The organism is Leeuwenhoekiella nanhaiensis (genome assembly GCF_002744755.1).
Lineage (GTDB): Bacteria > Bacteroidota > Bacteroidia > Flavobacteriales > Flavobacteriaceae > Leeuwenhoekiella > Leeuwenhoekiella nanhaiensis.
Window position 1 is genome coordinate 634,194 of record NZ_KZ319287.1, and the last position, 57,671, is coordinate 691,864.

54 protein-coding genes (2 of these 54 cut by a window edge) are annotated in these 57,671 nt (G+C 42.9%); 29 read left to right on the forward strand and 25 right to left on the reverse strand.

The genetic code is table 11. The annotated features are described in order from the left end of the window. The 9 genes from CJ305_RS02770 to tsaB all read left to right on the forward strand — a co-directional run. On the forward strand, window positions 1–424 hold the 3' portion of the coding sequence (locus tag CJ305_RS02770) for a DUF420 domain-containing protein (protein ID WP_099644693.1). The gene continues 152 nt to the left of window position 1, outside the view; the window shows 424 of its 576 coding nt (coding positions 153–576); its start codon lies beyond the left edge, outside the window; it ends in the stop codon at window positions 422–424. A 6-nt stretch (window positions 425–430) separates the two neighbouring features. Next, window positions 431–646, forward strand: coding sequence for a hypothetical protein (locus CJ305_RS02775; protein ID WP_099644694.1), 216 nt, complete (start codon window positions 431–433; stop codon window positions 644–646). A gap of 137 nt (window positions 647–783) precedes the next feature. Further along, complete coding sequence (locus CJ305_RS02780; protein ID WP_099644695.1) at window positions 784–1,485, forward strand: ABC transporter ATP-binding protein; 702 nt, start codon at window positions 784–786, stop codon at window positions 1,483–1,485. Further along, window positions 1,478–2,722 (forward strand): ABC transporter permease, encoded by a 1,245-nt coding sequence (locus tag CJ305_RS02785; protein ID WP_099644696.1) that lies wholly within the window; start codon window positions 1,478–1,480, stop codon window positions 2,720–2,722. The genes CJ305_RS02780 and CJ305_RS02785 overlap by 8 nt, the downstream gene beginning before the upstream one ends. 26 nt (window positions 2,723–2,748) lie before the next feature. Continuing rightward, window positions 2,749–4,008, forward strand: coding sequence for an ABC transporter permease (locus CJ305_RS02790; RefSeq protein ID WP_099644697.1), 1,260 nt, complete (start codon window positions 2,749–2,751; stop codon window positions 4,006–4,008). A gap of 27 nt (window positions 4,009–4,035) precedes the next feature. Further along, window positions 4,036–5,187 (forward strand): efflux RND transporter periplasmic adaptor subunit, encoded by a 1,152-nt coding sequence (locus CJ305_RS02795; protein WP_099644698.1) that lies wholly within the window; start codon window positions 4,036–4,038, stop codon window positions 5,185–5,187. A 64-nt stretch (window positions 5,188–5,251) separates the two neighbouring features. Continuing rightward, on the forward strand, window positions 5,252–6,694 hold the full coding sequence (locus CJ305_RS02800; protein ID WP_099644699.1) for a TolC family protein: 1,443 nt from the start codon (window positions 5,252–5,254) through the stop codon (window positions 6,692–6,694). A gap of 31 nt (window positions 6,695–6,725) precedes the next feature. Further along, on the forward strand, window positions 6,726–7,991 hold the full coding sequence (locus tag CJ305_RS02805; RefSeq protein ID WP_099644700.1) for an efflux RND transporter periplasmic adaptor subunit: 1,266 nt from the start codon (window positions 6,726–6,728) through the stop codon (window positions 7,989–7,991). A 3-nt stretch (window positions 7,992–7,994) separates the two neighbouring features. Continuing rightward, complete coding sequence (gene tsaB / locus CJ305_RS02810; RefSeq protein WP_099644701.1) at window positions 7,995–8,666, forward strand: tRNA (adenosine(37)-N6)-threonylcarbamoyltransferase complex dimerization subunit type 1 TsaB; 672 nt, start codon at window positions 7,995–7,997, stop codon at window positions 8,664–8,666. Window positions 8,667–8,669: 3 nt separating this feature from the next. Here tsaB and CJ305_RS02815 read toward each other — a convergent pair whose 3' ends face one another. From CJ305_RS02815 to CJ305_RS02825, 3 genes are all read right to left on the reverse strand, one after another. Next, entirely contained in the window at window positions 8,670–9,527 is an 858-nt protein-coding gene (locus tag CJ305_RS02815) for a mechanosensitive ion channel family protein (RefSeq protein WP_099644702.1), read from the reverse strand. 285 nt (window positions 9,528–9,812) lie between these two features. Further along, complete coding sequence (locus CJ305_RS02820; RefSeq protein WP_099644703.1) at window positions 9,813–10,013, reverse strand: dodecin family protein; 201 nt, start codon at window positions 10,011–10,013, stop codon at window positions 9,813–9,815. A gap of 86 nt (window positions 10,014–10,099) precedes the next feature. Then, the gene (locus CJ305_RS02825) at window positions 10,100–11,002 is read right to left on the reverse strand and encodes a NifU family protein (protein WP_099644704.1); all 903 of its coding nucleotides are present in this window, start codon (window positions 11,000–11,002) and stop codon (window positions 10,100–10,102) included. A gap of 140 nt (window positions 11,003–11,142) precedes the next feature. Between CJ305_RS02825 and CJ305_RS02830 the strand changes: the two genes are divergently transcribed. Further along, entirely contained in the window at window positions 11,143–12,141 is a 999-nt protein-coding gene (locus tag CJ305_RS02830) for a PorP/SprF family type IX secretion system membrane protein (protein ID WP_099644705.1), read from the forward strand. Here CJ305_RS02830 and murI read toward each other — a convergent pair. The 8 genes from murI to CJ305_RS02870 form a co-directional block, all read right to left on the reverse strand. After that, window positions 12,138–12,926, reverse strand: coding sequence for a glutamate racemase (gene murI / locus CJ305_RS02835; protein WP_099644706.1), 789 nt, complete (start codon window positions 12,924–12,926; stop codon window positions 12,138–12,140). The genes CJ305_RS02830 and murI overlap by 4 nt on opposite strands. A 70-nt stretch (window positions 12,927–12,996) precedes the next feature. Continuing rightward, window positions 12,997–13,509 (reverse strand): OmpH/Skp family outer membrane protein, encoded by a 513-nt coding sequence (locus tag CJ305_RS02840; RefSeq protein ID WP_099644707.1) that lies wholly within the window; start codon window positions 13,507–13,509, stop codon window positions 12,997–12,999. Window positions 13,510–13,580: 71 nt separating this feature from the next. Then, window positions 13,581–14,525: an OmpH/Skp family outer membrane protein gene (locus CJ305_RS02845; protein WP_099644708.1), complete on the reverse strand. Its 945-nt coding sequence runs from the start codon at window positions 14,523–14,525 to the stop codon at window positions 13,581–13,583. A 34-nt stretch (window positions 14,526–14,559) separates the two neighbouring features. Next, window positions 14,560–17,121: an outer membrane protein assembly factor BamA gene (bamA, locus tag CJ305_RS02850; protein ID WP_223248785.1), complete on the reverse strand. Its 2,562-nt coding sequence runs from the start codon at window positions 17,119–17,121 to the stop codon at window positions 14,560–14,562. 28 nt (window positions 17,122–17,149) lie between these two features. Next, window positions 17,150–17,890, reverse strand: coding sequence for an isoprenyl transferase (locus tag CJ305_RS02855; protein WP_099644710.1), 741 nt, complete (start codon window positions 17,888–17,890; stop codon window positions 17,150–17,152). A 10-nt stretch (window positions 17,891–17,900) separates the two neighbouring features. Further along, entirely contained in the window at window positions 17,901–18,593 is a 693-nt protein-coding gene (gene porG / locus CJ305_RS02860; protein ID WP_099644711.1) for a type IX secretion system protein PorG, read from the reverse strand. Between the two features lie 96 nt (window positions 18,594–18,689). Further along, window positions 18,690–19,574: an NAD kinase gene (locus CJ305_RS02865; RefSeq protein ID WP_099644712.1), complete on the reverse strand. Its 885-nt coding sequence runs from the start codon at window positions 19,572–19,574 to the stop codon at window positions 18,690–18,692. A gap of 12 nt (window positions 19,575–19,586) precedes the next feature. Then, complete coding sequence (locus CJ305_RS02870; protein ID WP_099644713.1) at window positions 19,587–20,249, reverse strand: CBS domain-containing protein; 663 nt, start codon at window positions 20,247–20,249, stop codon at window positions 19,587–19,589. 87 nt (window positions 20,250–20,336) lie between these two features. On the opposite strand from CJ305_RS02870, the gene CJ305_RS02875 reads away from it, so the two are divergent. The 8 genes from CJ305_RS02875 (at window position 20,337) to clpX (ending at window position 28,880) form a co-directional block, all read left to right on the forward strand. Then, window positions 20,337–21,050, forward strand: a complete 714-nt coding sequence (locus CJ305_RS02875; protein WP_099644714.1) for a pyridoxine 5'-phosphate synthase — start codon at window positions 20,337–20,339, stop codon at window positions 21,048–21,050. Then, a complete protein-coding gene (locus CJ305_RS02880) occupies window positions 21,050–21,826 on the forward strand; it encodes an alpha/beta fold hydrolase (RefSeq protein WP_099644715.1) in 777 nt (258 codons plus the stop codon). The genes CJ305_RS02875 and CJ305_RS02880 overlap by 1 nt, the downstream gene beginning before the upstream one ends. A gap of 249 nt (window positions 21,827–22,075) precedes the next feature. Next, entirely contained in the window at window positions 22,076–23,311 is a 1,236-nt protein-coding gene (locus tag CJ305_RS02885) for an OmpP1/FadL family transporter (RefSeq protein WP_099644716.1), read from the forward strand. 18 nt (window positions 23,312–23,329) lie between these two features. Beyond that, complete coding sequence (locus CJ305_RS02890; protein WP_099644717.1) at window positions 23,330–24,889, forward strand: SGNH/GDSL hydrolase family protein; 1,560 nt, start codon at window positions 23,330–23,332, stop codon at window positions 24,887–24,889. A 109-nt stretch (window positions 24,890–24,998) separates the two neighbouring features. Beyond that, window positions 24,999–25,340 (forward strand): phage holin family protein, encoded by a 342-nt coding sequence (locus tag CJ305_RS02895; protein ID WP_099644718.1) that lies wholly within the window; start codon window positions 24,999–25,001, stop codon window positions 25,338–25,340. Between the two features lie 95 nt (window positions 25,341–25,435). Then, complete coding sequence (gene tig, locus CJ305_RS02900) at window positions 25,436–26,758, forward strand: trigger factor (RefSeq protein WP_099644719.1); 1,323 nt, start codon at window positions 25,436–25,438, stop codon at window positions 26,756–26,758. A 147-nt stretch (window positions 26,759–26,905) separates the two neighbouring features. After that, window positions 26,906–27,580: an ATP-dependent Clp endopeptidase proteolytic subunit ClpP gene (clpP, locus tag CJ305_RS02905; protein WP_099644720.1), complete on the forward strand. Its 675-nt coding sequence runs from the start codon at window positions 26,906–26,908 to the stop codon at window positions 27,578–27,580. Window positions 27,581–27,647: 67 nt separating this feature from the next. Further along, window positions 27,648–28,880 carry an ATP-dependent Clp protease ATP-binding subunit ClpX gene (clpX, locus tag CJ305_RS02910; protein WP_099644721.1) on the forward strand — a complete coding sequence of 411 codons (1,233 nt, stop codon included), beginning with the start codon at window positions 27,648–27,650 and terminating at the stop codon, window positions 28,878–28,880. 65 nt (window positions 28,881–28,945) lie between these two features. Here clpX and CJ305_RS02915 read toward each other — a convergent pair whose 3' ends face one another. Together CJ305_RS02915 and CJ305_RS02920 are read right to left on the reverse strand one after the other, a co-directional pair. Then, on the reverse strand, window positions 28,946–29,875 hold the full coding sequence (locus CJ305_RS02915; RefSeq protein ID WP_189319367.1) for a TolB-like translocation protein: 930 nt from the start codon (window positions 29,873–29,875) through the stop codon (window positions 28,946–28,948). 117 nt (window positions 29,876–29,992) lie between these two features. Further along, window positions 29,993–31,534, reverse strand: a complete 1,542-nt coding sequence (locus CJ305_RS02920) for a GH3 auxin-responsive promoter family protein (RefSeq protein ID WP_099644723.1) — start codon at window positions 31,532–31,534, stop codon at window positions 29,993–29,995. A gap of 98 nt (window positions 31,535–31,632) precedes the next feature. Here CJ305_RS02920 and CJ305_RS02925 point away from each other — a divergent pair, with 98 nt between their 5' ends. The 8 genes from CJ305_RS02925 (at window position 31,633) to CJ305_RS02960 (ending at window position 39,248) form a co-directional block, all read left to right on the forward strand. Beyond that, window positions 31,633–32,430, forward strand: a complete 798-nt coding sequence (locus CJ305_RS02925; protein ID WP_099644724.1) for a DUF2797 domain-containing protein — start codon at window positions 31,633–31,635, stop codon at window positions 32,428–32,430. A 163-nt stretch (window positions 32,431–32,593) separates the two neighbouring features. Further along, entirely contained in the window at window positions 32,594–32,956 is a 363-nt protein-coding gene (locus tag CJ305_RS02930) for a BlaI/MecI/CopY family transcriptional regulator (protein WP_099644725.1), read from the forward strand. A 2-nt stretch (window positions 32,957–32,958) separates the two neighbouring features. Continuing rightward, on the forward strand, window positions 32,959–34,437 hold the full coding sequence (locus CJ305_RS02935; protein WP_099644726.1) for a M56 family metallopeptidase: 1,479 nt from the start codon (window positions 32,959–32,961) through the stop codon (window positions 34,435–34,437). Window positions 34,438–34,439: 2 nt separating this feature from the next. Next, window positions 34,440–35,654, forward strand: coding sequence for a tetratricopeptide repeat protein (locus CJ305_RS02940; RefSeq protein WP_099644727.1), 1,215 nt, complete (start codon window positions 34,440–34,442; stop codon window positions 35,652–35,654). Window positions 35,655–35,770: 116 nt separating this feature from the next. Beyond that, complete coding sequence (locus CJ305_RS02945; RefSeq protein WP_099644897.1) at window positions 35,771–36,520, forward strand: head GIN domain-containing protein; 750 nt, start codon at window positions 35,771–35,773, stop codon at window positions 36,518–36,520. A gap of 179 nt (window positions 36,521–36,699) precedes the next feature. Next, a complete protein-coding gene (gene era / locus CJ305_RS02950; RefSeq protein WP_099644728.1) occupies window positions 36,700–37,632 on the forward strand; it encodes a GTPase Era in 933 nt (310 codons plus the stop codon). Between the two features lie 68 nt (window positions 37,633–37,700). Further along, entirely contained in the window at window positions 37,701–38,612 is a 912-nt protein-coding gene (locus tag CJ305_RS02955) for a hypothetical protein (RefSeq protein WP_099644729.1), read from the forward strand. Between the two features lie 3 nt (window positions 38,613–38,615). Further along, a complete protein-coding gene (locus tag CJ305_RS02960) occupies window positions 38,616–39,248 on the forward strand; it encodes a hypothetical protein (protein ID WP_099644730.1) in 633 nt (210 codons plus the stop codon). A 65-nt stretch (window positions 39,249–39,313) separates the two neighbouring features. Here CJ305_RS02960 and CJ305_RS02965 read toward each other — a convergent pair whose 3' ends face one another. Further along, window positions 39,314–39,775 (reverse strand): RNA methyltransferase, encoded by a 462-nt coding sequence (locus tag CJ305_RS02965; protein ID WP_099644731.1) that lies wholly within the window; start codon window positions 39,773–39,775, stop codon window positions 39,314–39,316. A gap of 171 nt (window positions 39,776–39,946) precedes the next feature. Between CJ305_RS02965 and CJ305_RS02970 the strand changes: the two genes are divergently transcribed. Then, window positions 39,947–41,425: a hypothetical protein gene (locus CJ305_RS02970; RefSeq protein ID WP_099644732.1), complete on the forward strand. Its 1,479-nt coding sequence runs from the start codon at window positions 39,947–39,949 to the stop codon at window positions 41,423–41,425. Between the two features lie 74 nt (window positions 41,426–41,499). On the opposite strand, the gene arsM is transcribed toward CJ305_RS02970, so the two are convergent. The 11 genes from arsM to CJ305_RS03025 form a co-directional block, all read right to left on the reverse strand. Beyond that, window positions 41,500–42,468 (reverse strand): arsenosugar biosynthesis arsenite methyltransferase ArsM, encoded by a 969-nt coding sequence (gene arsM, locus CJ305_RS02975; RefSeq protein WP_099644733.1) that lies wholly within the window; start codon window positions 42,466–42,468, stop codon window positions 41,500–41,502. 26 nt (window positions 42,469–42,494) lie between these two features. After that, the gene (locus CJ305_RS02980; protein ID WP_099644734.1) at window positions 42,495–43,322 is read right to left on the reverse strand and encodes a metallophosphoesterase family protein; all 828 of its coding nucleotides are present in this window, start codon (window positions 43,320–43,322) and stop codon (window positions 42,495–42,497) included. Beyond that, entirely contained in the window at window positions 43,304–44,629 is a 1,326-nt protein-coding gene (locus CJ305_RS02985) for a sodium:solute symporter family transporter (RefSeq protein WP_394340040.1), read from the reverse strand. The genes CJ305_RS02980 and CJ305_RS02985 overlap by 19 nt, the downstream gene beginning before the upstream one ends. 24 nt (window positions 44,630–44,653) lie before the next feature. Continuing rightward, complete coding sequence (locus CJ305_RS02990; RefSeq protein WP_099644736.1) at window positions 44,654–46,093, reverse strand: SusD/RagB family nutrient-binding outer membrane lipoprotein; 1,440 nt, start codon at window positions 46,091–46,093, stop codon at window positions 44,654–44,656. A 28-nt stretch (window positions 46,094–46,121) separates the two neighbouring features. Further along, window positions 46,122–49,337, reverse strand: a complete 3,216-nt coding sequence (locus CJ305_RS02995) for a SusC/RagA family TonB-linked outer membrane protein (RefSeq protein ID WP_099644737.1) — start codon at window positions 49,335–49,337, stop codon at window positions 46,122–46,124. Window positions 49,338–49,400: 63 nt separating this feature from the next. Further along, window positions 49,401–50,081 (reverse strand): TIGR04282 family arsenosugar biosynthesis glycosyltransferase, encoded by a 681-nt coding sequence (locus tag CJ305_RS03000; RefSeq protein WP_099644738.1) that lies wholly within the window; start codon window positions 50,079–50,081, stop codon window positions 49,401–49,403. 9 nt (window positions 50,082–50,090) lie between these two features. Further along, the gene (gene arsS / locus CJ305_RS03005; RefSeq protein WP_099644739.1) at window positions 50,091–51,158 is read right to left on the reverse strand and encodes an arsenosugar biosynthesis radical SAM (seleno)protein ArsS; all 1,068 of its coding nucleotides are present in this window, start codon (window positions 51,156–51,158) and stop codon (window positions 50,091–50,093) included. 70 nt (window positions 51,159–51,228) lie between these two features. After that, a complete protein-coding gene (locus CJ305_RS03010; RefSeq protein ID WP_099644740.1) occupies window positions 51,229–51,567 on the reverse strand; it encodes an arsenosugar biosynthesis-associated peroxidase-like protein in 339 nt (112 codons plus the stop codon). 165 nt (window positions 51,568–51,732) lie between these two features. Beyond that, complete coding sequence (locus tag CJ305_RS03015; RefSeq protein ID WP_099644741.1) at window positions 51,733–52,545, reverse strand: purine-nucleoside phosphorylase; 813 nt, start codon at window positions 52,543–52,545, stop codon at window positions 51,733–51,735. A gap of 141 nt (window positions 52,546–52,686) precedes the next feature. Further along, window positions 52,687–53,367: a TIGR04282 family arsenosugar biosynthesis glycosyltransferase gene (locus tag CJ305_RS03020; RefSeq protein WP_099644742.1), complete on the reverse strand. Its 681-nt coding sequence runs from the start codon at window positions 53,365–53,367 to the stop codon at window positions 52,687–52,689. Window positions 53,368–53,395: 28 nt separating this feature from the next. Next, window positions 53,396–53,944 (reverse strand): rhodanese-like domain-containing protein, encoded by a 549-nt coding sequence (locus tag CJ305_RS03025; RefSeq protein ID WP_223248786.1) that lies wholly within the window; start codon window positions 53,942–53,944, stop codon window positions 53,396–53,398. A gap of 151 nt (window positions 53,945–54,095) precedes the next feature. On the opposite strand from CJ305_RS03025, the gene CJ305_RS03030 reads away from it, so the two are divergent. Next, window positions 54,096–55,112, forward strand: a complete 1,017-nt coding sequence (locus tag CJ305_RS03030) for an aldose epimerase family protein (RefSeq protein ID WP_189319368.1) — start codon at window positions 54,096–54,098, stop codon at window positions 55,110–55,112. Continuing rightward, window positions 55,105–57,671 carry the 5' portion of a glycerol kinase GlpK gene (glpK, locus tag CJ305_RS03035; protein ID WP_099644745.1) on the forward strand. It continues 610 nt past the right edge of the window, so only the first 2,567 of its 3,177 coding nucleotides appear in the window; the start codon lies at window positions 55,105–55,107; its stop codon lies beyond the right edge, outside the window. Before CJ305_RS03030 ends, glpK begins: the two co-directional genes overlap by 8 nt.

The window sequence follows — 57,671 nt, forward strand, 5'->3', positions numbered from 1 at the left end:
TGCCTTAACCGCGATTTTACTCATTACTGCTGTTATCCAAATCAAAAAAGGAAACCGAAACCTGCACGAGAAATTGATGAAAACCTGTATTGCGCTTTCTGTGATATTTTTGGTTTTGTATGTGCTTTATCACGCGACTTCAGATTCTACAAAATTTGGAGATACCAATCTTGACGGCGTGCTTTCAGATGCTGAAAATGCTGCGGTCGGAGTCTTTAAGTATGTGTATTATTTTATTTTGATTACACATATTTTGTTGTCAATAGGAGTGATTCCGTTTGTTCTCATTACCTACGTACGGGCAACATTAGGCAAGTTTGAGTTGCATCGCAAGATTGCCCGCATCACCTTTCCAATTTGGTTATATGTAGCAGTAACCGGGGTTGTGGTATATTTCATGATATTTCCCTATTATCCTGTTTAATTAGTTATGTTGAAACGTTTTAGTCTTACTGTACTTTTTCTATTGCTTAGTTTTGCTATGCAGGCGCAGTGCGCCATGTGTCGCGCCGTTCTGGAAAGTGAGACCGATAACAGTATGGCTGAAGGGGTTAATAACGGAATTGTATATCTTGCCGCAATACCCTATCTGCTCATGGGCGGTCTTATTTATTTTATTTACCGAAGCAGACGTAAATCTTCCTAGAGACTCTAAGCTTAGTTGTCTGAAAGTCTCTAAATGTTAATTATTTTAGGTTTAAATGTAACATTTACAGCTTTTTTGAGTCTATTTGATGGGTTAAGACTGTAATTTTCAGTCTCGCTGTACACTAAACCATCATTATGATCACCATTAAAGACCTCCATAAGTCCTATACTATGGGCGCTAACTCGCTTCATGTCCTCAAGGGAATAAATTTTAGCGTTGAAGAAGGCGAACTGGTGAGTATTATGGGTTCGTCAGGATCCGGAAAATCTACTTTACTCAATATTTTGGGTATGCTTGACGAAGCAGATCAGGGGAGTTATACGCTAGATGGTACTCCCATCAAAAACCTGAACGAAAAGATCGCAGCACGTTATCGCAACAAATTCCTGGGCTTTATTTTTCAGTCTTTCAATCTTATCAATTATAAAAGTGCCCTAGATAATGTAGGGATGCCTTTGTATTATCAAGGTATGAAGCGCGCTGAGCGAACCGATAAAGCGATGGCTTACCTCGAAAAGGTAGGCTTGGCAAACTGGGCGCATCATATGCCTAATGAACTTTCCGGCGGACAAAAACAACGTGTGGCAATCGCCAGAGCTTTGGCTTCTGATCCTAAAGTCTTGCTTGCTGACGAACCTACCGGTGCTTTGGATACCAAAACCAGCTACGAGGTAATGGAACTTATACAGGGCATTAATGACGAGGGTAAAACCATTTTAGTGGTAACTCACGAAGATGATATTGCTCATATGACCAAGCGTATTGTAAATCTCAAAGACGGTTTGATCATAGACGATACAAAAATCAATCAGGTAAGAGCGGCATCTCATGTTTAGTCTGGAGCGTTGGCAGGAAATATTTGAAACTATCCGGAAAAACAAACTCCGCACCTTTCTTACGGGCTTATCTGTAGCTTCTGGTATTTTTATTTTGGTCATTCTTCTGGCTTTGGGTCAGGGAATGCAAAACGGTATTGCAAAAGAGTTTGAGCGTGATGCAACAAATCGTATTTCGGTCTGGAGTGGGGTAACTTCTGTTGAGTATAAAGGGCTTAATCCGGGTAGATTTGTAGAGATGACTAATGCCGATTACAATTATCTCATTGAGAAATATGAAGATAATCTTGAATTTAAGTCTGCCGTCTACCGTATTTGGAGTGGTAATTTAACCTACGGCAAAGAAACCGGAAGTTACCGCGTTGAAGGTGTGTATCCCGATTATCAATTTTTAGAAAACGAAAGTATGGTAAACGGGCGCTATATCAATTATTCTGATCACGACGACAAAACCAAAGTTGTGGTTATTGGGAATAAGGTAAAACAGGACCTTTTTGGTAAACAGGATGCGCTTGGGAAACTGATTCAGGTAAACGGAATCAACTTTTATGTAGTTGGGGTATATTCAGATCCCGGGGGCGAGCGTGAAGAGACCCGAGTTTTTGTTCCTATTTCTACGGCACAACGGGTTTTTGGTGGTTCAGATAAAGTGCGTAATCTGGGTTTTACACTTAAACCAAAAGCAAACTTTGAAGCCACGCTTGCACAATCTATCAATTTTTCAAATGAAATAGAAAGCTTTCTCAAAGAGCGGCATCTGGTAGCTCCAGATGATACCAGTGCGATCAACATCAACAATACGCTGGAAGAGGCTAAACGCTTTTACGATCTTATTGGGATGATCAAGCTCTTCTTTTGGGTGGTAGGGATTTTTACCATAATTGCCGGTGTGGTAGGGGTGAGTAACATCATGCTGATCATCGTAAAAGAGCGCACCAAAGAGATCGGAATACGCAAAGCTCTGGGTGCTGAACCCTGGTCTATTGTGAGTATGATTTTGCACGAATCGATTTTTGTAACGGCAATTGCTGGTTTTTCGGGCCTGCTTTTTAGTATGACACTACTGGAGCTTATAGGGCCCAATTTGCAAATGGACTATATACGCAATCCCACAGTTAATTTTAATGTAGCCATCACAACCGTTTTTATCCTGATACTTGCGGGAGCGCTGGCAGGTTTTGTACCGGCATGGCGCGCAGCACGCATTAAACCTATTGCTGCATTACGTGAAGAGTAAAAAATAAAGAGAACAGCCTGAAGCTTATGTTTAGTAAAGACAGTTGGGATGAGATTATTGAAGCCTTAAGCCGAAATTGGTTTAGAACGGCTCTTACTGCTTTTGGGGTGCTCTGGGGGATTTTCATTCTGGTAATCCTGCTTGCTGCAGGCAAAGGTCTTGAGAACGGGGTGAAAAAGGACTTTGGAAACATGGCGACCAATAGCATGTTTATGTGGACGCAGGTGATCTCAAAACCCTATAAAGGTCTGCCAAAAGGACGTCGCTTCAGTTATGACCTTGATGATGTGGCAGCTTTAAAGGAAAATATCCCTGAACTGCGCTTTGTATCTCCTCGAAATCAACTTGGAGGTTTTGGCGGAGCTAACAATGTGGTGCGCGGTATCAATACCGGGGCTTTTAATGTATACGGGGACTACCCGGAATATATTGAGCAGCAGCCTATGAATATTACTTCCGGGCGGTTTTTAAACTATGGCGATATTGAATCAAAGCGAAAAGTAGCCGTAATTGGGGAAGGCGTGCGCAATGCCCTTTACGACAAGGGAGAAGATTTTATAGGAACGTACATTAAAATAAACGGCGTCAATTTTATGGTTGTGGGTACGTACTCCATCGTATCCAGCAATGGGGATGCCGAAGAAGAGCAGAAACAAATTTATGTCCCCTTTACGGCTTTTTCGCAGGCATTTAATATGGGAAACAACGTAGGATGGATGGCGATCACCGCAAAAGATGGCTATTCCATCACTAAATTGAAAGAGCGGGTTTTTGATATCATAAAAACCAGACACAGTATTCATCCCGAAGATGATCGTGCGATAGGAAATTTTGATTTGTATGAACAATATCAAAAAGTAGACGGGTTATTTATTGCTTTAAAAGCGGTTGCTTATTTCGTAGGAATTTTAGTGCTCCTGTCGGGAATAATCGGGATCAGCAATATCATGCTCATTGTGGTGAAAGAGCGTACCAAAGAGATCGGAATACGCCGCGCGCTGGGTGCCAGCCCCTGGTCCATTCGCAGTCAGATTCTAACCGAGTCGGTTTTCTTAACCTTAATTTCCGGGATGGCGGGAGTTTCTTTAGGAGCTCTGGTAATCTATGTGCTAAACAAAATACTTGATGCTAACGGTCCTGTAGAAATGTTTGCAAACCCCAGTGTCGATTTGTCAACCATATTAATCGCACTATTCATTCTCATATCCTCAGGCCTTTTAGCCGGCTTCATACCGGCACAAAATGCTATAAAAGTTAAACCCATAGACGCCCTTCGCGACGAATAAAACATCAACAAAAAACGAATCTATTTTATGAAAAAATCTGTTACTATTAGTATTCTGGTTGTCATAGGCCTTGTGTTTGTAGGCTCTCTGTACTATTTCTACCAGAAAAATCAGGAAGATCCGGTGGTGTATACTACCGAAAAACCTTCACGGCAGACGATTATTAAAAAAACGGTCGCTACCGGAAGTATTGTTCCTAATGAAGAGATTTTGATCAAGCCCAACATTTCAGGAATTATAGCTGAGATTTATGTCGAAGCCGGTCAGATCGTAAAGCAGGGGGACATGATCGCGAAAATTGATGTGGTTCCCAATGTTTCTTCTTTGGTAAATGCAAAAAACAATATTCAAAGCGCCCGCAATCAGCTGGAGACGGCCAAGCTGGCTTATGAAAATCAAAAGAGTATTTTCAGCAGGCAAAGTTCACTTTACGAGCGCGGGGTAATCTCTGCAAACGAATTCGATATCAATAAACGCGAATACGACCGGGCCGTGCAGGAATGGAGACAACAACAGGTGAGTTTAAATTCTGCAGTACAGAACTACGATATTGTGCGTACCGGGACTACCGCCGGTTTGGGGAATGCCGCCACCACACAGGTGAAGGCAACCATAGACGGGATGGTTCTCGAGATTCCGGTTAAGGAAGGAAATCAGGTTATAGAAGCCAACAATTTTAATGACGGAACAACAATCGCTTCACTGGCTAATGTAAATGATATGATTTTTGAAGGAAAGGTTGATGAGAGCGAAGTGGGTAAGATTAAAGAAGGTCTTCCTTTAGAGATTACCGTTGGTGCTATTGAGGATCAAAGTTTTGATGCTACCTTAGACTATATAGCCCCCAAGGGAATCGCCGAAAACGGAGCTATTCAATTTGAGATCAAAGGAACCCTGGCAAAAATAGACTCAACCTTTATCCGCGCCGGTCTTAGTGCTAACGCATCTATTATTTTGGAAAAGGCGGAAGATGTGCTTGCAGTAAAAGAAGCGCTTATTCAGTACGATTCAAAAACGCAGCAACCCTTTGTAGAAGTTGAAGTAGGCGATCAGCAGTTTGAGCGCAGAGATGTGAAACTGGGAGTTAGCGACGGAATTTATGTAGAAATCCTTGAGGGGATACAGCCTGACGACGCTATAAAAGTGTGGAATGCGACGGTGCCCGTTCAATCTTTTTAAACCAAATTAAAATCAGATGTAACGTTTCTGATAAAACAACTACTTATCAAACAGAATTTCAATTATGAAGAATATTTCAGTCATTTTTCTTTTGGTTTTTACCGGATTGTCTGGCTTCGCTCAGCAGAAGTGGACCCTGCAGGAGTGTATACAGCGTGCACTTGACGAAAACATTCAAATACGCCAGGCAGAACTGGATCGGGATGCGGCCGGCCTTGATAAGCTTGATGCCGTCGGGAATTTTTTACCCAGCCTTAATGGTAGTGCCAGCGTTTCAGAAAATACCGGTTTGAGTTTTAACCCGGTAACCAACAATGCTCAGACTACTACGTTTCTCTCAGCTACCGGTAGACTCAATGTAGGATATACGCTGTTTGACGGTCTGCGAAATTTCAGACAGGTGCAACGTGCCAAGTTTACGGCTCTCGCAGCGCAATACAATCTGGAAAAGCTGGAAGATGACATCGCTCTGATTGTGGCAAACGGATATCTTCAGGTTATTCTCAATAAAGAAAATCTAAAAGTTTTACAGTCTCAGAATGAAGTAACCCGTCGTCAGATTGACCAGACTAAAGAACTTGTAGATGGAGGTGTTTCGCCACGCGGTGACTTGCTTGAAGTACAGGCACAAAATGCTACCGAATTGCAAAATATAGCGGCTGCAGAAAATGCTGTTCAAATTTCACTGATTAGCCTTGCCCAGACGCTTTTGATTCGGGATTATAGAAATTTCGATATTGCTGAAGGAGATTTTAATATCTATGGGGAAGAAATTTTAGCTCTTAGTCCGGAGCAAATTACGCAGTCTGCTAAAGAGGAGCGTTACGAGATTAAAATAGCTGAAAACAATCTGGATATCGCAGAGAAAGACGTGCAAATTGCAAAAGGAGCTCAGTATCCTACGATCTCGGCATTTTTTGGTTATGATACCCGTTATACAGATGCCACTTCATTTTCTCAAAGCATAGACCAGGACAATCCATTTACTGAAGAGCAGATAGGATTTGTTCAGGGTACAGGACAACCGGTTATAGGTCAAAGCCCTAATTTTATAAGTAGTATTGTACGTCCAGATCCTTTTATTGACCAATTGTACCAAAATGACGGTATCGGTTATGGTTTATCATTAAATATACCTATCCTCAACGGCTTTCAAACACGCAATTCTATTCAGCGAAGTAAAATTGCGGCAGAGCGTGCGGCAATCAATTTAGAACAGGCACAGCTTGATCTGGAATCAAACGTCTATCAGGCTTATCTGGATGCTCAGGGTGCCTTAAAAACCTTTCAGGCTGCAGAAGCTGCGGTAGAATCTCAGGAGCTGGCTTATTCTTATGCGAAAGATCGCTACGATGTAGGTTTGATCAACGCATTTGACTTTAGTCAGGCCAAACAACGATACGACAATACTCAAATAGATCTCAATCGGGCTAAGTACGATTATATTTTTAAATTAAAAGTGTTAGAACTTTATTTTGGAGTGCCCGTAGATCAATTGAAGTTTTAAATCTGAAACTATTTATTTTAGTAATTAAACGATGAAAAAGAAGACCTTAATTATTATTCTTGCTGCTATAGTTGTTCTTATTTTGGGACTCATTGGGGCCAAAAAGGCGGGACTTTTCGGCAAATCGGGGAATTTTAAGCCCGTTGAGGTGCAGGAGATTGTGCTTGAAGATGTGGTGGAAACCGTTGCGGCCACCGGAAAGATTCAGCCTGAAGTGGAGGTTAAAATTTCTTCGGAAGTTTCAGGTGAAATTATCGAGCTTCCTGTTGTTGAAGGACAACAGGTAGAGAAAGGAGATTTGCTTGTGCGTATCAATCCAGATTTGATTCAGTCTGCATTAACTCAGGCGCAGGCTTCCTTACAAAACATACGTGCAAACCTGTCTCAGGCTGAAGCTACTTTAAAAAATGCAAAAGCAAATTATGAGCGTAACAAAACGCTTTTCGAGAAAGGGGTGATTTCAAAATCTGCTTGGGATCAGTCGGTTTCTGATTATGAGGTGGCACAGGCTAATGTAAAATCAGCTTACTATAGCGTACAAAGCGCGGCGGCTAACGTAAATCAGTCCCGCGATAACTTATCGCGCACCACCATTTATGCGCCTATAAGCGGTACCATTTCACGTCTCGATGTCGAGTTAGGCGAGCGCGTAGTAGGTACCCAGCAAATGGCCGGTACCGAAATTATGCGGGTTGCAGACCTGGGCAATATGGAGGTTGAGGTTGATGTAAATGAAAACGACATTGTCAAAATAAATATCGGCGATTCTACGCGAGTGGAAGTTGATGCGTATCTGAAGAAAATTTTTAAGGGTGAAGTAACCGAAATCGCTAATTCTGCGGAAAGCAACTTGACTGCAGATCAGGTTACCAATTTCAAAGTAAAAGTGCGTATTCTGGAAGAATCGTATGCAGATTTACTGGAAGGCCAGCCCGAAAGATATTCGCCTTTTAGACCCGGAATGACAGCAACCGTTGATATCATTACCAAAAGTGTGAAAAATGCGATTGCTGTACCCATTAGCGCGGTGGTTATTAAAAGTGATACAACCCAAATCAACGTGGCTTTTGGCGAGAATCAGTATGAGGCGGTATTTGTAAAAGACGGGGATAAGGCTGTTTTAAAACGTATTACTACCGGTATTCAGGATGATTCTGATATAGTTATTACTTCAGGTCTTGAAACCGGGGAGACGGTTATTACCGGGCCTTATAACACGGTTACCAAATTACTTAAAGACGGAGATCTGGTAGAGGTTAAAAAAGATGCTAAATTTGGGCCTTCAGAAGAAGACTAAATTATGGCAATACTCCTGTGTATAGAAACTACAACAACTAATTGCTCTGTAGCTCTGGCTAAAGATGATGTGATTCTGTCCTTTAAAGAAGATATGGGGCTTAATTATTCACACGCCGAGCGTCTGCACATCTATATTGCAGAAGTGCTCAGGGAAGCCAATATTTCAAAATCGGAAATCGATGCGGTTGCGGTAAGTAAAGGTCCGGGATCGTATACCGGTTTACGCATAGGCGTTAGTGCTGCTAAAGGCCTTTGCTATGCACTGAGTGTGCCTTTGATTGCTACAAACACACTGAAGGCTTTGGCGATGCAGGTTAATGATCCCTGCGACTATATTATTCCGGTGCTTGATGCGCGTCGTATGGAAGTCTATAGTGCGATTTTCAACTCAGAATTTAATGAGTTGCGGGGTATTGAGGCTCAGATTGTAGCGGAAGATTCTTTTCTGAAGTATCTCGATTCGGGTAAGGTAGTTTTCGTAGGTAATGGTGCAGCAAAGCTGAAAGATCTGATAAAACATCCCAATGCTCAGTTTAATGATGTTGCTTTGCCGTCCGCACGGGAAATGGTCACTTTGGCTGCTGCCAAACATAAAATAAGCGACACCGAAGATGTCGCTTATTTCGAGCCTTTTTATCTAAAAGACTTTTACGTTACTTCAAAAAAGAAGTGATACTTATTTACCGCTAAAGCTTGCGCCGCTTTCGTTAAAAACGTGAACATCGCGCTGTGGGAATGGAATCACAATGCCCTGCTCTTCAAGTCTGCGTTTACCTTCTTCAAGCACATACCAGTGCAATGCCCAGTAATCATCGTTAGTTGCCCAGAAGCGTAGCGAAAGGTTTACAGAACTGTCTGCTAATTCGGTAACTACAATCATAGGTTCTGGATGCGGATCGTGCAACACGGTTTCCTGCTCATTCACGAGTTTCAACAGAATTTCTTTAGCCAGTTTGATATCGCTGTCATACGAAATTCCCCAGGTTTGCGCGTTACGTCTTATGCCTTGCGAAGTGTAATTGATGATGTTGTCATTAGAAAGCTTTCCGTTTGGGATGACAGCTTCCTGATTTCCGAAGGTGATTAGGCGGGTGTTGAAGATGGAAATTTCCTTAACCGAACCGTCAACGCCCTGAGCAGAAATCCAGTCACCTACCTTAAAAGGTCTCAATAAAAGAATGAGGACACCCCCGGCAAAATTGGCCAGCGAACCTTGTAATGCTAAACCAATTGCTAAACCGGCAGCACCAATCACAGCTACCAGAGAGGCCGATTCTACGCCTAGTTGAGTTATAACCAGTACAAATAAGAGGATTTTTAAAGTCCAGTTAATAAGATCTGCGATAAATTTCTCCAAAGTGAGGTCGTAGTCTTTTTTCGCAAAGAATTTTTTGACCAGTTTGTTGATGACTCTTATAATCCAGAATCCAATAATCAGGGTTAGAATGGCCCCAATTAGACTTGGTAAAAAGTCTATAATTTTTTCGCCAAATTTATTGGCATAATCTTCTACTTGGTTGATGTCAAATTGCATATATTATTTTTTTACAAAGGTCTGAGATACACCGCAGAAATAAAAAATACCGCTGTTTAAATTACGTTAATTCTAGGGCCTTGTCTTTGTGTTAGTTTACTGAAAATAATAGGTATTTATTAATAGTAAATAATCTCAAGGCAAGCCGCAGCTATTGAGAAGAAACAAAGTTTGGATTGCGAGGCATCCCGATAGCTATCAGAACGGCGAATTATATCTTTAGGCGAAACCAATAAAAAAACCCGCAGTCTTTACTGCGGGTTTTTATTTTTTAAGAAGCCGTCTTTATTTTACTTCGAAGGTAATCTTAACATTTACTCTAAACTCAGAAACGGTATCTCCGGTAACAACTGCACTCTGCTCACGTACATAAACTGAGCGAATATTTTTTATTGTCTTTGAAGCTTCCTTAACTGCGTTTGCAGTGGCCTGTTCCCAACTTTTGTTAGAACTCGCCATTACCTCTATAACTTTTAAAACTGCCATAATTATCTATTTTGGTTATTAATTTTTGTTGATTTCTCAATTTACGATAATTCGGGCACTTTAGCATTAAGGATTTGTTAATCTACCTAGCCATTTATAGCTTCAACGCTATTTATGCGACCCTGCAACATCTCCTTAAGCATTGTTTCAATTCCGTTTTTAAGGGTAAAGGTAGAAGACGGGCAACCACTGCAGGCACCCTGTAATACGACCTGTACATTCTTCGTTTCGGGATCGTAATGCTTAAACATGATATTACCACCGTCACTGGCTACAGCCGGCTTTACGTATTCTTCGATGATGTTTGCAATTTCTTTTGACGTATCATCCAGATTTTCAAATTCCTGTTCTTTTTGAGCTTCAACCGCCTGTGGGGTTTTCTTGAAATTTTCAGAAATGATTTCCTTTCCGTCTTCAATCCAGTTTTTGATAAACTCGCGAACTTCCTGGAAAACCGAATCCCATTCGGCAACCTCAAACTTTTGGATACTGACGTAGTTCGAATCCATAAAGACTTCTTTCACAAACGGAAAGTGAAAAAGTTGAAGCGCTAAAGGAGCGTTTTTAGCTTCGTCAATATTTTTAAACTCGAGTGTTTCGGTAACGATCTTTTTGTTAGTTACAAATTTTAGTACGGCAGGGTTAGGAGTACTTTCGGCATAAACCGTAACCGGAATTTTTTTAGAAGAAGCATCTTCAATGATCACAACCCCATTGTCATTCAAAAAGTTTTCTAGCTGACCCGCAAGCTCATCCTGTACATCAATCCAGTCTACAATGCTAAACTTTTCGACTGCAATAAAATTCTGGGAGATGTATACCGTTTTTACAAATGGCAGGTAGAATAATTGCTGGGCTAAAGGCGAATTTTTAGCTTCATCAATGTTATGAAACTCGTAGCTGTTATGATCTACTAAAAATTTATTAGCCTGAAATTTTTTAATTGCAGGATTTGAAGTAGGCTCTATTGTGATTGCAAAATTGCTCATGGTAAAAATTTTGCTGCAAATTTAGCCAATTTAGCCGGGATGCGTATTTTTTTGGGAGCCTAACTCGCGTAGCAGTCATAATTTATTTAGATTTACAGCGTTAGCCTTAAAATAAGACTAACGGCATTTTCATAAGCTTCATGTTGACTAAAAAAATACTCTTCAGTTTATTGCTTTTATGGGGCTTATCGAGCCGGGCACAGGAAGGTATCCCGGTATATTGGGACTATCTTACTGAGAATCTGTATCTGCTGCACCCTTCAATGGCAGGAGCGGCAAACGCTAATCAAATACGTCTTACAGGAAGACAGCAATGGTTTGATGTGGAGGATGCTCCAAATTTGTACACAGCTTCGGTTAATGGTCGGGTAGGAGAGAAAGTAGGTCTTGGTGCCATTTTATTCTCTGATGAAAATGGAAATTTCTCGCAGCGTGGTGTTTTCGCGACTTTTGCCTATCATTTGCTGCTTTCGCGTAATTATGTAGATCTCAATCAGCTTTCTTTTGGTGTAAATGTGGGTGTTATGCAAAACACGCTTGATGAAAGCGCCTTTGATTTGACTGACTTTGACCCGATTATTTCCGGCGGAAGCCAAACCGACAACTACTTCAATGTAGACATCGGGATGTCGTATTACTTCTTGGATTTCTATGCGCACGCTACGGTAAAGAATGTTTTGCCACGCGAGCGCGCCATGTTCACACCTCAATTAGAATCAACAAACCAACGTCGTTATTTGGCCTCTGTGGGTTATGTATTCGGGAAATACAACAGTCCGTGGAGTTATGAGCCTTCTTTGATGTTTCAGGCAACAGATGAAACTCAGGAGGTGAGCATTGATGTTAATGGAAAAGTATACCGCAAATTTGACTGGGGTAAATTATGGGGTGGCCTCTCCTATCGACGCAATCTGGATGGAGCCCAATATTTAAATGGAGATGGAAGCGTTACGAGCCAGCGTTCGCAATACCTTACGCCCTTTGTGGGAGTGACCTACAATCGCTTTTTAGTGGGCTATACCTATACGTATCAGCAAAATGATATTGTGCTGAGCAACGGTTTTCACCAGATCACCCTGGGATATGATTTTGGGGAGCGACGGGAGCCTTATGAGTGCAACTGCCCGGCGATTAACTAAAAGTCAAGAAATTCTACTTCTTTAGTAAAATCAACATCGCTGATTAAGTTGGCAAGTGTGTCTACCGAGGCGTTGGTATAGAACCTGTGACTTCCCTGTTCTGCGGAAGTATTAATCAAAGAATTTAACTCTAAAATCTTTTTGGTTTGAACGGCTACGGCACGACCGCTATCAATGATTTGCACATCAACCGGAAGCATTTCTTTTAGAAGAGGAATCAAATAGGGGTAATGGCTACAACCCAACACGAGGTAGTCAATTTTTTCCGCAATCATAGGATCAAGATAGGATTGGAGTAGTTCGCGCGTTTCGGGCGTGTTGATTAGTCCGTTTTCAATGCGTTCGACCAATCCTTTGCCAATGATTTCAATCACGTTTAATTCGCTCGCATATAGACTTGACGTTCTTGCAAAAAGAGCGCTACTCAAAGTGCCTTTGGTTGCTAAAATGCCTATGGATTTACTTTTGGAAGAAAGCGCTGCAGGTTTAATGGCAGGTTCTATACCTATAAAAGGTACTTTAAAATTCGATCTTAGATAATCTATGGCGTTCGTTGTTGCCGTATTGCAGGCTACAACAATGAGTTTGCAATCCAGTTCCAGTAATTTTTCGGTATTTTTTACAGAAAGCGCCCGAATTTCATCAGCTGATTTTTCGCCATAAGGCGCATTACGGCTATCTGCCAGATAAATACTGCTTTCATTAGGAAGAAGGTTGATCACTTCTTTCCAAATCGAAGTGCCTCCTACGCCGCTGTCAAAAAATCCTATGGGTTGTTTACGCATGGCCCAAAAATAAAAAACTGCCCTTTCGATTGCTCAAAAGGGCAGTGAATTTAAATTATTTTTAAAGAGATTAGATGCCTAATTCTTTTTTCACATCTGGCATAAGGTCGTAACCATCAGCAAGAATTAAACCGGTTCCGGTAGTGCTGTCAAGTACATACTTGAAACCTTTTGCACGAGCTACTTTTTGAATGGCCGTACGTGCTTTTTCGATTATAGGTTGTAATGCTTCACCTTCTTTCTTTTGAAGATCTCTCAAGGCATTCTGACGGTATTCCATAATCTTGTTGCGGGTTTGCTCTACTTCAGCCTGACGCTGTAAATTCGTTTCGTCAGTTTGGTTTGGAGCTTCATTACCGTAACGTGTCATAGTTTTCTTAAGCTCCTCTGCCATACTGTTCATCTCTGCGTCGTATGAGTTTTGTAATTTTTCTAAGTCGGCCTGTGCCTTTTTGTATTCGGGCATAGAGGTAAGCAACTCTTGAGTCGCGATGTGAGCAACTTTTGAATCTTGAGCTTGCATAAATCCTGTCGTTCCTAAAATTAGGGCTAAGGCTACAACTAGGGTTTTAACGTGTTTCATTTTTCTGATATTAAGTGTTATAATTATTTAAAATGTAATTGCCCTTTTAAACTCGTGACCGGAGTAACTTTTTAATTTATTGAATCTTTTTTCTTTTTTCTACTCTCTAAAATACTGTCTCTTCTACGCTGGCGCTCTTCTAAAATTTGTTGTCTGCGCTGCTCGGGTGATAACGTGCCCGGTGGAGTTTCTCCCGGTAAACCTGGTGGATTTCCTGAGGTATTTCCTCCAGATCGTGCCGCTTCAATAGAATCTTTACGACGCTGACGCTCTTCAAGAATTTCTCGTCTGCGACGCTCAAATTCTTCCCGTTTTGCGTTCTGTAACGAATCTCTTGAGGCTCTGCGTGCTTCGATGAGCTGCTCGCGTTCGGTTTGTTTAGCTTCGGCGGCTGCCTCGCGTGATTCCCGTTCACGTACTTCTTCAACACTCAGCGACTCACTGCGCTCTAAATCTTCTTTATCAGAACGTGATTGTACCTGATTGCGTTTTGAAGAGCGTTTGATGCTCAATAAAATCTGATCGCTTACATCGTGACGCTTATCAGCATACAGCATAACTAGGTCTGACGATTTATCAAGTACAAAGTCATATTGTCTGGCATTGCCTATCTCCTGAACCGCATTAAATACCTGATCCTGTATGGGCTCTATGAGAACGCTACGTTGTTTCATTAAATCTCCTTCAGGTCCAAAACGCTTTTGCTGATATTCCAATATTTCATTTTGCATAAAGCGAATCTCATCTTCTCGCTCTTTGATAAGTTCCTGAGTGAGTAACACCCGTTCGTTTTCAAGAGCCTGCTTCATTTGCTCAACTTCGTTGTTTCGCTTTTCAATCTCGCTCTTCCACTCGGCAACGCGTTTGTCGAGTTGGGTCTGAGCTTCCTGATATTCCGGTACATTTTCTAAAATGTAATTCATATCCACGTAACCTATGCGAATACTCCGTTGTGCTTTAGATTCTGTGCCCAGCATAACCAGGATCAGACTGAAAATAAAAACGTGTGTTCTCATAGATACTACTACTTTAGAAAATATCGTGCCAAAATTAAAATTGCTGGCCTATAATGAAGTGTGTCTCCCATCCGTTAGGACCACCCACGGTACCGGGAATAGGATCAAATCCATATCCAAAATCGATACCCAGCAAACCAAAGGCCGGCATAAATATACGAATACCTGCACCAGCAGAACGGTTCACTAAGAACGGATTATAGTCTCTAAAATTGTCAAATGAAGAACCGGCTTCTGCAAATACTAACGCATAAATAGATGCGGAAGGTTTTAAGGTAATAGGGTAACGCAGTTCAAACTCAAACTTGTTGTAGATGGTAGCACCATCATTAGGATCCAAATCAGGATTCTCTGAACGATCTTGTGGAAGTACTGATTGGTTAGGATATCCTCTTAATCGAATTACTTCACGCCCGTCTAACGCAAAACCTCCTAAACCATCACCTCCCAGGAAGAAGCGGTCAAAAGGCGGTATACCGCGGTCGTTATTGTACGCGCCTAAGAAACCAAACTCTGTTTTACTGCTCAAAACCAGTTTACCTATTAATGAAGTAAACCACTGACCCTCAAACTTGATTTTATAATACTCTAGCCAGTTAAAACGTTCCTGGTCAATCTCAGCTACCGCCTGTCGGTCTCCTGCAGCAAGTGCAGCGGCTCTGTCATCGGCAAGCTGTTTGTAATCGGTGCCATTCCATAAGGAGTAGGGAGGGGCAAGCTTAGCCGTTAAATTGAATTTAGACCCAGATCTTGGGAAAATAGGGTTGATGTCTGTTTCGTTACGTGAAATACCGATGGTGTAGGCGAGGTTTTCAGAAGAACCGTTACCAAAGGTAAACAGACCTACATTGTAATTTTTTAAATCAAAATGCTGGAAACTGATCGCATGCGATATGGTAAAAAAGTTATCAGGAACTTCAAGACGTTTAGCCAACCCGATTGAACCACCGGTGATCAAAAACCGTTGATCTTTATCAGGTCTTGCCCGGCCACCACCGCTAAAATCAAAACGGTACTGTACACTATGTGAAAAACTTAACTGTAACTGCACCGGCTTTTTACCTCCCAACCATGGTTCAACGAGTGAAGCACTGTAGGTTTGATAAAAGGTACTGGCCTGAGCACGAAGACTAAATTTTTGTCCATCGCCCATAGGAAGCGGTTTGTAGGCTTCCTTATTAAACAGGTTTTGGATGGAGAAGTTGTTAAACGACAGCCCCAAAGTTCCTACGAAGCCACCGCCACCGTAACCTCCCTGAAGTTCAATCTGGCTGGCACCCTGCTCTACGAGGGCATAGTTGATATCAATAGTACCGTCATACGGATTGGCATTCAAAAACTGCGGATTAAGCTGTTCCGGATCAAAGAAGCCGGTTTGCCCCAATTCACGGGTGGTTTGTAATACAGCTGCCTGGCTGTAACGCTGCCCCGGGCGGGTACGCAGGTTACGGTAAATTACCCGGTCTTTGGTCTTGTCGTTACCGGTTATGGTGATGCGATCAAAATAAGCCAGTTTACCTTCAGTTATACGTATTTCAAAATCTATGGTATCGTTTTCTACGTTGGTTTCAACCGGATTTATAGATGAAAATAAATAACCACTGTTTTTGTAAAGATTAGAGAGGTCGTCTGCATTAGGGTCTCCGTCCTTAGAAATACGTTCCTTTAGTAAGACGCCGTTGTAAACATCTCCTTTTTCAAGACCCAGTTGCCTGGCGAGTTCGCGGTCTGAATACACGGTGTTTCCTAAGAAATCTATGTCACCTATGTAATACTTGTCTCCTTCTTCAACGGTAAGTTTTAGAGTAATTAAATCTTCTCCGCTTTTAATAAGGGTGTCAGAAACGATTCGGGCATCCCTAAAACCTTTCTCCTTGTATTTGTCAATTACAGAAACCTTATCCTCGGCATAGTTTTCTGCGATGTATTTTGAACGTTTCCAAAAGCGAATGAGATTTTTCTGCTTGGTATTTTTCATCTGCTTCCGAAGTTTCGAATCAGATAGTTCATCATTACCAATAAACTCAATTTCTTCGATTTTAACGCGGTCGCTCAATTCAACATTTACAAGCATATCAACCTTTTGACCTGCCAGAGTATCATTTGCGGGTCTTGTGATAATGGTCACCTTAGAATTTAGGTATCCCTCTTTCTTGTATTTGTTTTCGATATAATATTTGGTCTTGGTAATCAGGTTTTCAGTTACCTTGGTACCTTTTTTAAGATCATTGTCTTTAATAATGTCTTTGGTCTTTTTCTCCTTAATACCAGTTATGGTAACCTTGTTAAGTTCAGGCACCTCTTCGATTTCAAATTTCAGATCAACAACATCACCATTGATGGTGGCGTAGAGATTGATATCGCTAAACAGGTCAAGATCCCAAAGCTTTTTAATCACATTACTAATGCGGTCACCGGGAAGGTAAACCTGCTCGCCGGGTCTCAGGCGGGTAAATGCAATTACGGTTTGCTCGTTGTATTGTTTTGCACCTACAACCGATATCTCACCGATGGTATACTGTTTACCGTTTGAAACGGGTAAATCCTGCTGTGCAAAAAGGGAGGTAAACGTAAAACAGCTTACTAATAGGGACATTAAAAGGCGCTGTTTAACAGGCATCTGTTTAATTAATTTGCTCACTCGTCTTTCCAAATCGTCGTTCTCTTTTCTGATAGTTATAAATTGCTTCGTACAGATGTTCTTTTGTAAAATCGGGCCACAAAACCGGCGTAAAATAGAGCTCGGCGTAGGCTATTTGCCATAATAAAAAATTACTTATACGTTGCTCACCGCTGGTGCGTATAAGTAAGTCTACGTCAGGCAAATCGTGCGTGTACAAATGCTCTTTAATGACTGACTCGTTTATTGAATGTGGCGAAATTAAGTTTTTTTTAACTTTTTGACTGATTTCCTGAACAGTTTTTATAAGCTCTTCCCGTGCTCCGTAACTTAAGGCCAGGGTAAGCTTTAAACGCTTGTTAGTCTTTGTTTTTTCAATAACTTCGTTAAGCTCGTTCTGAGCTTTTGCCGGCAGGCTGTTCAGACTTCCAATGGCTGACAGGGAGATGTCGTTATCCTGTAGTGTTTTAATCTCTTTTTTAAGCGAAGACACTAAAAGATTCATCAGGGTGTCAACTTCAAGCTTGGGGCGGTTCCAGTTTTCGGTAGAAAAGGCATAGAGGGTCACATAAGGTACGCCTAGCTCAGCACAAGCTTCGATAGTCTCGCGCACGGCTTTAGTTCCTTTTTTATGTCCTTTAACCCGCAATAATCCTTGATTTTTCGCCCATCGCCCGTTGCCGTCCATAATCACAGCGATATGGGCGGGCAATGTTTCAAGGTTAATCTGGTCTAAAAATTCCATCTAAATTGTTTTAAAAACCGCAATAGCATGGTTGCCTGCCAAAGGTATAAGTTATTGTCAATCCTGAAAACATATACCAGTCATTATTATTGATGTTGCCAAAACTAACACCTCCATACGCCTCATCACCCGGAAAACTTCCGTCCAGATTATCGGCAAAGGTATACCGGGCACCCACTTCAATCGCCAAAACGAAACTACTGCTTACCTGAGCCTTAAAGCCCAGAACCATTGGGATCGCGACGTCAAGCTCGCGATCTGTTTTTACCAAATCATTTTCAACCGCATCAAGTGCAAAAGAATCATGGTAAAAACCGGTAAGACCAGTGTACAGGTAGGGGCTTGCAGGTCTGTTAAAACTGGCGTGCATGTCAAAATCCCAGAAGGTATATTCTACACCCAGCGAGCCTTCAATTAGAGATTTACTAAATTGATAACCCCGATTTTGTCTGCGTAAATCATCACTTTTTAAATCGGAAGCCTGCAGGTTAGCGTATAATAGAGTAGCTCTGAAGGCGTGTCTGGGACTGCGGTTCCATTTGGCAATTCCCCCAAGCACCAGGGCATTCGGATCGATGTAATTGGTTTTACCCACATCTCCTATAAAGTTGCTACCCCCGGCATAGAGCCCTATTTCGTAGGTTTGACCAGCGCCGTTAACCCAGAAAAGCAGCATTAAAATAAGAACTGTAAAATACCTCATCGATTTTAAAAAGTTTGCAAATATAACAATAATGTCTCGTGTCGCATCATGCGATCTGGTTCTTCCTCATAAACAGGAAGTATGCTGATTTATTGTTTAGTTGCGCTTGTCTTCGCCCCAAAGTAGTTTTTTGCGGAGCGTGGTTAAAAACGTGTCCTCTTCAAGCAAAACAAGCTTGATGTTGAATGGGGCTTTGGTGAGTGTCATTTCAGTTTCTACAGGCAAAGTAGCGATGCGTGAATCTAAGGAAACCAAATGATCTGATTCACGACCACTTACTTTCAGTTTTATTACCGTAGAGTCTGGTACCACAATAGGTCTTGCGTTGAGGTTATGCGGAGCGATGGGCGTAATAATAAAACTGGAGGTTTTGGGCATAATAACCGGGCCTCCGCAACTCAGGCTGTACCCTGTAGAGCCTGTGGGAGTAGAAATAATAAGGCCGTCTGCCCAGTAATTGGTGAGGTGTTCCCCATTTAGCGAAGTCTCTACCGAAATCATAGAAGTAGAGTTCTTGCGGCTTACGGTAATCTCATTGAGCGCAAAATTGAGCTCTTCAAGCGTAGCATTGGGAGATGAAGACTTAATGCTTATCAATGACCTTTCGGTAATGCTGTAATTATTTTTTAGAATTTCTTCAACTGAGGAAACCAGCTTTTCTTTACTTACCGTGGCCAGAAAACCCAGTCTACCTGTATTGATGCCTACGATGGGGATATTGAGATCGCGTACATAGGTTATGGTTTGAAGGATGGTTCCATCGCCGCCTATGCTAAAAAATAAGTCATACGAGTTGTCAAGTTCTTCAAAGGTGCTAAAATGCGAGTAAGTCTTGTCAATATCTTCGTTGTCGTGAATAAGCTTCAAAAAATGCTCTTCAATAATGACTTCAACACCTTTCTGATCGAGAAGGTCCAGAAGCTGCTGCACATATTTGCCAGAACCTTCGTGATAGAATTGACCGTAGATACCTACTTTCATAAAGGATAGTTGCTAGATGTTCAGGTATTTTTCGAGATATTCAGAGCGCTCTCTCAATTCTTTGACAAATGCGTCTTCCTGATGCTGCGACACAATGGTGTAGCCATATCTTCTAAAGGCCTGCAATATGGTGTTGAAGCTGGTATCGGCTCCTATTTTAATGGATATCTGAGCGACATCATTAGCGATGCGGGAAATAAAGGCACCTAAAATTTTTCCGTCATTTGATTCTACAATCTGGCTTACTTCGCTAAAACTGTAGTCGTGCAAACCATGCTCTATCACAATAATGCTTCCGGTTTCGTTGAGAAAAGGCGTGTTGTTGAAATAGGTCATAACATCCGCCAGCTCATAATAGCCCAGATAAGTCGCGCTTTCGGCATCAAGCACCGGCATTAAATTGGTGCTGTTTTGCGCGAAGATTTCTACCACATTAAGCCAATTGGTTTCGGTTGTCACAAAAAAGACTTCGTACATATGCGCGTGATCTGCAATTTGCTCTGTAGCTTCCAGGCAATGTACGTCGTTCTCATTAAGGCATCCCACGTAAACTTCTTCACGGGTAATAGGAATGTGAGAATAGGTAGTCTGCGAGAATAATTCCTGCGCATCACCTACCTGACGCTTTTCTTCAAGCGGATCAATGTCTTTTAATATATAATCGGTTATTTCCATAGCTGCTGATATAGCAATTTAATCAAAAAAGTAAGGGGCAACGCCCTGTTACTTTGTATTTTTGCACACAAAGTTACAATTATTGAAATGACTAAATTAAGCGTAAATGTTAATAAGATCGCAACCTTGCGCAATGCGCGAGGGGGTAATGTGCCAGATCTGGTTAAGACCTCTTTAGATATAGAATCTTTTGGTGCACAGGGAATTACTATTCACCCCCGTCCCGATGAGCGGCACATTCGTTATCAGGATGCGCGAGATCTTAAAAAGGTGGTCAAAACCGAATTGAATATCGAAGGAAATCCGGTTGAGAAATTCATCAATCTGGTTCTTGAAGTGAAGCCCGCTCAGGTTACACTGGTCCCTGATGCCGTAGATGCCATTACCTCAAATGCGGGATGGGATACCATCGCGCACCGGTCATTTTTGCAGGAAGTTATCGCAGAGTTTAAATCAAATGGAATACGAACGTCCATATTTGTTGATCCTGTGCCTGAAATGGTAGAGGGAGCTAAAGAAACCGGAACAGATCGAATTGAGTTATATACCGAAGCTTTTGCGGTAGGCTTTAAAGAGGGTCACCCAAATGCGGTGAAGCCTTACGTTGAGGCCGCTTTACTGGCGCAGGATTTGAATTTGGGCCTGAACGCAGGGCACGATCTTTCGCTTGAAAACATTAAGTTTTTTGCAGACAGTATTCCCGGATTGCTAGAAGTTTCTATAGGTCACGCGCTTATTGCCGAAGCACTCTACATGGGCCTTGAAAAGACAATTCAATCCTACTTAAAAGCGCTATCTTAATGAGTTTGCACAGCAGTATCACAGGTGAAGGAAAAGCCTTTGTTATCCTCCACGGATTTTTAGGGATGGGGGATAACTGGAAAACGATGGCCAATCAATTTGCTGATGCCGGTTACGAAGTTCATCTGGTAGATCAGCGCAATCACGGGCGTAGCTTTCACAGTGAGGTTTTTAATTATGATGTGCTGGCGCAGGATTTAAAGGAATATTGTGAAGAGCATGATCTGAGCGATATTATTTTGATGGGACATTCTATGGGAGGTAAAACGGCGATGTTTTTTGCGATGCAATTTCCTGAGCTTCTTGATAAATTAATTATTGCTGATATTGGGCCCAAATACTATCCGCCGCATCATCAGCAAATTTTAGATGGGTTGAAGGCGCTGTCAGAAAGTGATTCTGCCCGTAAATCAAGGGGGGATGCAGATGAGTTCCTCAGTTCACACATCAAAGATTGGGGCACTCGTCAGTTTTTACTAAAAAACCTCTTCTGGCAAAAAGATAAAACACTGGCGCTTCGTGTAAATCTTCCGGTGTTAACACGTGAAGTGGAGGCTATTGGGCAGGCGCTTCCAACTCAAACGGTATATGAGGGTGAAGTACTCTTTTTAAATGGTTTGAAATCAGATTATATTACTTCAGAAGATAAGGCCTTAATTGAGGCGCACTTCCCCAATTCGAAAATAATAGGAATAAAAGATGCCGGTCACTGGCTTCATGCCGAAAATCCGGAAGATTTTTACGCTGAAGTGATGCGTTTTTTGGATAAAGACTAGTTGCTCTTATTAAAAACTTAGTTTATTAAGAAAAAGTCTGGAATATTTAGAGCGTTTAAAGCGCTTAGAGCCGCCTAAAAGGATTTAACATCCTGTTCTCATTATAGTATTCATAAAAATCGTTCAATTATTCTAAGAACTCAGGAAAATTTTATAACATTGTTTCAGAAATTTACTATGCATACATAGCAATTAAGTTTGTTTGTGCATTTCATTTCACTCTTAATCATCAATATTTTAATCCTTATCATGAGAAAAATTTTACTAGCATCCTTATTTCTCCTGGCTTCTGCTACAACGTTTGCGGGAGGTTACCGGGTGGGACTTCAGGGTCAGCGGGCTCTTGCAATGGGGCACACCGGGGTGGCGTATGTGAATACAGCCGAGCTTGCCTTTTTTAACCCGGCCGGATTGGTTTACCTGGAAAATAAACTGAATGTTTCTGCCGGAGGTTTTGGGGTGTTCTCCAGTGTTGCCTGGCAAAACGAAAGCACCGGTCAGTATGCGAAGACCGATAGCCCTATGGGTACACCATTTTACCTGTATGGTTCTTATGCGGTTACCGAATGGATGAGTGCAGGTCTTGCCGTTTACACTCCTTACGGAAGTACGGTAGAATGGCCAACAGACTGGGCGGGATCTCATCTGGTAAATAACATTGAATTGGCGGCGATATTCGTTCAGCCTTTGCTTTCATTTAAGATTAATGATGTTATGAGCATAGGTGGCGGTCCTATTTTCGTTACGGGTAATGTGAATTTTAACCGTAATGCAAACCGTACACTTACTGATCTTGATGGAAATCGTTCCAATATTACAGTAGACGATAGCGGAGTTACCAACTGGGGTTGGTCTCTGGGAGCCTTGTTTAACGTAACAGATAGTTTTAGAATAGGAGCCCATTACCGCTCTGAAATAATCTTAGAATCTACAGAAGGAACGGCTACGTTTGCAAATTTCCCTGACTCACCGCTTACACCGTCAAATGGTGATACCAGTTTTGAGGCATCGCTTCCTTTGCCGGCTGAGCTTACAGTAGGTCTTTCTTACGACTGTGATAAGTGGGTGTTTAACTTTGATTTCACCCGAACGTTCTGGGATGTTTACGAAGATTTAGATATTATTTTCGGTAACGGAAGGGAATCAATCAACCCAAGAAACTACAACAACTCTTCAATTTACAAGTTTGGTGTAGCTTACGCTCCAAGTGATAAATTTACTTTGAGAGCGGGGTATTACTACGATCAGACTCCTATTAAGTCGGGCTATTTTGCGCCTGAAACACCGCGTAACGATGCTAATGGTTTTACTGCAGGTTTGTCATTTGATATTTCAAGCAGTTTTGCTATTGATGCCTCATTCTTATATGTGAGATTTAAAGAAATCAATGAATCATACGATTACGTGGACGACGGTTCTTCTTTCGGTGGGACCTATAAATCAAGTGCCTTTATTCCGGGTATCGGAGTTACCTATAAATTGTAAAAAAGAAGCTATAGCATTATGAAGAATTATATAAAAATATTGGCTCTGTCTTCCGTTTTTCTGGCTGCCTGTGAGGCGGAGCTCGAAAATCCAATCGAAGATGGAGGAGTGTATACCAGTGGCTCAGCAGATTTCTCAAACTACGTTGCAGTAGGAAACTCGTTGACTTCGGGTTACGCAGATGGCGCATTGTATATCACAGGACAGGAAAACAGTTTTCCAAACATTTTGGCCGGGCAGTTTGCCCTGGTAGGCGGCGGTGAGTTTACTCAGCCCTTGGTAGATGACAATCTTGGTGGGCTTTTGGCAAATGGTACCCAAATCACTCAGAACCGTTTTGTGCTTGCGGTAGATGCTCAGGGTAACCCTGCGCCTACGCGATTAAGCGGAACGCCAACTACTGAAATTGGGAATATTTTAAGCGGACCGTTCAATAATATGGGTGTGCCGGGAGCAAAGAGTTTCCATCTGGTTGCTCCGGGATATGGAAATATTGCCGGTGTGGCTGCAGGTGCTGCAAACCCTTATTTTGTGCGTTTTGCCAGCAGTGCTAACGCGACGATTATTGAAGATGCGGCTGCTCAAAGTCCCAGCTTTTTCTCACTTTGGATAGGTAACAACGACATTTTGAGCTATGCTACCAGTGGTGGTGTAGGAGTAGATCAAACCGGAAATGTAAACCCTGCATCTTACGGGCCAAATGATATTACAGATCCTAATGTGTTTGCCGGAGTTTATAGTCAGGAAGTGAACGCGCTAAGTGCTTCAGCTTCAGGTGGGGTTTTGTTTAACATTCCTGATGTTACTTCCATTCCGTTTTTTACCACGGTGCCTAATAATGCGTTAGTGCTTACCGCCGAGCAGGCTGCAAGTCTTACCGGATTTTTCAGAGCTGTGAGTGGTATTTTTATTCAGGGTGCGATTCAGCAAGGAGTTCCTGCAGCTCAGGCTCAGGCATTAGGTGCACAATATGCAATCACTTTTAATGCAGGTCCTAACCGATTTATCATTGATGTACCGGTTACGCAAACCAATCCGCTTGGTTTCCGTCAGATGACTGCAAATGAATTGCTTTTGTTGACGATTAACCAGGGAGCTCTAAGAACTCAGGGTTACGGTTCAGTTGCATTAACTCCTGAAGTGCTTCAGGTTCTGGGAAAACTGCAGGTGGGAGGAACTCCAACACCGCAGGAAGCAGGTCTGGTTTTGGCCGCTGTTAACGGCATTGATGATAAAGATGCTTTGGATACGGCAGAGCTTACCGCCATAGCTAATGCCCAGACAGCGTACAACGCTACGATTTCAGGCGTTGCTCAAGCTAATGGTCTTGCGCTGGTAGATGCCCGTGCAACCCTGCAGCAGTTGGCTAACGGTGGAATCTCCTATGATGCCGGTACCTTAACGTCTACGTTTGCTATGGGTGGTGCGTTTTCGCTAGACGGTGTACATCCTACGCCTCGTGGTTATGCGTATTTGGCAAACCTTGCGATTGATGCGATCAACTCAACGTATGGTTCTACGGTTCCTAAAGTAAATATTGGTGATTACCCTACTATTACTGTTAGTCAGGCTAATTAATATTTAAGTAGGTTTTATGATACAACGCCGTCAGCTACTGACGGCGTTTTTTTATTTTTAAAGAAATTATAACGGGACATCTAATCCCGTCGGGTAAAAATCAAATCTCATGAAAACACTGATAAAACTATTGCTTACCGCTATTGCGGTAATCGTTTTGGGCTATTTGTTGCCCGGCGTTAGCGTCACATCTTTCTTAACCGCTCTAGTTGTGGCTGTAGTGATTGCGTTGCTTCGGCTTATTGTAAAGCCTATACTTATAATCCTCACCTTGCCTATAACGATTATTACATTTGGCTTATTTCTACTTTTTATAAATGCAATTATCATTTTGCTGGCGGGGTATTTTGTAAGCGGTTTTGTTGTAGATGGAATTTGGTGGGCATTGATTTTTAGCTTGTTGCTATCACTCTTTCAATCGGTGCTTTTCGCCCTAATTAAAGAAGAATAGAAGTAAGCTGAATGCTAAGTGGTTATAAACTTTGCAGGCGTCTAAAAAAGATGTACTTTTGCACTCCAAATTTTATAGGAAAATTCCACTAGAAGATGAATATTACACGAGAGAATATTGATGAGCTCAATGCAGTACTCAAAGTAGATATTGCTAAAGATGACTACAGCGAGAAAGTGCAAAAGGTACTGAAGGATTACCGTAAATCTGCAAACATTCCCGGTTTTAGAAAGGGACACGTGCCTATGGGCCTTGTGCAAAAGCAGTACGGTAAAGCGGTAAAGGTTGATGAAGTAAACAAATTGCTTCAGGATAACCTTCAAAAATACCTGACTGAAGAAAAACTGGATGTTTTAGGTAACCCGCTTCCTAAAGGTCAGGATGGTCTTAACTGGGATGAGGATAACTATACCTTTGAGTTCGAGTTGGGATTGTCTCCAAAATTTGAAGTAGATCTTCAGCCTAAAGAAGCGATCACCAGCTACAAAATAGTTGTTGATGATAAAATGCTTGACAATCAGATCAAGACCATTCAGAAACAATACGGTAAAATTACCAGCAAGCAGGAAGTTGAAGCAGGCGATGAAGTGAGTGGTACTTTTGTAAATGAAGAAGCTGATCTTGATAAAAAAACCACTTTTGAGGTAGATAAACTAAAAGGAAAGGCAAACACTTCAGCCTTTATGGGTGCTAAAGTGGGTGATGTAATCACAGTTACTACTAAAGGTTTATTTGCTGAGGCAGGTGATTACCGTGCTTACCTTGGGCTTTCTGAAGAGGAGGCTAAAGAGCAAAATTTGGAAGTGTCTTTCACCATCGCTGAGGTAAATCACAGAGAGCCTGCAGATTTAGATCAGGAGCTTTTTGATAAATTATATGGTAAAGGTGTTGTGACTTCGGTTACTGAGCTTCGCGAAAAAATCAAAGAAGAGGGAGAGGCTCAATTTCAACAACAGAGCGATCAGCAGTTGTTAAATGATGTGACTGAAAAGTTAATTGAGAACACCAAATTTGATTTACCTGCAGAGTTCCTGAGGAAATGGATTCAGCAAAGCGGAGAGAAGGAATTGACTTTTGAAGAAGCAGCTGAAGAGTATGAGCGTTCTGAAAAAGGACTGCGTTACCAGCTAATCGAAGGTAAAATCATAGCTGATAACAACCTGCAGATTACTTTCGAAGAAATCAAAGCCTACGCTAAAGATATGATCAAGGCTCAAATGGCTCAATACGGTCAGGCAAATCCGGCAGACGAAGAGTTAGAAGGTATTGCTGCGCGCATTTTGAGCAATCAGGATGAAGTGCGTCGTCTTTCTGAGCAGTTGATGAATAAAAAATTGCTTGATTTCTTTAAAGAAAACGTTAAGTTAAAAGAGAAGGAAGTAACCTTTGATGAGTTTGTCAAAGAAGTTTACAACTAGTAATTCTCTAAATTATATAGTATCTTTAAGGCGTTTTAACTTTGAGTTGAAACGCCTTTTTGCTTACAAATCTAAAGGTGTGTCAGCACCTTTTTTAATGAGATCAATTTTTGAGAATTCAGTTCTCAGAACTTTTAAAAAATCACTATGAATTACGCAGAAGAATTTAAAAAATATGCTATAAAAGATCAGGGTGTTAGCAGTACATACTATGATAAAATTATGAGTAGTATGTATCCTGTGGGGCTTACTCCAAATATTATTGAGGAGCGTCAGATGAATGCTGTTGCAATGGACGTATTCTCGCGATTAATGATGGATCGTATCATTTTCCTGGGAACCGGGATTAACGATCAGGTAGCAAATATTGTCCAGGCACAGTTACTGTTTTTAGAAAGTACCGATGCTTCTAAAGATATTCAGATTTACATCAACTCACCGGGTGGTAGTGTATATGCCGGGTTAGGTATTTACGACACTATGCAGTTTATAAAGCCTGATGTTGCTACGATCTGTACCGGTATGGCGGCTTCTATGGGAGCAGTGCTATTATGTGCGGGTGCCAAAGGTAAGCGTAGCGGTCTTACGCACTCACGCGTGATGATTCACCAGCCGTTAGGCGGAGCTCAGGGTCAGGCAAGTGATATTGAGATTACAGCCCGCGAGATCATTACCTTAAAAGAGGAGTTGTACAAAATCATTTCAAAGCACTCCGGGCAGCCTTATGAGAAGGTTTATGAAGACAGTGACCGCGATTACTGGATGAAAGCCGATAAGGCGCTTGAGTACGGTATGATTGATGAAATACTCGCAAGAGAATAAAAAAATAGCAGGCAAAGCCTGTAAATACGGTTTTAAAGCACTGCTTTAAGATCAAAATGATTGAATTATGGCGAAAGAAGAATTAGAATGTTCCTTTTGTGGTCGTAAAAAGCCCGAGACCAATTTGCTTATAGCAGGTCTTGATGCGCACATTTGCGACCGTTGTATTGAGCAGGCTCATGGCATTGTGCTTGAAGAAGCAAAGGACATCAACAAAAACAACCTGAACAGCGACCTGACGCTTAAAAAGCCCAAGGAGATTAAAAGCTTTTTAGATGAGTACATCATCGGGCAAGATTTTACCAAAAAAGTGATGTCAGTAGCGGTATACAACCACTACAAGCGCTTGCTGCAACCTGATACTGAAGATGATATTGACATTCAAAAGAGTAATATCGTAATGGTAGGGCAAACCGGTACGGGTAAAACCCTTATGGCAAAAACCATTGCCCGTATGCTTAATGTGCCTCTGGCTATTGTAGACGCGACCGTGTTGACCGAAGCTGGTTACGTGGGTGAAGATGTAGAAAGTATTTTGACACGTTTGCTTCAGGCTGCCGATTACAATCTGGAAAAGGCCGAGCGCGGTATTGTATTTATTGATGAAATTGATAAAATCGCCCGTAAGAGCGACAATCCATCGATAACCCGTGACGTGAGTGGAGAAGGTGTTCAACAGGCTTTATTGAAATTGCTTGAAGGTACTACGGTAAACGTTCCGCCAAAAGGAGGGCGAAAGCATCCGGATCAGAAATTTATCGAAGTCAATACCGAGCATATCCTGTTTATTGCCGGTGGTGCTTTTGACGGTATTGATCGCGTGATCAGCAAGCGTCTCAATATGCAGGCAGTAGGGTTTAGCGCCAGTATGAGCGATGAGGTTATTGAGCGCGATAATTTGCTTAAGTACATCATACCAAAAGACCTGAAAGATTTTGGACTGATTCCTGAAATCATTGGTCGTTTACCGGTCTTGACGCATATGGATCCCTTAGATGCAGCTACCTTAAGAGCTATCTTAACCGAGCCTAAAAACGCAATCATTAAGCAATACGAAAAGCTTTTTGATATGGACGATATCGAATTTGAAATCACTCCGGAAGCTTTAGATTATATCGTTCAAAAAGCTATTGAATACAAGCTAGGAGCCCGCGGATTACGTTCCTTATGTGAAGCTATTTTTACCGATGCTATGTTTGAGCTTCCCAGTTCAGATGTTTCGGAATTTAAGGTAGATAAGGAATACGCTGAGTTTAAGCTTGAAAAGTCAACGATAAAAAAGCTTAAAGCAGTTTCTTAAACCGCATGTTATAAAATAGAAAAAGCCCGGTAAATTTGATTTACCGGGCTTTTTTTGATCCTATTTCAGCGGATTTGGTAACTGTAAATATTGAGTGCTTTTTGACCCAGTGCATCTTTATCTGAACTGAAAAATCCGGAAGATTCTGAAGCAGGAATTAGGCCCACTTCATTTGCTGCACTATTTATAGACCTTCCTAAATTTTGAGGCTTGCTATAATCTCCCTGATTGGTATAGCAAAGGTACAAATCAAAACCGCCGAAGCCCCGGGTGTTGTTTGAAGCGAAATACATTTGACTACCATAATCGTTGAGGCTGGGAAAATTTTCATCTGCTGCCGTATTGACCTGAGATCCCAGATTTTTAGGACTTCCCAGGCTTCCGTCAGCGTATACACGGGCAACGTAAATATCGTAACCTCCAAAGCCACCGGGCTTGTTGCTTGCAAAATAAAGCAGATCGCCATCAGAGTTAAGCCAGGGGTTTTCAATAGAATAAGGGGCTTCAACAGCGAGTACTTTTTTGGGATTGCGCCATAAATGACTCAGCTTTGAACCGCGCTCTGCCGTATAAAGTTCAAGGGACATGGAGTTCTCTTTTGCTTTGGTGTAATACACCCGTTTCAGATCTAATGAAAAGGTGAGGCCACCATGATTTTCTGTTCCTGTAAAGATACCGGGTAGCAAATGCGGCTGTTCCCAGAGGTGCGATTTTTTTCTGAATCCGAGTAATTTGAATTCACTCTGATCAAAAAGGCTTCTTTTTGCTGAATTGACTTTTCGGTTTGAAACGACAATTAAGTTGTTGTCATAAAAACCTGTGGCATATTCCTGAGCCGTAGTATTAAAAGGCAGTTCTTCGGTATAGAAATATACAGAAGGAAGCTTGTCAAAATCAGAAGGTGTGGGGGTTTCGTTGCGTAAAGCTAAATCGTGATCACGTAGTTTGCTTTGTGCCGGCAGTAATCCTGAGTTGAGGATTACTGCCAGAGTCAAAGCGAGTAACTTTGAGTAAAAGTAATGTGAGTTTTGATTTGTTACGTCCAAGCTAGGGGATAGGGGGGACATACACTAATATTTTAGTTTAAGGGTTTTAAAATTCGTTGAAAGGTTTTAGGTGTTCATATTGGTTTGCGATCCTACCTGGTTTAACACATACAATTCTTCAAGCATTTCGCGGCTGTTGCTCAGGCGGGGAACCTTATGCTGGCCACCCAGCTTGTTTTTTGATTTTAACCAGTCGTAGAATAAGTCTGTTCGGGCGAAATGAATTTTTGGGGGATTCAGGGTCATGTTATTTTTCCGCTTTGCTTCATAATCGCTATTGATTTCCTGTAGCGCTTTGTCAAATACGTTTTCAAACTCGGTTTTATTGTGGGGCAGTACCTTAAATTCTATAAACCATTCGTGAGCACCCTTTTCTCTGCCTTCCATAAAAATGGGGCCGGCGGTATAATCTACAATTTCAGAATGGGTTAGCGCGGTTGCCTTTTTAAGTGCCTGCTCGGCATTTTCGATAATCAACTCTTCGCCAAAGGCATTGATGTGATGCTTGGTACGCCCGCTTACACGAATGCGATACGGGTTTATTGAGGTGAAGCGAATGGTATCACCTACTTTATACCGCCAAAGTCCGGAATTTGTGGTGATGACGATGGCATAGTTTTTACCTACTTCAACTTCTGAGAGCGAAATGATTTTTTGTTCAGGCTGCCCGTAGGCGTCCATTGGGATAAACTCGTAAAAGATACCATAGTCCAGCATCAGGAGGAGGTCGCTTGAACCGTTTCGATCCTGAATAGCAAAGAAACCTTCTGAAGCATTATAAATCTCGTAATACTTAAAATGGTGTCTGGGCAGAATTTTTTGATACTGCTCGCGATAGGGTTCAAAACTTACACCGCCGTGAAAGTAGACTTCCAGATTTGGCCAGATTTCAAAGAGTTGTTTTTTGCCGGTGGTTTCTAAAATATTATTAAGCAAAACCAGCATCCAAGAAGGTACTCCAGCGAGGCTGGTTACGTTTTCCTGAATGGTTTCCTGCACGATGGCTTTCATCTTGACTTCCCAATCACTCATCAGCGATACCTCGTTGCCGGGAGTGCTGCTAAATTCGGCCCAGAAGGGCATATTGTCTATTAAGATAGCCGAGAGATCCCCATACGAAGTGCCGTTGCTCTCATACAAACGTTTGCTGCCGCCCAGTCGCAGACTTTTTCCTGTAAATAGTTGCGAGTCGGGATTGTTGTTGAGGTACACGCAGAGCAAATCTTTACTGGCAGCATAGTGGCAATCTTCAAGTGCTTCGGGACTTACTGGGATGTATTTACTCTTGGCATTGGTGGTGCCGCTGCTTTGCGCAAAAAGTTTTACCGGAGAGGGCCAAAAGATGTTGCTTTCGCCCTGACGGCCGCGCTCAATCATGTCGCTTACCTGCTCGTAATTGGTAACCGGTACCCGGTCTGCAAAATCCCGGTAGGAGCGTATTTCTTTAAAACCGTATTGTTTTCCGATTTCGGTATTTCTAGCTTTTTGAATAAGCTTGTGCAAAAGCTCGTGCTGTACATCGTGCGGATACTTCAAAAACAACTCCATCTGATGAATCCTTTTTTTTAGGAACCAGCTGGCGATGGAATTGACTAAGGGTATCGGCATTTTGTTAGTATATTTGAGCTTTTAATTCTAAAATCGGTAAAAAAGAGCGTTTAAAATTAGCTTTTTTTTAACTGAAATCTTCAACATCACTCAAATTTATGCAATACCAGGGCGTACTTACCAAGATGCAAACCGAGCTTGATCATCCCGTGCAATATTATCTGGTTTTTGAAAATGATTTTATTCACGTTAATCAGCTTTTAGACAAAGAAATACGTATTGAATTCTTAAAATACCAGTGTCTCGCCTGTGGGTTGAATAAAAAAATCTACCGCCAGGGGTATTGCTACGAAGATTTCTATAAAGTGCCACAGGCTGCCGACTGGATTATGAAGCCCGAACTGAGCAAGGCCCATCTCGATGAAGAAGACCGCGATCTCGACTATGAGAAGAAGGTTCAACTGCAGCCACATATTGTATACCTGGCCAACTCGAGCAACATCAAAGTAGGAGTAACCCGTAAAACTCAGGTTCCCACGCGTTGGATTGATCAGGGTGCGCACGAGGCCATAGAAATCGTTGAGGTGCCTAATCGTTATCTCGCCGGCATCACTGAAGTTGCCTTAAAAGACCATATCGCAGATAAGACCAACTGGCGCAAGATGCTTACTAATGATATTGAAGACGAAGATCTGGTCGCCACACGCGATGCGCTAAAGCAATATATTCCTGAGGAGGCGTTAGAATATTTTATCGCTAGTAACTCAGAAACCAATATTGAGTTTCCGGTGTTGCAGTATCCCACCAAATTGAAAAGCCTGAATCTGGAAAAAACACCCGAGTATCAGGGCGTGCTTAAGGGTATAAAAGGCCAATACCTACTTTTTGAGGATGGGACCGTCTTTAATGTGCGCAATTCTGAAGGTTACGTGGTGAGCATCTCTGTTTCCGCCTAAAAGCCCATAGCCAAAGCCTTTGTATTTCATTTTTTTGGACTAATTTAAAGTCTCAGACGAACTTTTTTCAAATTTTTTAAACTAATTCGTTAGTTAAACTAATATTTTAGTTATATTTGAAGTGTTCAGGAACAAAAAACTAATCCCTAACTAGTTAGAAATTATGAAACAACTTACCAAAGCAGAAGAAGAAATCATGCAAATCCTATGGGATTTGGGAGAAGGCAATGTGGCAAGCATTCTGGAGGAAATGCCCGAGCCGAAGCCGGCTTACAACACCGTATCTACCATTGTGCGTATTCTGGAGACCAAAGAATTTGTAGGCTATAAAAAACAGGGCAGGGGGCACATCTACTTTCCACTCGTGGCCAAGTCAGACTACAGCAGCGCTTCGATGTCAAAAATGGTCAACGATTACTTCAACGGGAGTTTTAAAAGCATGGTCTCCTTTTTCGTCAAGAAAAAAGAGATGAGTGCCAGCGAACTCGAATCTATTTTAAAGGAAATCAATAAAAAAGACGATTAATTATGGTACGGTATCTACTCGAAGTTTTTGTGATTCAGGCGTTGTTTTTGGCGGTGTACCAGTTTTGGTTGCGCAAAGAAACCTTTTTCAACGTCAATCGCGCCTATTTAATAGGTAGTGCGCTGGTGGCTTTTGCCCTGCCGTTTATGCAGTTTGAAATCTTTCAAAATCAAATTCCGCTTCGCGAAAACATTACATTTTTGCCTGAAGTGGTGATCAATGCCGCGGCACCGCAGGCAACTCCGGTAGCCGCTGAAACACAAACCGACTGGAGTATATACTGGCTTATTTACGCAGCCGGAGTGTTTTTCAGTACCGGAATGCTATTTCGCAAATACCTGGATATCAAGCGCTATTTCCGATTTAAAAAGCCTTCGGAAAGCGGAACGAACATTATCGAAATTCCAAATAGCGATGCCGCTTTTACCTTTTTAGGAACCATTTTTCTGGGTGAAAAAATCAACGCCGAAGCACGCCGGCATATTTTGGCGCACGAGGAGGTGCACCTGAAGCATTGGCATGGGCTTGACCTGATGCTGTTTGAAGTACTGCGCGTAGTATTCTGGTTTAATCCGCTGGTGTACGTTTATCAAAACAAAGTAGCCGAGCTGCACGAGTACATTGCAGATGCCCACGCACTGCGTAAAACCGAAATTAAATCCTATTATAATCAGTTGCTCAATACCGCTTTCGGTACGCAACAGATTTCATTCATCAATACTTTTTTCAATCATTCATTAATCAAAAAACGAATCGTTATGTTACAAAAACAATCAAAAAGCAATGCAAAATGGAAGTATCTCTTCCTGCTCCCCCTTATCGCCGGTATTCTCACCTATGTGGGTTGTACCGATGATAACGGTCTAGCCGAAAATGAGAGTGCGCTAAGTCTGGAGGAGCAGATCGCAGATCTAGAAGCTACAATTGACTCAAAAGATGAGATAAGTTCTGAAGAAAGGGCTATGGTGGGTAAATTATTAGATAAGGCTAATAGGAAAATGGATGGTCTTGTGCCTCCACCTCCACCTCCACCAAAACCATATAGTGTAGCTTTAGATGAGGCACCTGTAGGTGAAGAAGTGGAAATAATAGAAGTCGTGGAGACTAAAAGTCAGGAGGTTATAAATGACGTGCCTTTTGCCGTTGTCGATGAAGTACCTATTTTTCCAGGTTGCGAATCTTACGGTCAAGAAGCTAAAAAGGAGTGTATGTCTAATTTGGTTTCTCAGTTCGTGAATAAGAATTTCAATACAAGTTTGGGTGAAGAATTAGGCCTTACAGGTATCAATCGTATTTATGTACGTTTTAAAATTGATAAAAATGGTCGAGTTACCGATATAGCTTCTCGTGCTTTACATCCAAAATTGGAGGAAGAAGCTATTCGTGTCGTGAGTATGTTACCCAACATGACTCCGGGGAAACAACGTGGAGATGCTGTAAATGTATTGTATTCACTTCCTATTGTTTTTCAGACAAACTAAATATGCATAAACTTTATCTATTTATTTTTTTAATACTAGCCAGCCGGGCCGAAGCACAAGCTGTTTCGGCCTCGGTCGTTGCAGACAGCCTGTATGCTGTGGGTAACTACAGCGAGGCCATAGCCGAATATGAAAGCCTGGATAATAAAGACACTTCTGTCTACCTTAAACTCGCGCGCGCGCATCAGGCAAAAGGGACACTTGATGATGCTCTCAATTACTATGCGCAGGCCGCAACCGGTACCGATGAAGTCATTGCGATGAATGAATATGGTAAACTGCTCATAACCAAGCGTAAATTCAAAGAGGCCGATTCGGTTTTTACCGAATTGATCAACGTCTATCAAACCAATCCCGATTTCTATTACCAGCGCGGAAGAGCAAAAGAAATGATCCCTCGTAATATCAGAATAGACGCAACCGATTCTACCACGACTTCAGCACAAAGAATTATTCCGCATATATTGGATTATAAGAAAGCCGTTGCATTAGACAGTACCCATCAGAAAGCATTAGGTGAACTAGCCGTTTTTTATTTAAAGCGGAAGGAGTATCCTATGGTTGAAAAATTAGCCTTTAAAGCTCTGGAAAGCTATCCTACCAATGTGGAAATCATCAGTACACTGGCGCAGAGTTATTATTACAAAGGCTGGAATGAAGAGGCGATTACCTGGTTTGAACGATTAATCGAACTGGGTCAAAGCACGCAATTCATTCACGAGAAACTGGGGAATTCGTATTACAAAGACCGGATGTACGAGAAATCAATCGAACAATATCTGGAAGCTTTAGATTTTTCACCTGAAGATGATTACCTCCACGCCACGCTCGCCAAGCTATACAATCACGTTGAAGATTTGGAAGCTGCAGAAATGCATGGATTGCTGGCAGTGCTTTATAAAGACCAGTCGATTGAAGAGGAATACTACACCCTTTCCCGCACTTATGAGATGAAAAAAGACTGGAAAAACGCGATGAAATATGCCAATCGTGCTTTGGAAGAAAACCCGGATCATAAAAATGCCGAATACACCAAAGTCATCGTAGCAGATAATTATTACGAAGACCGGCGTGCAGTCTTAAAGCTCTATGAAGATTTTATAAAGAAATACAGCGATGGCGAGTATGCCAAATACGACCCGGTATTGCGCCTCGCCCGCGAACGTCGCGACAAACTCAATCGCGAGATTTTTATGGCAGACGGCGAGGAGCAATAATAAACACCGTCACATCGAGCGCAGTCGAGGTGTTTTTAAATCCCTCAAATAATAATAGCAATAACATAACAATACTTGCAGCAGTTGCTTACTTTTAGCCTTTATTAAAATTGGCTTTGAAAAATTATTTACTTCTGGTTACTTTTTTCCTGTTACTTTCCTGCGATTCAGACAAGGGCTTAAACTGCTTTCAGTCCCCCGGAGAGCCGGTTGCTATCGAATACACCCTTGAGAATTTTACCAAAATCGTAGTCGAAGAGCGACTGCAACTCATCGTCAAACAGGGCGCCGAGCAAAAAGTAGTTTTAGAGACCGGCGAAAACCTGGTAAACGATATTGAAATCAGCGTTTCAGACGGAGTGCTAACGTTGTTTAACGACAACGGCTGTAACCTGGTACGCGATTATAACATCAGCAAGGTTGTGGTGACTACTCCTAATCTTACTGAAATCCGCAATGCTTCGGGCTACGAGGTGCAAAGTGAGGGTGTTCTCAACTTCAATTCGCTCACACTCACCAGCGAGGATCTGGAGGAAGAAGATCTTTATCATAAAGACGGGGATTTCAGATTGGAGCTTGATGTAAACACGCTAAACATCACAGCAAACGGACTCTCTAATTTTTTCCTTTCCGGCAAAGCCGAAAATGCCAATCTCGAATTTCTGGAAGGCGATATTCGCTTTGAAGGCGCCGATTTTGAAGTTCAAAACCTAGAAGTATTTCACCGCGGAACCAACAAAGTGATTGTAAATCCCATTCAGGCTTTGCGTGGCAGGGTGCTCAGCACAGGCGACCTGATCTCCGTCAACCGTCCACCTGTCGTTGAGGTTGAAGAGACCTATACCGGACGCTTGATTTTTCAGTAGGAAAATCATTTTACTCACTCATAAGCTCCTCCCCTTAAAAAGGGGAGGTGTTTTCAGCTTTGCTGAAAACGGAGGGGTCTTAATTCCGCGAAGGCGGAAATCTCACTAACGCCAAGACGGAAATCCCATTCCCTGATTTTTAACCGTATCTTTGCAACCTATATTAAAACTTAAGTTGCTTGGAATCTCAACATAACAATCCGTTACAGCCCGAATCTGCCGAAAACAAACCGCATAAAGCCGGTTTTGTCAACATTATTGGTAACCCCAACGTGGGAAAATCAACCCTGATGAATGCGCTGGTAGGTGAGCGGCTTTCTATCATTACCTCAAAAGCCCAAACCACCAGACACCGTATTTTAGGTATCGTAAACGGTGATGATTTTCAGGTGATTTTAAGCGATACGCCCGGTATCATCAAGCCTGCGTACGAGTTGCAGGCCTCGATGATGGACTTTGTAAAGTCTGCCTTTGAAGATGCTGATGTTTTGCTGTACATGGTTGAGTTGGGCGAAAAGGAACTCAAAGACGAGGAGTTTTTTAAGAAAATACGCAATACCGATATTCCGGTTCTACTGTTGATCAACAAGATCGATCAGGGTAATGAAGAATTGCTCGAAGCCAGCCGCAAACACTGGCAGGAGCAGGTGCCTAATGCGGAGATTTTCGCGATTTCAGCACTGGAGAATTTTGGGGTGACCGAAGTATTTAATCGTATTCTCGAGGCTTTACCGGTTTCTCCGCCCTTTTATCCTAAAGATGCCCTTACCGATAAGCCCGAACGCTTTTTTGTAAATGAAATCATTCGCGAAAAGATTTTGATGCACTACAAAAAGGAAATTCCGTATTCGGTAGAGATTGATACCGAAGAATTTTTTGAAGAGGATAACATTATCCGGATGCGCAGCATCATTATGGTAGAGCGTGACAGCCAGAAGGGCATCATCATCGGCCATAAAGGTGCAGCCCTAAAACGCGTAGGCATCGAAGCCCGAAAGGATCTCGAAATATTCTTTGGCAAGCAGGTGCATCTGGAACTCTACGTAAAAGTCAATAAAAACTGGAGAAGTAGTGAGCGCGAATTGCGTCGCTTTGGGTATAATGGGAAATAGTGGCAGCGCCACAGGATCATAATATTAGTTTATATTAGAATTCAGAAATAAATGATACATTTACTTCAATGTCAAAGGAAAGAATCGAAATAAAGCTAGAATATGTTGGAGATGATCAAGTTGATCTCCAAAATATGTCATTACAAGCTTTAGAGTCTTTTCTTTTGGTGACCACTTCTTTAAAGAATATCGCAGAAAATATTACTAAGGATGTGACTTTTACAATCAAAAAAGGATCAGCATATTCTTCTGTTAATGGTTCTACATCTGCCATTGAAAACATATATAAGTCTATTGATCAGGCTATAAGTGGGGAATCTAATGATGAAGTCATCACTTCAAACCTTAGAAATATTCAAAGAGAGATTCAAAATCAGGTTTTCAAATATCAGTTTAAATATGCAGATTTTAAGCTTGATGAGAGAATTAAAAAAGCCAAAAAAATAACCAAAAAGAGGAGCAATAGTCAATATGAAAAAGAATTGGCAATTGTATCGGGCTTCTTTAACTCGATAGGTGGTAATGATCCAAATTATCATTTTGATTTTGGCTTTAATAATCGGCTTAAAGTTGAATGTAATATTCTTGACGTTGATGAATTAAAAGATTATTTATATAAGAATATTTCCTGCCTTGTATTAAAGAAATTTTCTGAAGAGGATAATGAAAAAACATCTTATACTCATTTAACAGTTTTTGAAGATGGTCAGGAGGCACGTTTTAGACCTTTCATAAAAAAATTGAATAAAGAAACAGATATCTTTAGAAGGTTAGACTTGATTTATGAATTTATAGATGCGTCGACATCTAGAATAAAGGATTTGAAAGTTCTATTAAAATCTTACGATTCAATTTTTAATGATATTAATGAATTTAAGACGTTATTGATCTTAACCAAGAGCTTAAAAAATAATGAGGAAATTAAAGATTATAGATCTAATCTTTTGACCCATTTTGAACATACACTTGATAAGATTTAAAGTTTGTTTGATATAATAAATACTTTAACGGAAAAAGATATCAAAGAGAACTTTGTGGCTATTGGCACCTATATTGATGAAAACAAAACCCCTTATCATGCTGTCATAGTTGTAAAGTTTGATACTGTTATTGAACATATTCATTATACAGGTAAAGAAATACTCTTTGATGACATTTACGATGAAACTTGTTTTCACAAAATAACTGACACTATTCCTACGGCTTTAATTCCTTCATTTATTGTCATGTGTAAAAATGTGATGAAAAACGCAAATCCTTCCTATGGCTATTTTTACTCTGGAGAATATTATGACCAAAATGGCAATCATTTTTCAGAAAAAGCTATAAAAGAAAGGATGACTTGTTCAGGATTTTGTCTGAATCTTCTTAAAGGATATCTTGAAGAAGATTATTTATATTACCAGGAGTGGGAAAAATCTGGTTATCCATCAGAAAATTATTTAAAAAATTATGCAAAGAGAAACGGTTTAGAGATTGATGACATAAGTGAATCTCATAGGCGTATATCACCTTTGGAAATGTTATGTTCGGCGTATTTCAAAAATTTGCCTATAAGAAAATTTCAAATTGATTCAAAAAAAGATGAAACGCTAGAGTATTTAAAAAATTACTAACTTTAATTCCTATCAAAATACAACTAAGAAGGCCCCGCACTGCGTGGCCTTCTTAGTTAAAGAGTTTAAGTTAACTTATTGATTCTGTCGAAAATAACTATACTTCCGGCAGCGGCTACGTTTAACGAACTTTCACCGGGCAGCTGAACCATCTCATTACATTTATTTTTCAGCTCTTTGGTTAAGCCGTGATCTTCAGAACCAAGTAAATAGACTGCTCTTTGCGGATGAACAAAATTTTGGATAGGCGTAGCCATTTCGTCTAATTCAACACCTATTATTTTACAGCTATAGGGAACGGTTTCCAGAAAAGCTTCAATTGTTTTATACTGGAATAACGGGATCCGTGACCAAACCTTTAACACGTCACTGCTTTTCTTTTGATATTTAGAATCAATAACAAAAATGAATTGAGCTCCAAAGACGAAAGCAGTTCTCCATAAAGAACCGACATTTTCTTCAGTTTTTGGCCTGAAAATACCAATGCCAAAATAGCTTTCTTCACTCATCTTCCATTTTCGTTTCATTTTGCGACTATTAGGTAATTGGCTCTCAAAATAGAATAATTTGGTAAAATTTCAAGTATCAAAACAAAGCTGCTACGATAGAAGAGTCTTATCCTATTTCAACTGTTTTTTTATTTCAAACAATTAACTACTATTGCAAGGAATTAACTTTATATTAAGATTTCTCCTGCTATGAAAAAAATGATCCTTTTGGGATTGCTTTTAGCCACTTCTTTCGGCTTTTCCCAAACTGAAAAAACGTCTTCCCTCAAGGTTGCTGAGAGTGCTCCTTTTGAAGATGACAGCAATACCTATGAGGTCGTTGCTTTAAAAACCACTCCAGAGAATCAAACCGGTATCGTGCGTGAAGGTAAGCGCGATCTGGCATTTGAGATTTTTGATGAAAACCAAAAGCGAGTTTTTTCAGAACTAGTAGATATTGATCGTAAGGAAAAATTTATCGGGCAGGTTTTTGGCGGAACTATCATAAAAGTAATTACGGTAAATGAGGTAAGCCGTGAAGATCGGGAAGTCTCGTGTTACAGCTTTGATCTCGCCAATCGCAGTGTAACCAAAACACCACTTTTTACTGCTCAGGTTGATCGCAATGAAGATCTGTTTTTCCTCAGCCGTAAGCGTCAAACCAGTATTGCCATATCTGAGGATTCCCGGTATTTTGCGGTTGCTACCGATGATTTTAATAAAAATTCCAATCAATATACCGTTCGTGTTTTTGACGCACAGGATTTAAGCCTGAAGTTTCAAAAGGCGTATCAGGATGGTGGTGAACGTTATTTTGAACCCAACGATATTTTTATCACAAATGATGCTGAAGTTTTTGTAGTAGGTAAACTCTTTAAAGAGGGGCGTGCCGAGAAGAAGAAAAAGAAAGCGAACTACGACTTTATGCTAAATAAAGTGACCGAGGGTGAAAACACACAGACGCTGATTGGCTTAGAAAATGAGTTCGTACAATCGCTTAACCTTACCGATGGCGGAGATAAACTCAATTTGTATGGCTTCTATTCTGAAGATAAAGTGAGACGTTTAAAGGGCAGTTGCAAATTTGTTGTTGACAAACAAACGCTAGCCGTAACCGGCAAACAGGCAAATCCGCTCCCGGTGAGTGTATTTGAAGATTTGTATGGAAACGATCGCGGTAAAGAGAAAGCTGATTCTGAACTGTCTAATTTTACATTAGACCATATTCTTACCGACAGTAAAGGTAATGTGTATCTTGTTGCGGAAGAATTTTACGTGACGGTGGTTTACAGTACCTACGGAATGACGACAATACCACACTATGATGATATTATTTTATTGAAATACAATGCTCAGGGTGAACTGGCCTGGGGCAGAAGCATCTTTAAAAAGGACGCCTTTCCTTCTTACAACGCCTTTTTAAAAGACGATACTCTGCATATTTTATTGAACTCCGGGAAAAGCCTGACGGAAAAGGAAGACGGGCGTACCAAAGCCTCAAAAGGATTTTTTGAATCTACTGCTCTGTATGATTTTGAATACAGCCCGGACGGAGAAGTTTCGTATAACAAGATTCAGGATAATAAAGGAAATACCAAATACTTCCCTGCAAACGGGACTTATGAAAACGGAACGTTCCTCATGATGAGCGGCGGTGGCCGGGAACGTCAGTTTATGATGCTGAGGTAACAAGATAGAATAAAAAAAGCCCCGCACTGCAGGGCTTTTTTTATTTTTGCATCCGGCTGCAAGCCGGCCCGCGGTTAGCAGCATCCACCACCATCATAATGAAAGGTGCTTTCGCTGATAAAAATATCGTCACGACCTAAAGCCTTTAAGGCTCCTGCGGTTTTATCACATACAGCCAGCGGCTGATTTTTCAGTAATACATGGCCTTTTTTGTCATCAAAATGATTTTCAGAACCGTAATAAATCGCGGCTTTTCCGGTAAAAATACACGGGCCATCTTCGGGCATAGGATCTTTGATGGCGGCTACCTCAATAGATTCGATATAGATGAGTTCGTCTGTAGGATAGTTTTTCGGGTCGAGAATGCGGTAGGGCTTGCGTGCACGGATTTCGATAGTTCCAAAACCGGCATCGGTAAGGGCTTTTACATACTCGCTAATCGGAAGGCTTCCGCTGAGGCAGAGCGCACGCAAACGCTCGTCATTACGCAGCGTTTCGTTCATTTCCTGCTCGCAGGTAGGATCGCTCATTACCAGTCTTCCGTGAGGTTTCAGCACCCGGTACATTTCGGCGATTGCCTTCTTTAAATCTTCGGCTTTAAAAATATTGAACAGGCAGTTTTGAGCGGCCACGTCGATACTGTTATCCTCAACCGGCAGGTTTAAGGCATCTCCCTTTTTAAGGTCTACAAACTCACTTTTAAACCAGGGATTTTGCGCTTCGGCTTCTATAAAATTTTTACGTGAAGCTTCAAGCATTTCATCTACCACATCAACGCCCACCACACCGCTTTTCTGGCGCGAGAAATAGGCAAATTGCAGCAGCTCCATGCCGCCGCCAACGCCTACATACAGCACCCGCGGATTGTTAGTCAGGTCGCGTGCGTTTACGGTGCTGCCGCAGCCGTAATTCATTTCCTGCATGATTTTCGGGATTTTCAGACCCGGCAATTCCCAGATGGGATTGGTTGTGCAGCAAAGTCCTACATCGGGCGTTAAAGCCGCATCGCGATATACATTCTTGGTGGTTTCTAAGTAGCTCATAGTTCCTTTTTTTTGATTTGTATTTTTTAAAGTTGAATGCCAAAACCCTGTAACCCGCTTTCATAGGGCGGAAGGATCTCGGTGTTATCCCAAATTCCGGTGATCAGGGTTCGGGCGTATTCCTGCGGCAGAAACTCGTTTTGCATGTGTGCGTTGGCGAGTTTATGATTGTACTGCATCGTGTGATGCGTAAAGCCGAAGCTTCCGTTTTGTTCTTCTAAAAGGGCGTACCATACGTGCGGCTGCCCGTCATTGGCCGGCATCCCAATCACACCCGGATTGATCCAAAGCTTATCATCGTGCTCCTGGTTAAATGGTAAACCACAATGCCCGGCGATGATCACATCGGTTTGGAGGGCATCAAAATTTGCCTGCTTTTTCTCCCAGGGAGTTGACTTATAGACAAATTCCGAAACATTGAAGTAATCGCCGTGCACCACAAAGATTTCTTTTTCCGCAAAGCGGAATGTGAGGTGATCAGGCAATTCCGAAATAAATTCCAGCGAAGATTTGCTGAGTTTACTCTGTGCATACGGAAACCACATCTGGCTAAACCCGTCGCAACGCGAACCCTTTCTAAAATCACAACCGCAATCTTCAGCGCCGTCCCGAAGCTGAATTTCCACATTTCCCAGAATGCTTCGGGCACCCCAGATTTTAAAGAGCTGTACCACTTCTTCCGGCTGGCCGCAATAGCCCACGATGTCTCCGGTACAGATGCAATTTTCAGGAGGAATGCCTTGTTTTTCGGCAATACTCTTCAGCTTTTCCAGCGCCTGCAAATTGCTGTAGACGCCTCCAAAAAGCAGCACTTTTCCGTATAGCGAACCCAGATCTACCACAGCTTTATCCATGAAGGTATGAGATATACAATTAAACAAGAAGCGATTCCCCAGACATTAACCCAAAGCAAATCGGCATAATTTCCCTGGGTAAGAATCCAGCTTTTTGGGATGAGGTCAAACAGCAGGAGAAAACCAAACAGGAGTCCACAACCCACACTCAGGTAAAAACTGATTTTAGGCGCGGGCAGTTTCCAAAATAAAAATACCGGTGTCAGGCCAATAACCATAGTCCCCGAGATGGTGGTTGCCGACAGGATTTTGGCATCTAAAAAAATGGGGATGGTTCCCAAAATGACCAAAACGCCCATAGCGATACGTCCCAGCGTGATGCTTTCGCCCCAATTCAAATCAACCGCAACCAGTTTTGAGAAGGACGAAAACGTGGAATCTAGCGTAGAAGCTGCCGATGTAATCATAATAAAATTGATGATGAGTAAAATCACGGTACCAAAGGCTTTGCCTACTTCAACTGCTGCCTGGCCCTGCATTCCCATGGCCTGAGCATACACGCCCACGATACTGAAAAGTATGATGCAGGCACCGCCCAAAACGCTGGCCCAGAGAAAACTTTTGAGGGTTACCCGCGGCGAACTCAAAAAAGCACGGTCGGTCAATACGGGATCGTGAAAGGGGTAACTAAACGACTGAATCAGGGCCGCAAAAAGCAGGTTTAGACCCGTTTCAAAACTCCAGATTCCGCTATTGACCGTTTGGCTCACGGTAAAACCGGGAACCGAGTAGATGTTTGATAACACCACAAACAGTAAAATGCTAAAAAGCCCCATTTGGATCACGTCGGTAAAAATCGAACTGCTGAGTCCGCCTTTTAGTGAGTACGCCAGCGTAAGCAAACTAAAGACGATGATGGCTGCGTAGTAGGCTTCGGAGTCAACGGTGCCAAAATAGCTGCCTATAACCATAGTGTTGCTCCAAACCTCATTAAACAGGCGTATAGCGATGAGGATCGAAAAGATACGCATCGCGTTTTTTCCAAACCGGGTGGTTAAAAACTGATGCAGACTTGTAAAGCCTCCTTTTTTACGCATAAAATAGATGAGTATGCCGGCAACAGCAAAGGATAGGTAGTAGCCTGCATAAGCGACTCCGCCTACGATCCCAAACTCAAGGCCCAGGTTTGCAGCATTGGTAATGCTCTTGGCAAAAATCCACGAGATGACGAGGCTCCCGGTAAGCATAAACACATTAGGCACTTTATTGCGATGGGTCGCCTTAAAAAAATCATCAGTCGATTTGGCAAGCGGGGACAGTAAAAACAGGATCAAACTTGACCCGATAATCAAAACCCATTGCCACATTAGTGTACTCAAATTCTTAGTTTTTTAGTTATCCCACCATACGGGGGTGTCCAGACTGTTACCATTTGTGGCCTGCGCCGCCTGCCGGTAATTATCTGCGTTCAATGCTTCTTCTTCTGCCGGGTAAGGCATACGCACCGGGATTTTGCCGTCGTTGAGACTGGCAGCAACCGGTTTAAAAGCCGGGAAGCCCGTGCGGCGCCATTCAACCCAACCTTCATAGCCGTTTATGATATTGGCGATCCACTTTTGGGTGATGATTTGCTGCACCGGAGTCGTTCCGGGAGCGTTGTAAGCCGCTGATCCCGCAAGGTAATTTGCAGGCAAGTCGGTAAGCCAGTATTCAAAAGCCTGCGTCACGCCGGTGTTGTACAGGTTTGCTCCATCGGCATTAATATAGCCTTTTGCGGCTGCTTCGGCCAAAATAAAATGGGTTTCCCAGGCCGTCATAAAGTTGGCGTTGAGGTCTGCTGTATTTTCTCTGAAAAGGGTTCCCGCAAGCGAAAAGTTTGCCGGTTCAATGGAGGTTTGGGAGGCATTGATGCCATTGATCAAGCCGTTGAAATCTCCGGAAGTCGAATTTGCAAACGGACGGAAGAATACCGCGATGCGATCGTCATTCAATTCTTTTAAAATGTCTTCCATAGTTTCTGAAAGCACAAAGTTGTTAAAATCTCCTGCCCGTAATTGCGCAAAGCGGAAGCTATTTGGAGCACTTGCCGTAAAGTCAAACGTAGCATTGTCTGCATTGCTCGCGATAAAGTTTCCTTCGGCGTAAATGGCCGCGATTTGAGCCGCCACATCTTCACGCCCGGAAATACGCATCAGGGCTTTCAGCTTTAGGGAATTTGCAAATTGCACCCAGTTTTCCAGATTTCCTGAAAACAACAGGTCGCCTTCTAAAGCAACCGCTCCCTGATAGGCTTCAAGAGCAGCGATACCTTTGTCCAGATTGTCCAGAATTCCGCCTTCGGCGAGATAGATGTCTTCCTGTGCGTCGTAGGCAGCAGTAACCGTCCCGTCAATGCCGTTGAAAGCTTCAAAATAAGGTACGTCGCCAAATAAATCGGTAAGTCCCTGAGCCATGTAGGCTTTTAAAATCAGGGCCGGACCTTCATAAACTTTAAAGGTTTCCACATTTTGAGCCTGTTTGAGTAAAATCTCATTATCCCGCAAATTGGTGTAAAAAACCGGCCAGGGATTGCCACCCAGTTGAGGCGACTTCAGCGCGTGACGGTCAAACAGGTTAAAATCGAGCGCGGTGCGATGCTGCGACAGTAAATCACCGGCGGCAAAACCCTCGTAGCTCATTTGTTCGCCAAAATCATAAATCACCTGCCGCAATAGCAAGCCCGGCTGCACGTTTACCGGCGCGTTGGGGTTGGTGTTGAGGTCTTCAAAATCTGTGGTGCAGGCTGTAAAAAGCGTCAGACCCAGAATCAATATGCTGTATAGTTTTTTCATCTTCTAAATGTTTTTGATCCTTCAGGCCTTAAAAATTAAAGCCCGCTTTTAAGCCGATGCTGCGGCTGGTGGCATAACTCATATCTTCAACCCCGCTTACAAAAGTGTTGCCCTGTACCGCAAGTTGTTCCGGGTCAAAATGCGGAATCTCCGAAATCGCAAACAGATTGCGGCCTACCAGCGCCAGGTTGATGTTCATGCCGTTAGCAAGACCCAGAAACCCGTCTTTCAGATCAAAAGTGTAGCCTACTGAAAATTGGCGCAACTTCAGGAAAGACGCGTTATAAATGTTGTTTTCCTCATGGTTACGGTCGTAAAACTGGCGGTAGTAGGTTTCTGCCGAAACCGCGGTGGTGTTGGGCACGTACTGCGGATTTTCTGCGGTGCCGGTATTCACAACGCCTTGCGGTACGATTCCTTCTTCGGGACGGTTTGCCGTCTCGGCAAGCTGACCGCCCACAGTCCCCAGAGCACGTGTTCGCGAGACGAGTTCGCCTCCCTGACGCCAGTCAAACAGGAAACTCAGGTTCCAGTTTTTGTAAGTGAAATCACTGTTCCAGCCCAGCATAAAATCGGGGTTGTAATTGCCCAGTTTTTTTAAAGTGTTGTCTGCGATATAGCTTCCGGAAGGTGTGAGAATAAACTGGCCATTTTCGGTCTTTCGGTAACCGGTACCGTAGATATCGCCTATTCTTCCACCTTCTTCCACCTGAAACCACACGGTTTGATTGGCGCTGTCGTAGATTCGGCTGTAAGCCAAAGTCAAACGCCCGTCTGCCTGCGGCAGGCTTTCAACCTCAGAACGGGAAGTGCTGAAGTTAAAAGTGGTGTTCCATTTAAAGTTTGAGTTCAATACTGGCGTGGCGTTAAGAATGAGTTCGACTCCGCGGGTGCGTACCTCGCCACCATTTACGACCTGCTGGTTGTATCCCGAAGAAATCGCAATAGGAAGCGAGATGATCTGATCTTGAGTCAGGTTGTTGTAATAAGTCGCGTCAAGCCTGATGCGGTCTTTTAAAAACCGAATATCAGCGCCTACTTCGTACGAAGTGGTTTGTTCCGGTTTGAGGTTTGCATTCGGAATAAAATTTTGATTGCTGAAGGTAGGCTGCCCGTTGTAAGGGGTCTGCGAAATGAAAGCGCCGCTGGTTTGATAAGGCTGGGTATCGTTACCCACCTGAGCCACGCTGGCGCGCAGTTGCACATACGAGAAGGTTTCCGGAAGCTTTGCCACTTCAGAGAGTATAAAACTCGCAGAAGCCGAAGGATAGAAAAATGAAGTCTCATCTACCGAAAAGGGTGTGGCAAGCGCGCTTGACCAGTCGTTACGCCCGGTGATGTCGAGAAACAGAAAATCGCGGTAACCCAGTTTGGCTATGCCGTAAAACGAATTGATGCGCTTGCGTGATTCAAACTGAAACACATCGATGGGAGAAGCCGCGTTGTTGAGGTTAAAAATGCCGGGTTGTGCGAGGTTTACGGTCTGACTTTGTTTGGTTGAGGCTTTTTGATCGAGTCGGTTTCCGCCCAGCGAAATATCTACAGATAGGTCACCAAAAATCTTGTTGTAATTCAAAAGGAAATCGGTATTTACCTCTCTGTACAACACATCGTGCTCGGCATAACCCCCGTTTTTAAAACGGTTAGAACTGAAAGCGCGACGCAGTTGGCGGGTTTCGGAAGAGTAATCCATCCCGCTGCGTACGGCAAGGCTTAGATTTTCGGTAAACTGGTGCTTAAGCGACAGGTTTCCAAAAACACGATCCCGATTGAAAGAGTTGCGGTTTTCATACATAATGAAAAACGGATTGTCAAAATAGGTGTAGTTAAATGAAAACTGTTGCACACCCTCAAGTCCCGGTTGCCAGTAGCGGCGCAGGCTGTTCATATCCAGAGAGCGCGGACCCCAGGCGACAAGCGAATAATTGACGTTTTCGCTTCCATACCCATTAGACGGGCGGTTGTCACTGCCCGAATTCACATAATTGATGGTCGCATTGAAGCGGGTCTTATCGGTAGGCTTAAAGTTGAGTTTGGCGGCCACCGTCTGGCGGTCGAGATTCACTCCGGGAATGATGGCTTCGCTGCGCAAATCGGTAAAGGAAAGGCGGTAATTGCCTTTTTCAAAACCGCTGCCAATGGCTACGTTGTTGATGGTAGTGACTCCGGTTTGGTAAAAGTCTTTCAGATTGTCTGGGTGCGAATTAAATGGAGTAGGGGTGATGGGAAGTCCGTCATAAAGCGCTGTGTCGCCCCCGCGTACCACGCTCCCGTCTGGCAAGGTAACCGGAGAATCAAATTGAGCAATGAGGGTGCCCTGATCTAAACGCGGACCCCAGGAATAGGTGATGAGGTCGTTAACACCGCCACCTAAACCGTCAACGAACTCAAATTGTCCCGAGTTGCCCTGCCCGTATTGATTTTGAAATTCAGGCAGTTTAAAAGGCGTATCTAAAAACACAGAAGTATTTACGCTGATTCCTAAACCCTTGCTTTGGCTTCCGTTTTTGGTTTCGATTATGATCACACCATTTGACGCCCGGGTTCCGTAAAGGGCGGCGGCACTGGGACCTTTCAATACACTTACCGAAGCGATATCATCGGGATTGACTTCCATCGCACCGTTACCAAAATCTACTTCCTGAAAACCGGCAGCGGCTTCATTGGTGTTGTTGAAAACCGTGTTGTTATTGATGGGCGTTCCGTCTACGATAAACAGCGGATTGTTGTTGGAAAAGGAAGCCTCCCCGCGAATGGTAATCTTAGAGGAAGATCCTACACCGGTGGCACCTTGCGATACGGTAACCCCGGCCAGTTTTCCCGCGAGATTATCCAGAAAGTTGGGCGCTTTTACAGCTGATACTTCTTCGGCTTCAATGGTTTGAACCACATAGCCCAGTTCTTTGGTTTCGCGCTCCAGTCCCAAGGCCGTGATTACGACTTCATCAAGATCTGTAGTAGATTCCTGCAAAACGATATTGATGGTTTGCTGCCCATTTATTGCGGCGGTTTGCGTGATAAAACCAATTGCCGAAAAGCGCAATTGGGTCGCTTTTGCAGAAAGGCTTAAGCTGTAATAACCATTTTCATCTGTGATGGTGTTGGCATCGGCATCTACCGCGACAACATTTACAAAAGGGACCGTAGAACCGTCACTAGAAGTGGTTACGGTACCCGAAATTAGAGTCTGGCCGTTTGCAAATGCACAAAGCAAGAGCATAAGCCCAAAATAAAGGTGTTTCATTAAATAAAGGTAGGATTAGTACTTGTGAGGCTTCGGTGAGGAAGCCCTGCTTGAAATAGCGTTTTAGGCGATACTAAGGGGCGAACCTTTATTGAAGTAAACCGGATGGGAAAAAAGCCAGGCGGTAAGGGATTTAAAGCTGAAAAGGTGAACTTTCTGAACAGCAGATTTTACTAAAAGTTTCCGTATCTGAAATGGAAGCTTTTTAGCAGTGCTCAATAGCAGAGCGACATCTGCCGAAGTATCCAGATCGTAAAGCGCCGGAAGCAATTCGGCATGTATTTTTTTAGCCTGAACCAAACGCAGGATACTGCGCGTCAGTGAGGCGGTTTGCCAGGGTAAATTTAAAAAGGATTGGGCGTCAAAATGGGTTTTGCTCAAGCCCATCAGGTAGAACCCGCCGTCGTGTGAGGGACCCAGAACCAGCGGACAGGTTTTGAGTTTTTCAGCTGCGGTGAGCAGATGATTTTTGGTAAGCTGCGGGCTGTCATTCCCCACACTGATTACGTTATCAAAACCCAACTTGTAAATATCCTGAAGCGCATTGGTAAAGCGGGAGGCAAAATCTGCACCGCGTTGCAAATCTTCGGTATAAATAAAATAGGGAAGACCGGTTTTCTTTACAGTGTTCTCAATCTGTAAATTGAGTTTTTCAAATACCGAAACCCCATTGCGCAGTCTTTTGTGACCGGCATCTGCCTGCGCGGAGCGGGCAAAAATAAGTATGGCGGTTTTGGTATTCATAGCCTTAACCTAAGCAACAGTACCCTGGCAACTGCTTCCTGCACCGGCGGTACAGCCGTAGCAGTGTTGCGAGATGATGATGTTGCGGTCGTTTAATAAATCTTCGTTGTATTCTGAAATGTGTTTCACCTTGCTGTTGACTTTGAGATCGAGCATCTGGTTAAAGTCACAATCGTACAGCCAGCCGTCCCAGCTTATCGAAATGGTATTGGTACACATCACGTTTGCAACAGCGGCGGGGTTGTAAGCCTCCACAAGCTGATACATATAGTCTTCATAGTTTTCGGAAGCGATGAGGTAATCGAGAAAGCGCGCGATGGGCAGATTGGTAATCGCAAACAGGTTGTGAAACTGAATACCGAAATCTTCCATCAGGGCTTTTTTGAAATCTTTTTCCATCCCCGCCTGGTCTGAAGGCAGGTAGGCTCCATTAGGATTGTAAACCAGGTCGAGGCGTAAATCGCTGTCTGGCATCCCATAACCAACTGCGTTGAGTTCCTGCAAAGCTTTGATCGACTTGTCAAAAACCCCTTCACCACGTTGCTTATCGGTTTTACCGCGCGTCCAGTGGGGCATAGAGCTCACCACGTGCACGTTGTGTTTTTTGAAGAACTCCGGTAAATCGTGGTATTTTTTATTGGCTCTGATGATCGTAAGGTTACTGCGCACGATAAAATCTTTGATTCCCGCTTTGCTGGCTTCTTCTACAAAGCGTCTAAAATTGGGATTCATCTCGGGTGCACCACCGGTAAGATCGAGCGTATGCGCCCCGGTGTTTTTAATAACTTCCAGGCATTGCTCCATAGTTTCCCAGGTCATAATTTCCTTTCGGTCAGGGCCGGCATCCACGTGGCAATGCTCACACACCTGATTGCACATATAGCCCACGTTGATCTGCAGGATTTCCAGCTTTTTAGGTCTGAGCGGAAATTGCCCGGTCTCCTTTATTTTTTTGGCAAAGGTGGGCAACTCGCCATCGGCAAAAATACCTCCCGAGAGAATCTCGAGTTGCTTATTGGCCTGGGCCAGATCATCATGACGTTTATGTAAAGATTTTTTTGTTGTGGTAACAGACATAGAAGTTTTAATTTTTCTTTTTCAGCGGTAGCTAATATAGGATTAAGTTGATAGAAATACCGTTCAAAACTTACATTTCCAATTTATTAACCTTATTCATCATCATGGTGCCGTGTACGAGGGTAGCTCCGCTTTTGATGGCCGCACCTACGTGTATGGCTTCCATCATTTGTTCTTTGGTCACGCCGCGCTGCAGGGTGTCTTTGGTATAGGCATCAATGCAATAGGGGCATTGCTCGGTATGAGCTACGGCAAGAGCGATCAGGGCTTTTTCACGTGCGGTAAGCGCTCCTTCCTCAAATACTTTTCCGTAATAATCAAAGAATTTAGTTCCCAGTTCTTCGCTCCATTCGGTGATTTTACCAAATTTTCTAAGGTCTGCAGGATCGTAATAGTTGTTACTGGCCATTTTATCAATGTGTTTTTTTGGATTTAATGAAATAAACCGACATTACAATTACGGTATTTGTCGGTCTTTGGTTTTAAAACTCAAGAAAAATAGGCAAAAACCCCGGGATAAAACCGGGGTTCTGCATTTTGAGACTATTCTACAAGCATTTTTCAGCGTGAAAACCTAGAGTTTCTCGATGAGTTTGGTAAACAGAAGCACCATATTGGGCTCGGCTTTGGCGGCGGCATCCATAATATCCTGAATATCTACCGGAGCCAGATTTTCGGGATCGCATTCATCGGTAATCACCGATACTGCGGCAACCGGCAGATCCAGATGGTTAGCCACAATCACCTCGGGAACCGTACTCATTCCCACCGTGTCTGTACCTATTATTTTCAGGTATCGGTATTCGGCACGGGTCTCAAGCTGAGGTCCCACTACTGAGGTATAGACGCCTTCGTGCAGGGTAATGTTGTTCTCTGCAGCAATTTCCTTTAAAATTTCACCCATTTCGGCATCATACGGCGCGCTCATATCGGTAAAACGAGTTCCTAAAAGGCCTACACCTTTAAAGGCAAGGGGCGAACCGCCCTGCAAATTGATGTGGTCGTCAATAAGCATAATCTCGCCTTTTTTAAAGTTGAGGTTTATGGCACCTGCAGCGTTGCTGATGAGTAATTTTGAAATGCCCAGCTCGCGCATCACTCGTACCGGGTAGCTCACATCCTGTAGGGTATAGCCTTCATAGATGTGAAAACGCCCCTGCATGACAATCACCTTTTTTCCACCCAGGTTTCCGTAAATGAGTTTGCCGGTATGGAATTCTACCGTAGCCGTTGGAAAATTGGGGATATGGTTATAGCTCACCGAGCTGATGATTTCTACTTTATCTACAAATTGCCCCAGGCCGGTACCTAGAATAATACCAATTTCGGGAGCTTCAAAGCCACGCTCTTTAAGGAAATGCGCAGACTCTTCAATAAATCGTTTCATCTGTTTAAGATTTTAAGTGTTTTTAATTGGTGAGATGTATGCACGACAAGTAGCACTTTGAAGTAGTCTAATTGTAAGGTGCAGTTCATCCATTTAGTTTAAAAGGTATTTTGCCAAAAAGATAGGATAAACTTCGGCATCTTATTTTAAATGATCGGGTAAAAAGGGCTTAAAGGCATCAATATCTTTAATGTCTTCGTAATAATCTACGTCATTACGCACCTCAAGCAATTTAACCGATTCGCTTTTTAGATCTTGCAGCGTGTCTTCGAGAACCGTCTCGGTTCCCCAGTTTTTATGCTGAAAAAGTTCAGGTTTGAGAAACTTCATTCCCAATAAATAATACCCGCCATCTTCTGCCGGGCCTACAACAAAGTCGTGATGGTCCAGAGCAGCGAAGGCTTCTTCAAGATCGCTTTGTGACAGGTCGTACATATCGCTGCCTATGATGATCGCCTTGCGATAGCCATCGCTAAACGCACGCGAAAAGGCCTGCTGCATACGGGCGCCCAGATCCTCGCCGTGCTGCAGTTTTTTGATGTATTTTTCGGTATCCCAAAGATCTTCAGGCCGTATTTTTTCGGAATAAAAAACCTGTTTGTCAACTCGCAGGTTTTGCGTGATGCTCACGGTGTGCTTCAGCAGAAATTTATAAATCTCAAGCGCCGCGTCATCACCTACGCCACCCGCCAGCCGGGTTTTTACCTTGCCCAGTTCGGGATTTCGCGTAAAAATCAGCAGGGTTTTATCTGATGTGGGAAAGTGAAATTCGGTTTCAAAATCGGCCTCGGCCCCGGTGTCTTTTTTGCTTAGCAAACCCATAGTTTGGTTTTAAGAATGGCTATCAAAATTAATAAACCGCAATGCCTGTGCTTAAATAATCTTGCCAATTTTTTGAAAAAGTATGTACGCGCTCGGTGGGTTGACCCTCATTGTCAAGAATGAGAAACCCGGCGTCTTTCCAGGCAAAAATGCCCCCATACAGGTTAAAAACAGGTTGACCTGTTTTCTTTATCATTTTTTCGCCAAAATCTTCACTGCGTACGCCCACGCTGCAATAGACTACAATTTTCTTATTCGATTTGCGAATGCGTTCCAGCGTGGTCTCGTCAAGCCGATCGTCCACGCGTATGGCATTGGGCAGATGGCTCACCTCAAATTCTTCCGCTTTGCGCGAATCAAGAATGAGATACTCATCTTGTTTCATTTTCAATTCTTCCACAGAAATATAAGGTACGCTTTGCGTGTTGTAGTTTTTAAGAAGTCTGCCAATTGATTTTTTTTGGGCAAAGCCCGAAAAGGAAAGCATCAGCAATACCATCATCCATTTTACGTGCATAGAAGCAGTTTGTTTCAGTATTTGGCCTTGCCAAGATAAGATGCTTTGTTTGACTTTCATGTTAATTAAATTAAAAGGGCTTTGTGACAGATACGCAAAAGCGCATTTTTTGGTTTTCTGGAGGCAAAAGCCTTTTGGTTTTAAAGTTGATGATTGAGATCAAAGCGTTTCGCAAATGTATTTTCTATATTTAGGCTTTAAAACTATTCTTTTGATAACTATCCAACCTTTTTCGGAAACGCGGGACGGCCAGGCCGTATACAGCGTAAAACTTAAAAATAAAGCGGGCATGGAAGCCCATTTTTTAACTTACGGAGCCATTTTACAGCGCCTTATAGTTCCTACAGGATCCACCAAAACCGATGTGGTTTTGGGCTATGAAGACCTTGGGTCGTATGAAGAGGATAACTATTTCATAGGCCAGTTAGTGGGCCGAAATGCCAATCGTATCGCTAATGCCGAAGCCGTCCTGGACGGTAAAAAAATACAACTTTCAGCTAATGAAGGTAAGAATCAACTTCACGGCGGTTTTGAATCTTTTGGAAAAAAAGTCTGGTCGGTGACCGATTTGGGTGACGCCGTACTTTTTACCTACACCAGCCCTGATGGCGACGAAGGCTTTCCCGGAAACTTAGAAACCAAATTCTACGTAAAACTGGAAGAGGACAATACGCTGGCGATGCGCTATGAGGCTACAACCGATAAGGAAACCATCGTAAACCTCACCCGTCACGAATATTTTAATATGGATGCCGCTTCAGGGAATGGAATTACTAATCACCAATTGCAGATCAACGCGTCTGCTTATTTGCCCAAAACTTCACAAAATGTGCCGTCTGGCGAACTAAAAGCGGTTGCAGACAGTCCGTTTGATTTGCAAAAGCCTGTTAATTTGAAAGAGCATATCGCAGCGCTTGACGGCGGCTTTGATCACAATTTTGTTTTAAACGAAGACCGGGACGATGCACCCGCCGCACAATTGATTTCGCCGGATGGAAAATTGAAGATGGAATTGTACTGCACCCAGCCGGGAATTCAATTTTACAGTGCAGACGGTATTGCAGATTTTGAAGGCAAATACGGTAAAATCGCAGGGAATTGCCCCGGTCTGTGTCTGGAGCCGCAGCATTTTCCCGATGCGCCCAATCACGAGCATTTCCCAACCACGGTTTTAAAACCGTCGCAGCGGTACGAGCACGACATACGTTATACCTTTAGTTATGAGTAAATCCTATATAATCGCATTTGATCAGGGAACTACCAGTACCCGCGCCATACTTTTTGACGAGCAGGGCGTTATCGTTCAGGTTTCCCAAAAAGAACTTACCCAGCACTATCCACAATCGGGTTGGGTGGAACACGATCCCACAGAAATTTACAACGATCAAAAGGCCGCTTTTGAGCAGGTGATTACCGAAGCGGGGGTTGAACCCAATGCGATTAAAGCTATAGGAATTACCAACCAGCGGGAAACTACTGTGGTTTGGGATAAACACACCGGCGAGCCGGTTTATAATGCCATTGTTTGGCTAGACAAGCGCACCGAACCCATCTGTGAAGGTCTGCGCGAGCGCGATTTGGAACGCTATATTTCAAAAAATACGGGACTGGTCATCGACAGTTATTTTTCCGCCACCAAAATAAAATGGATTCTCGATAATGTGGATGGCGCCAGGGAAAAGGCCGAAGCCGGCGATTTGCTCTTTGGCACCATAGACACCTGGCTCATTTATAAATTTACCGGGCAGCATCTTACCGATCATACCAACGCGAGCCGCACGATGTTGTACAACATCAAAAAGCTGAAATGGGATGACGAATTGCTCGAGATTTTGGAAATCCCGAAATCGATGTTGCCCAAGGTTCAGGCCTCATCGTCTGATTTTGGAAGCATCACCCATAAGGGTCATACCTATCCCATTTACGGGGTTGCGGGGGATCAGCAGGCCGCTTTATTTGGTCAGGGCGGTTACAAGTCTGGGATGGCCAAAAACACTTACGGTACGGGTTGCTTTATGCTGCTCAATACCGGGAAAAAGCCTTCATTTTCTAAAAACGGACTTATCACAACCTTGTGTTGCACCCTTGAAGATAAAAAACCGAAATATGCCCTCGAGGGTAGTGTTTTTGTAGGTGGTGCTTCGGTGCAATGGCTGCGCGATTCGCTCAAGCTGATTGATAATGCGGCTGAAACCAGTACGATTTGTAAGAGTATCCCACCCTTAAAGGATTTGTATCTGGTGCCTGCTTTTAACGGCTTGGGTGCACCTTATTGGGATGGAAACGCCAAAGGAAGCATTCAGGGATTGACCTTTAATACCGGCCGAAAAGAACTTGTAAAGGCTACGATTGAAGCTTTGGCGTATCAGGTAGACGATTTGATAACGGCAATGACTGAAGACAGCGGCAATCAAATTAAAAGCTTGAAAGTAGATGGCGGTGCCTGCGCTAACGATTACCTGATGCAGTTTCAGGCAGATATTCTGGATGCTGATGTTGACCGGCCTCAAATGCTTGAAGTGACTGCACTGGGCGCGGCACTCCTGGCCGGTATTAAAGCCGGAGTCTGGTCGCAAAACGACATCGCTTCCCTCAGAAAAGTAGATCACATCTTTAAGCCCGAAATGGGCATCCGCGAGCGCAATCATAAAAAAGAAGGCTGGGAACTTGCTGTTTTACGCACCCGTTCGGGTTATGCCGAAAGTCTGGTGAAAGAAAAGCGCCCGTTGCGTTTCAGCATTGTTGACCGCAAACGCTACATCAAAAAAGCCAAAAAGAAAAAATTTGATCTTGTGGTCATTGGTGGCGGGGTTACCGGAGCAGGAATCGCCCTCGATGCCATTACCCGCGGGATGAGTGTGTGTCTGGTGGAGAAAAATGACTTCGCCAGCGGCACGAGTAATAAAAGCACCAAGCTGGTTCACGGTGGGTTGCGCTATCTCAAACAGATGGAAATAGGTCTGGTTAAAGAGACCGGGACCGAGCGTGCGATTGTACACAAACTGGCGCCACACCTTGTAGTGCCCGAAAAAATGCTGTTGCCTTTAATTGAAGGCGGGCAGTACGGTAAGTTTTTAACCTCAGTTGGCTTGAAGGTTTACGACCTCCTGGCCAATGTAGAAGGCGATGATAAACGTCAAATGCTTTCTAAGGAAGAAACACTTAAACGCGAACCCATTCTGGACGAAACCAAAGTTTTAGGTGGCGGGTTTTATGCAGAATACAGAACCGACGATGCACGGCTAACTATAGAGTTGTTGAAGAAAGCTGCCGGTTTTGGAGCCATTTGCCTCAACTATTGCGAGATGAGCGATTTTGTTTACGATTATAAAGGCCGAATCACCGCCGTAAAATGCCGGGATCACAACTCCGGAAGCGTTTTTGAGATTGAGTCGCGCACCTTTGTTTCGGCTGCGGGTCCCTGGGTTGATAAGCTTCGGGCCAAAGACGAGTCGATGAATAACAAGCATCTGCACCTTACTAAAGGGGTACACCTGGTTTTTGAACGCAAAAAATTACCGGTGCATCAATCGCTATACTTTGATGTACCAGATGGTCGTATGATTTTTGCAATTCCGCGTGGCAGAGTTACGTATGTGGGCACGACCGACACCAATTATTCCGGTGATCTCGATCGGGTGGTGGCGACTAAAGATGACATTAACTACCTGCTTGATGCGGTAAACGCCACTTTCCCTGATATCCATCTTACCGAAGAAGACATCGAATCGAGTTGGGCAGGTCTTCGGCCTTTAATTCACGAGGATGAAAAGGATCCTTCTGAGCT

Excerpts from the sequence above, each read along its gene's own strand:
- CJ305_RS02775 (WP_099644694.1), top strand. The coding sequence starts at position 431 with ATGTTGAAACGTTTTAGTCTTACTGTACTTTTTCTATTGCTTAGTTTT.
- CJ305_RS02780 (WP_099644695.1), top strand. The coding sequence starts at position 784 with ATGATCACCATTAAAGACCTCCATAAGTCCTATACTATGGGCGCTAAC.
- CJ305_RS02785 (WP_099644696.1), top strand. The coding sequence starts at position 1,478 with ATGTTTAGTCTGGAGCGTTGGCAGGAAATATTTGAAACTATCCGGAAA.
- CJ305_RS02790 (WP_099644697.1), top strand. The coding sequence starts at position 2,749 with ATGTTTAGTAAAGACAGTTGGGATGAGATTATTGAAGCCTTAAGCCGA.
- CJ305_RS02795 (WP_099644698.1), top strand. The coding sequence starts at position 4,036 with ATGAAAAAATCTGTTACTATTAGTATTCTGGTTGTCATAGGCCTTGTG.
- CJ305_RS02800 (WP_099644699.1), top strand. The coding sequence starts at position 5,252 with ATGAAGAATATTTCAGTCATTTTTCTTTTGGTTTTTACCGGATTGTCT.
- CJ305_RS02805 (WP_099644700.1), top strand. The coding sequence starts at position 6,726 with ATGAAAAAGAAGACCTTAATTATTATTCTTGCTGCTATAGTTGTTCTT.
- tsaB (WP_099644701.1), top strand. The coding sequence starts at position 7,995 with ATGGCAATACTCCTGTGTATAGAAACTACAACAACTAATTGCTCTGTA.
- CJ305_RS02815 (WP_099644702.1), bottom strand. The coding sequence starts at position 9,527 with ATGCAATTTGACATCAACCAAGTAGAAGATTATGCCAATAAATTTGGC.
- CJ305_RS02820 (WP_099644703.1), bottom strand. The coding sequence starts at position 10,013 with ATGGCAGTTTTAAAAGTTATAGAGGTAATGGCGAGTTCTAACAAAAGT.
- CJ305_RS02825 (WP_099644704.1), bottom strand. The coding sequence starts at position 11,002 with ATGAGCAATTTTGCAATCACAATAGAGCCTACTTCAAATCCTGCAATT.
- CJ305_RS02830 (WP_099644705.1), top strand. The coding sequence starts at position 11,143 with ATGTTGACTAAAAAAATACTCTTCAGTTTATTGCTTTTATGGGGCTTA.
- murI (WP_099644706.1), bottom strand. The coding sequence starts at position 12,926 with ATGCGTAAACAACCCATAGGATTTTTTGACAGCGGCGTAGGAGGCACT.
- CJ305_RS02840 (WP_099644707.1), bottom strand. The coding sequence starts at position 13,509 with ATGAAACACGTTAAAACCCTAGTTGTAGCCTTAGCCCTAATTTTAGGA.
- CJ305_RS02845 (WP_099644708.1), bottom strand. The coding sequence starts at position 14,525 with ATGAGAACACACGTTTTTATTTTCAGTCTGATCCTGGTTATGCTGGGC.
- bamA (WP_223248785.1), bottom strand. The coding sequence starts at position 17,121 with ATGTCCCTATTAGTAAGCTGTTTTACGTTTACCTCCCTTTTTGCACAG.
- CJ305_RS02855 (WP_099644710.1), bottom strand. The coding sequence starts at position 17,890 with ATGGAATTTTTAGACCAGATTAACCTTGAAACATTGCCCGCCCATATC.
- porG (WP_099644711.1), bottom strand. The coding sequence starts at position 18,593 with ATGAGGTATTTTACAGTTCTTATTTTAATGCTGCTTTTCTGGGTTAAC.
- CJ305_RS02865 (WP_099644712.1), bottom strand. The coding sequence starts at position 19,574 with ATGAAAGTAGGTATCTACGGTCAATTCTATCACGAAGGTTCTGGCAAA.
- CJ305_RS02870 (WP_099644713.1), bottom strand. The coding sequence starts at position 20,249 with ATGGAAATAACCGATTATATATTAAAAGACATTGATCCGCTTGAAGAA.
- CJ305_RS02875 (WP_099644714.1), top strand. The coding sequence starts at position 20,337 with ATGACTAAATTAAGCGTAAATGTTAATAAGATCGCAACCTTGCGCAAT.
- CJ305_RS02880 (WP_099644715.1), top strand. The coding sequence starts at position 21,050 with ATGAGTTTGCACAGCAGTATCACAGGTGAAGGAAAAGCCTTTGTTATC.
- CJ305_RS02885 (WP_099644716.1), top strand. The coding sequence starts at position 22,076 with ATGAGAAAAATTTTACTAGCATCCTTATTTCTCCTGGCTTCTGCTACA.
- CJ305_RS02890 (WP_099644717.1), top strand. The coding sequence starts at position 23,330 with ATGAAGAATTATATAAAAATATTGGCTCTGTCTTCCGTTTTTCTGGCT.
- CJ305_RS02895 (WP_099644718.1), top strand. The coding sequence starts at position 24,999 with ATGAAAACACTGATAAAACTATTGCTTACCGCTATTGCGGTAATCGTT.
- tig (WP_099644719.1), top strand. The coding sequence starts at position 25,436 with ATGAATATTACACGAGAGAATATTGATGAGCTCAATGCAGTACTCAAA.
- clpP (WP_099644720.1), top strand. The coding sequence starts at position 26,906 with ATGAATTACGCAGAAGAATTTAAAAAATATGCTATAAAAGATCAGGGT.
- clpX (WP_099644721.1), top strand. The coding sequence starts at position 27,648 with ATGGCGAAAGAAGAATTAGAATGTTCCTTTTGTGGTCGTAAAAAGCCC.
- CJ305_RS02920 (WP_099644723.1), bottom strand. The coding sequence starts at position 31,534 with ATGCCGATACCCTTAGTCAATTCCATCGCCAGCTGGTTCCTAAAAAAA.
- CJ305_RS02925 (WP_099644724.1), top strand. The coding sequence starts at position 31,633 with ATGCAATACCAGGGCGTACTTACCAAGATGCAAACCGAGCTTGATCAT.
- CJ305_RS02930 (WP_099644725.1), top strand. The coding sequence starts at position 32,594 with ATGAAACAACTTACCAAAGCAGAAGAAGAAATCATGCAAATCCTATGG.
- CJ305_RS02935 (WP_099644726.1), top strand. The coding sequence starts at position 32,959 with ATGGTACGGTATCTACTCGAAGTTTTTGTGATTCAGGCGTTGTTTTTG.
- CJ305_RS02940 (WP_099644727.1), top strand. The coding sequence starts at position 34,440 with ATGCATAAACTTTATCTATTTATTTTTTTAATACTAGCCAGCCGGGCC.
- CJ305_RS02955 (WP_099644729.1), top strand. The coding sequence starts at position 37,701 with ATGTCAAAGGAAAGAATCGAAATAAAGCTAGAATATGTTGGAGATGAT.
- CJ305_RS02965 (WP_099644731.1), bottom strand. The coding sequence starts at position 39,775 with ATGAAACGAAAATGGAAGATGAGTGAAGAAAGCTATTTTGGCATTGGT.
- CJ305_RS02970 (WP_099644732.1), top strand. The coding sequence starts at position 39,947 with ATGAAAAAAATGATCCTTTTGGGATTGCTTTTAGCCACTTCTTTCGGC.
- arsM (WP_099644733.1), bottom strand. The coding sequence starts at position 42,468 with ATGAGCTACTTAGAAACCACCAAGAATGTATATCGCGATGCGGCTTTA.
- CJ305_RS02980 (WP_099644734.1), bottom strand. The coding sequence starts at position 43,322 with ATGGATAAAGCTGTGGTAGATCTGGGTTCGCTATACGGAAAAGTGCTG.
- CJ305_RS02985 (WP_394340040.1), bottom strand. The coding sequence starts at position 44,629 with ATGTGGCAATGGGTTTTGATTATCGGGTCAAGTTTGATCCTGTTTTTA.
- CJ305_RS02990 (WP_099644736.1), bottom strand. The coding sequence starts at position 46,093 with ATGAAAAAACTATACAGCATATTGATTCTGGGTCTGACGCTTTTTACA.
- CJ305_RS02995 (WP_099644737.1), bottom strand. The coding sequence starts at position 49,337 with ATGAAACACCTTTATTTTGGGCTTATGCTCTTGCTTTGTGCATTTGCA.
- CJ305_RS03000 (WP_099644738.1), bottom strand. The coding sequence starts at position 50,081 with ATGAATACCAAAACCGCCATACTTATTTTTGCCCGCTCCGCGCAGGCA.
- arsS (WP_099644739.1), bottom strand. The coding sequence starts at position 51,158 with ATGTCTGTTACCACAACAAAAAAATCTTTACATAAACGTCATGATGAT.
- CJ305_RS03010 (WP_099644740.1), bottom strand. The coding sequence starts at position 51,567 with ATGGCCAGTAACAACTATTACGATCCTGCAGACCTTAGAAAATTTGGT.
- CJ305_RS03015 (WP_099644741.1), bottom strand. The coding sequence starts at position 52,545 with ATGAAACGATTTATTGAAGAGTCTGCGCATTTCCTTAAAGAGCGTGGC.
- CJ305_RS03020 (WP_099644742.1), bottom strand. The coding sequence starts at position 53,367 with ATGGGTTTGCTAAGCAAAAAAGACACCGGGGCCGAGGCCGATTTTGAA.
- CJ305_RS03025 (WP_223248786.1), bottom strand. The coding sequence starts at position 53,944 with ATGAAAGTCAAACAAAGCATCTTATCTTGGCAAGGCCAAATACTGAAA.